This window comes from Lacinutrix sp. C3R15, assembly GCF_018860825.1.
Taxonomy (GTDB): domain Bacteria; phylum Bacteroidota; class Bacteroidia; order Flavobacteriales; family Flavobacteriaceae; genus Oceanihabitans.
Window position 1 is genome coordinate 6,983 of record NZ_JAHKPZ010000032.1, and the last position, 57,671, is coordinate 64,653.

General features: G+C 30.9%; 48 protein-coding genes and 1 CRISPR repeat array (1 of these 49 cut by a window edge). Of the genes, 16 read left to right on the forward strand and 32 right to left on the reverse strand.

Annotation, left to right across the window (positions count from 1 at the left end; genetic code table 11):
* Nucleotides 1-35: 35 nt before the first annotated feature.
* The gene (locus KO494_RS11845; protein ID WP_215967827.1) at nucleotides 36-890 is read right to left on the reverse strand and encodes a T9SS type A sorting domain-containing protein; all 855 of its coding nucleotides are present in this window, start codon (nucleotides 888-890) and stop codon (nucleotides 36-38) included.
* Between the two features lie 445 nt (nucleotides 891-1,335).
* On the opposite strand from KO494_RS11845, the gene KO494_RS11850 reads away from it, so the two are divergent.
* Nucleotides 1,336-1,848, forward strand: coding sequence for a nuclear transport factor 2 family protein (locus KO494_RS11850; RefSeq protein ID WP_215967828.1), 513 nt, complete (start codon nucleotides 1,336-1,338; stop codon nucleotides 1,846-1,848).
* A 24-nt stretch (nucleotides 1,849-1,872) separates the two neighbouring features.
* Here the strand turns inward: KO494_RS11850 and KO494_RS11855 are convergent, their stop codons facing one another.
* The 3 genes from KO494_RS11855 to KO494_RS11865 form a co-directional block, all read right to left on the reverse strand.
* A complete protein-coding gene (locus KO494_RS11855; protein WP_215967829.1) occupies nucleotides 1,873-3,276 on the reverse strand; it encodes a M20/M25/M40 family metallo-hydrolase in 1,404 nt (467 codons plus the stop codon).
* Between the two features lie 240 nt (nucleotides 3,277-3,516).
* Complete coding sequence (gene nhaA, locus KO494_RS11860) at nucleotides 3,517-4,830, reverse strand: Na+/H+ antiporter NhaA (protein WP_215967830.1); 1,314 nt, start codon at nucleotides 4,828-4,830, stop codon at nucleotides 3,517-3,519.
* A 287-nt stretch (nucleotides 4,831-5,117) separates the two neighbouring features.
* On the reverse strand, nucleotides 5,118-5,996 hold the full coding sequence (locus tag KO494_RS11865; protein WP_252730382.1) for a PPK2 family polyphosphate kinase: 879 nt from the start codon (nucleotides 5,994-5,996) through the stop codon (nucleotides 5,118-5,120).
* Nucleotides 5,997-6,121: 125 nt separating this feature from the next.
* Between KO494_RS11865 and KO494_RS11870 the strand changes: the two genes are divergently transcribed.
* Nucleotides 6,122-7,330, forward strand: a complete 1,209-nt coding sequence (locus KO494_RS11870; protein ID WP_215967832.1) for a hypothetical protein — start codon at nucleotides 6,122-6,124, stop codon at nucleotides 7,328-7,330.
* 115 nt (nucleotides 7,331-7,445) lie between these two features.
* Here KO494_RS11870 and KO494_RS11875 read toward each other — a convergent pair whose 3' ends face one another.
* The 6 genes from KO494_RS11875 to KO494_RS11900 form a co-directional block, all read right to left on the reverse strand.
* Nucleotides 7,446-8,609 carry a sigma-54 dependent transcriptional regulator gene (locus KO494_RS11875; RefSeq protein WP_215967833.1) on the reverse strand — a complete coding sequence of 388 codons (1,164 nt, stop codon included), beginning with the start codon at nucleotides 8,607-8,609 and terminating at the stop codon, nucleotides 7,446-7,448.
* An 11-nt stretch (nucleotides 8,610-8,620) separates the two neighbouring features.
* Nucleotides 8,621-9,496: a mechanosensitive ion channel family protein gene (locus tag KO494_RS11880; protein WP_215967834.1), complete on the reverse strand. Its 876-nt coding sequence runs from the start codon at nucleotides 9,494-9,496 to the stop codon at nucleotides 8,621-8,623.
* Nucleotides 9,447-10,757, reverse strand: a complete 1,311-nt coding sequence (locus KO494_RS11885; protein WP_215967835.1) for an ABC transporter permease — start codon at nucleotides 10,755-10,757, stop codon at nucleotides 9,447-9,449. The genes KO494_RS11880 and KO494_RS11885 overlap by 50 nt, the downstream gene beginning before the upstream one ends.
* 3 nt (nucleotides 10,758-10,760) lie before the next feature.
* Nucleotides 10,761-11,687, reverse strand: coding sequence for an ABC transporter ATP-binding protein (locus KO494_RS11890; RefSeq protein ID WP_215967836.1), 927 nt, complete (start codon nucleotides 11,685-11,687; stop codon nucleotides 10,761-10,763).
* Between the two features lie 374 nt (nucleotides 11,688-12,061).
* Complete coding sequence (gene dnaJ, locus KO494_RS11895) at nucleotides 12,062-13,186, reverse strand: molecular chaperone DnaJ (protein WP_215967837.1); 1,125 nt, start codon at nucleotides 13,184-13,186, stop codon at nucleotides 12,062-12,064.
* Between the two features lie 141 nt (nucleotides 13,187-13,327).
* The gene (locus KO494_RS11900) at nucleotides 13,328-13,852 is read right to left on the reverse strand and encodes a nucleotide exchange factor GrpE (RefSeq protein ID WP_215967838.1); all 525 of its coding nucleotides are present in this window, start codon (nucleotides 13,850-13,852) and stop codon (nucleotides 13,328-13,330) included.
* 161 nt (nucleotides 13,853-14,013) lie between these two features.
* Between KO494_RS11900 and KO494_RS11905 the strand changes: the two genes are divergently transcribed.
* On the forward strand, nucleotides 14,014-14,682 hold the full coding sequence (locus KO494_RS11905) for a YceI family protein (RefSeq protein ID WP_215967839.1): 669 nt from the start codon (nucleotides 14,014-14,016) through the stop codon (nucleotides 14,680-14,682).
* Nucleotides 14,683-14,910: 228 nt separating this feature from the next.
* On the forward strand, nucleotides 14,911-15,345 hold the full coding sequence (locus KO494_RS11910; protein ID WP_215967840.1) for a hypothetical protein: 435 nt from the start codon (nucleotides 14,911-14,913) through the stop codon (nucleotides 15,343-15,345).
* A gap of 3 nt (nucleotides 15,346-15,348) precedes the next feature.
* Here KO494_RS11910 and mnmD read toward each other — a convergent pair whose 3' ends face one another.
* Genes mnmD through KO494_RS11925 form a run of 3 tightly spaced genes read right to left on the reverse strand, consistent with a single transcriptional unit; the run spans nucleotide 15,349 to nucleotide 16,975 of the window.
* Nucleotides 15,349-16,023, reverse strand: coding sequence for a tRNA (5-methylaminomethyl-2-thiouridine)(34)-methyltransferase MnmD (gene mnmD / locus KO494_RS11915; RefSeq protein ID WP_215967841.1), 675 nt, complete (start codon nucleotides 16,021-16,023; stop codon nucleotides 15,349-15,351).
* A gap of 8 nt (nucleotides 16,024-16,031) precedes the next feature.
* Nucleotides 16,032-16,463 (reverse strand): hypothetical protein, encoded by a 432-nt coding sequence (locus tag KO494_RS11920; RefSeq protein WP_215967842.1) that lies wholly within the window; start codon nucleotides 16,461-16,463, stop codon nucleotides 16,032-16,034.
* Between the two features lie 5 nt (nucleotides 16,464-16,468).
* A complete protein-coding gene (locus tag KO494_RS11925; RefSeq protein ID WP_215967843.1) occupies nucleotides 16,469-16,975 on the reverse strand; it encodes a DUF4920 domain-containing protein in 507 nt (168 codons plus the stop codon).
* A gap of 118 nt (nucleotides 16,976-17,093) precedes the next feature.
* Here KO494_RS11925 and KO494_RS11930 point away from each other — a divergent pair, with 118 nt between their 5' ends.
* The gene (locus KO494_RS11930) at nucleotides 17,094-18,161 is read left to right on the forward strand and encodes a branched-chain amino acid aminotransferase (protein ID WP_215967844.1); all 1,068 of its coding nucleotides are present in this window, start codon (nucleotides 17,094-17,096) and stop codon (nucleotides 18,159-18,161) included.
* A 62-nt stretch (nucleotides 18,162-18,223) separates the two neighbouring features.
* Here the strand turns inward: KO494_RS11930 and KO494_RS11935 are convergent, their stop codons facing one another.
* Together KO494_RS11935 and KO494_RS11940 are read right to left on the reverse strand one after the other, a co-directional pair.
* Complete coding sequence (locus KO494_RS11935; RefSeq protein WP_215967845.1) at nucleotides 18,224-18,610, reverse strand: nucleoside triphosphate pyrophosphohydrolase family protein; 387 nt, start codon at nucleotides 18,608-18,610, stop codon at nucleotides 18,224-18,226.
* A gap of 487 nt (nucleotides 18,611-19,097) precedes the next feature.
* Nucleotides 19,098-21,125, reverse strand: a complete 2,028-nt coding sequence (locus tag KO494_RS11940) for a dipeptidyl peptidase 3 (protein ID WP_215967846.1) — start codon at nucleotides 21,123-21,125, stop codon at nucleotides 19,098-19,100.
* A 91-nt stretch (nucleotides 21,126-21,216) separates the two neighbouring features.
* Between KO494_RS11940 and KO494_RS11945 the strand changes: the two genes are divergently transcribed.
* A complete protein-coding gene (locus tag KO494_RS11945) occupies nucleotides 21,217-22,251 on the forward strand; it encodes a GyrI-like domain-containing protein (RefSeq protein WP_215967847.1) in 1,035 nt (344 codons plus the stop codon).
* Nucleotides 22,252-22,325: 74 nt separating this feature from the next.
* Here the strand turns inward: KO494_RS11945 and KO494_RS11950 are convergent, their stop codons facing one another.
* Nucleotides 22,326-24,404: a hypothetical protein gene (locus tag KO494_RS11950; protein ID WP_215967848.1), complete on the reverse strand. Its 2,079-nt coding sequence runs from the start codon at nucleotides 24,402-24,404 to the stop codon at nucleotides 22,326-22,328.
* Between the two features lie 175 nt (nucleotides 24,405-24,579).
* Between KO494_RS11950 and crcB the strand changes: the two genes are divergently transcribed.
* Nucleotides 24,580-24,945 carry a fluoride efflux transporter CrcB gene (gene crcB, locus KO494_RS11955; RefSeq protein ID WP_215967849.1) on the forward strand — a complete coding sequence of 122 codons (366 nt, stop codon included), beginning with the start codon at nucleotides 24,580-24,582 and terminating at the stop codon, nucleotides 24,943-24,945.
* A gap of 139 nt (nucleotides 24,946-25,084) precedes the next feature.
* Here crcB and KO494_RS11960 read toward each other — a convergent pair whose 3' ends face one another.
* Nucleotides 25,085-25,684, reverse strand: a complete 600-nt coding sequence (locus tag KO494_RS11960) for a DUF1684 domain-containing protein (protein ID WP_215967850.1) — start codon at nucleotides 25,682-25,684, stop codon at nucleotides 25,085-25,087.
* Between the two features lie 266 nt (nucleotides 25,685-25,950).
* Here KO494_RS11960 and KO494_RS11965 point away from each other — a divergent pair, with 266 nt between their 5' ends.
* Entirely contained in the window at nucleotides 25,951-27,162 is a 1,212-nt protein-coding gene (locus KO494_RS11965; RefSeq protein WP_215967851.1) for an MFS transporter, read from the forward strand.
* A gap of 50 nt (nucleotides 27,163-27,212) precedes the next feature.
* Here the strand turns inward: KO494_RS11965 and KO494_RS11970 are convergent, their stop codons facing one another.
* Nucleotides 27,213-27,653 carry an Lrp/AsnC family transcriptional regulator gene (locus KO494_RS11970; RefSeq protein ID WP_215967852.1) on the reverse strand — a complete coding sequence of 147 codons (441 nt, stop codon included), beginning with the start codon at nucleotides 27,651-27,653 and terminating at the stop codon, nucleotides 27,213-27,215.
* 119 nt (nucleotides 27,654-27,772) lie between these two features.
* Between KO494_RS11970 and KO494_RS11975 the strand changes: the two genes are divergently transcribed.
* Complete coding sequence (locus tag KO494_RS11975; RefSeq protein WP_215967853.1) at nucleotides 27,773-28,168, forward strand: hypothetical protein; 396 nt, start codon at nucleotides 27,773-27,775, stop codon at nucleotides 28,166-28,168.
* A gap of 2 nt (nucleotides 28,169-28,170) precedes the next feature.
* Here KO494_RS11975 and KO494_RS11980 read toward each other — a convergent pair whose 3' ends face one another.
* The 3 genes from KO494_RS11980 to KO494_RS11990 form a co-directional block, all read right to left on the reverse strand.
* Entirely contained in the window at nucleotides 28,171-28,785 is a 615-nt protein-coding gene (locus KO494_RS11980; RefSeq protein ID WP_215967854.1) for a DEAD/DEAH box helicase, read from the reverse strand.
* 62 nt (nucleotides 28,786-28,847) lie between these two features.
* A complete protein-coding gene (locus KO494_RS11985) occupies nucleotides 28,848-29,387 on the reverse strand; it encodes a sigma-70 family RNA polymerase sigma factor (protein ID WP_215967855.1) in 540 nt (179 codons plus the stop codon).
* A 260-nt stretch (nucleotides 29,388-29,647) separates the two neighbouring features.
* Entirely contained in the window at nucleotides 29,648-30,121 is a 474-nt protein-coding gene (locus tag KO494_RS11990; protein WP_215967856.1) for an OsmC family protein, read from the reverse strand.
* Between the two features lie 481 nt (nucleotides 30,122-30,602).
* Between KO494_RS11990 and cas1 the strand changes: the two genes are divergently transcribed.
* The gene (cas1, locus tag KO494_RS11995; protein WP_215967857.1) at nucleotides 30,603-31,487 is read left to right on the forward strand and encodes a type II CRISPR-associated endonuclease Cas1; all 885 of its coding nucleotides are present in this window, start codon (nucleotides 30,603-30,605) and stop codon (nucleotides 31,485-31,487) included.
* The gene (gene cas2, locus KO494_RS12000) at nucleotides 31,478-31,807 is read left to right on the forward strand and encodes a CRISPR-associated endonuclease Cas2 (RefSeq protein WP_215967858.1); all 330 of its coding nucleotides are present in this window, start codon (nucleotides 31,478-31,480) and stop codon (nucleotides 31,805-31,807) included. Before cas1 ends, cas2 begins: the two co-directional genes overlap by 10 nt.
* Nucleotides 31,808-31,912: 105 nt before the next feature.
* Nucleotides 31,913-35,306: direct repeats of the CRISPR family, unit length 36 nt; unit sequence AATATCGTGTTTTCTAATCTTTAATCAAACCACAAC.
* Nucleotides 35,307-35,367: 61 nt separating this feature from the next.
* Here the strand turns inward: cas2 and cas9 are convergent.
* The 3 genes from cas9 to KO494_RS12015 all read right to left on the reverse strand — a co-directional run bounded on the left by cas9 (nucleotide 35,368) and on the right by KO494_RS12015 (nucleotide 44,610).
* Nucleotides 35,368-39,732, reverse strand: coding sequence for a type II CRISPR RNA-guided endonuclease Cas9 (gene cas9 / locus KO494_RS12005; protein ID WP_215967859.1), 4,365 nt, complete (start codon nucleotides 39,730-39,732; stop codon nucleotides 35,368-35,370).
* Between the two features lie 244 nt (nucleotides 39,733-39,976).
* A complete protein-coding gene (locus tag KO494_RS12010) occupies nucleotides 39,977-40,723 on the reverse strand; it encodes a hypothetical protein (RefSeq protein WP_215967860.1) in 747 nt (248 codons plus the stop codon).
* A 473-nt stretch (nucleotides 40,724-41,196) separates the two neighbouring features.
* Nucleotides 41,197-44,610 (reverse strand): methylmalonyl-CoA mutase family protein, encoded by a 3,414-nt coding sequence (locus tag KO494_RS12015; RefSeq protein WP_215967861.1) that lies wholly within the window; start codon nucleotides 44,608-44,610, stop codon nucleotides 41,197-41,199.
* A gap of 230 nt (nucleotides 44,611-44,840) precedes the next feature.
* Here KO494_RS12015 and purU point away from each other — a divergent pair, with 230 nt between their 5' ends.
* From purU to KO494_RS12035, 4 genes are all read left to right on the forward strand, one after another.
* Nucleotides 44,841-45,689 (forward strand): formyltetrahydrofolate deformylase, encoded by an 849-nt coding sequence (gene purU / locus KO494_RS12020; protein ID WP_215967862.1) that lies wholly within the window; start codon nucleotides 44,841-44,843, stop codon nucleotides 45,687-45,689.
* A 114-nt stretch (nucleotides 45,690-45,803) separates the two neighbouring features.
* Complete coding sequence (locus tag KO494_RS12025) at nucleotides 45,804-46,508, forward strand: DUF4197 domain-containing protein (RefSeq protein WP_215967863.1); 705 nt, start codon at nucleotides 45,804-45,806, stop codon at nucleotides 46,506-46,508.
* Nucleotides 46,509-46,743: 235 nt separating this feature from the next.
* The gene (locus tag KO494_RS12030; protein WP_215967864.1) at nucleotides 46,744-46,920 is read left to right on the forward strand and encodes a Lacal_2735 family protein; all 177 of its coding nucleotides are present in this window, start codon (nucleotides 46,744-46,746) and stop codon (nucleotides 46,918-46,920) included.
* Between the two features lie 113 nt (nucleotides 46,921-47,033).
* Nucleotides 47,034-47,180: a hypothetical protein gene (locus KO494_RS12035; protein WP_215967865.1), complete on the forward strand. Its 147-nt coding sequence runs from the start codon at nucleotides 47,034-47,036 to the stop codon at nucleotides 47,178-47,180.
* Here KO494_RS12035 and KO494_RS12040 read toward each other — a convergent pair.
* The 7 genes from KO494_RS12040 to KO494_RS12070 all read right to left on the reverse strand — a co-directional run bounded on the left by KO494_RS12040 (nucleotide 47,152) and on the right by KO494_RS12070 (nucleotide 55,867).
* A complete protein-coding gene (locus tag KO494_RS12040) occupies nucleotides 47,152-47,937 on the reverse strand; it encodes an ABC transporter substrate-binding protein (protein ID WP_215967866.1) in 786 nt (261 codons plus the stop codon). The genes KO494_RS12035 and KO494_RS12040 overlap by 29 nt on opposite strands.
* Nucleotides 47,938-47,982: 45 nt before the next feature.
* On the reverse strand, nucleotides 47,983-48,801 hold the full coding sequence (pyrF, locus tag KO494_RS12045) for an orotidine-5'-phosphate decarboxylase (protein ID WP_215967867.1): 819 nt from the start codon (nucleotides 48,799-48,801) through the stop codon (nucleotides 47,983-47,985).
* An 11-nt stretch (nucleotides 48,802-48,812) separates the two neighbouring features.
* Nucleotides 48,813-49,889, reverse strand: coding sequence for a peptide chain release factor 1 (gene prfA / locus KO494_RS12050; RefSeq protein ID WP_215967868.1), 1,077 nt, complete (start codon nucleotides 49,887-49,889; stop codon nucleotides 48,813-48,815).
* 411 nt (nucleotides 49,890-50,300) lie between these two features.
* Nucleotides 50,301-51,266 (reverse strand): DUF3078 domain-containing protein, encoded by a 966-nt coding sequence (locus KO494_RS12055; protein ID WP_215967869.1) that lies wholly within the window; start codon nucleotides 51,264-51,266, stop codon nucleotides 50,301-50,303.
* Nucleotides 51,267-51,343: 77 nt separating this feature from the next.
* Nucleotides 51,344-52,522, reverse strand: coding sequence for an AIR synthase related protein (locus KO494_RS12060; protein ID WP_215967870.1), 1,179 nt, complete (start codon nucleotides 52,520-52,522; stop codon nucleotides 51,344-51,346).
* A gap of 40 nt (nucleotides 52,523-52,562) precedes the next feature.
* Nucleotides 52,563-53,234 carry a Curli production assembly/transport component CsgG gene (locus KO494_RS12065; RefSeq protein ID WP_215967871.1) on the reverse strand — a complete coding sequence of 224 codons (672 nt, stop codon included), beginning with the start codon at nucleotides 53,232-53,234 and terminating at the stop codon, nucleotides 52,563-52,565.
* Nucleotides 53,235-53,680: 446 nt separating this feature from the next.
* Nucleotides 53,681-55,867 carry a glutamine synthetase III gene (locus KO494_RS12070; RefSeq protein WP_215967872.1) on the reverse strand — a complete coding sequence of 729 codons (2,187 nt, stop codon included), beginning with the start codon at nucleotides 55,865-55,867 and terminating at the stop codon, nucleotides 53,681-53,683.
* 187 nt (nucleotides 55,868-56,054) lie between these two features.
* Between KO494_RS12070 and KO494_RS12075 the strand changes: the two genes are divergently transcribed.
* The gene (locus KO494_RS12075; RefSeq protein ID WP_215967873.1) at nucleotides 56,055-57,074 is read left to right on the forward strand and encodes a glutamine synthetase beta-grasp domain-containing protein; all 1,020 of its coding nucleotides are present in this window, start codon (nucleotides 56,055-56,057) and stop codon (nucleotides 57,072-57,074) included.
* A gap of 58 nt (nucleotides 57,075-57,132) precedes the next feature.
* Here the strand turns inward: KO494_RS12075 and KO494_RS12080 are convergent, their stop codons facing one another.
* Nucleotides 57,133-57,671 carry the 3' portion of a calcium/sodium antiporter gene (locus KO494_RS12080; protein ID WP_215967874.1) on the reverse strand. The gene runs 403 nt beyond the window's last position, so only the last 539 of its 942 coding nucleotides appear in the window; its start codon lies off the right edge, out of view; its stop codon occupies nucleotides 57,133-57,135.

Sequence of the window (57,671 nt, forward strand, 5' to 3'; positions counted from 1 at the left end):
AAGCGCATTTTTTTAATTTATAGACAAAGCTTATTTTAATTTTTAATAAACTTTTTAGTACGTATTGCTGTATCTGTTTCTACTTGTACAATATACATACCTGTTTGTAATGCACTTACATCTATAGAAGATGTGTGATTACTTTGCAGTACTCTTCTTCCGTTTAAATCATAAACTACTACAGCTTTTATTGTTGCTGGTGTTTCTAAGTTTATATTTAAGATAGAATGAACTGGGTTTGGCACAATAGAAAATTCTTGAACCACATTAGTGTTAACATGTAATAGATTGGTTAATAAGCTTTCATTAACCGTTGTAGTATCGTCTATACTAGCAAATGGAATAACAATATGAATTGTATTTGATCTAAACACTAAATTTCCGTTACTATTGTCATAATAGTAGTACGAAGTTTGCGTAGCAGTTCCTGCATTTGTTATATATGGAGGCAAACTTAATGTAACTATTTGTTCCATTTTTAACCTTGTAATGCTTCCGCTGTAAGCTCCTGCGCCAACATCATTTAAATTTAAAGTTCCATAAGCATCCACTGTTTTTATAATATTTCCAGAAAAATCACCTGATATAGCTGCAGTATAGGTTCCTGCCACAGCATCGGTATTAGTATAACCAAAATTTAACGGAAAGGTACCAATTAAGGCATTATCATCACTATAATTTAATTCTAAATCTGGTGTTACTGCTCCAGTAATAGAGAGTTCTGCTGCATTTTCTTTAAAGAGAATATCGTTTGTAGAAGTACCAACGGTACTCGTAAATACATTAGTTGTTCCAGGAAAATTTGTAGATTGAGCTGCTGTTGGTCCTAAGTAAGTATCTGTAGAGCTTTCTGTGGTTGTTAAGTCGGTAAAACTCCATGTAGTATTCATTCCTGTAGAACTATGATCTATAGTGCCATCAACAATGGCATATTCTGAGTTATTAACACTATTAAAAGTGCTAATACTTTGCGCAAAAGTAAAGCTTGATATTAAACAAGCTAAAAAAAGTATTTTTTTTTCATTTTATAAAGAATTGATTAATAGTGAACTAAAAATACAAAAAGGAATTACACAACCTATAATTATACTATAAAAGACAACTAAAAACGTTCAACGGTTTAAATAAGTTGTTGGTTACGCTGCAAAAAAACGAGATATGAACGAAGCCGTTAAAAGCATTAAATAACCTTGAATCTATATTAATGAAATTTAATTTTTGTATCTTTATGTAATACATTACTCTTACTTAAATAAGTAAAGCCTCACGTTTACGTTGTTTATAAGCTTTCCTATTTCTTTATGAAAAAGCGTTATTAACTTAAACTATAATTTCATGAAAAATGTAATTGCACTAGGATTGCTATTACTTGTATTAGCTTCCTGTAACAAAAAAAATCGCTACACGCAAGACTCTCCAGAAATTGATATTGTTAAGGCGGTTATAAATAATTATGACTACCAAAAATGGGATAGTTTAACCATGAACTATGCAGATACAGCCAAGGTGTATTACAATACAAGAAATCTGTTTTTTACTGCTAAAAGTTTACCTGAATATCATAAGAAAAATGATTCTAGTTTTTTAACAAGAGCTTTTGAAGAAAACCGAAGAGAGTTTGAAATGGTTACCGATGATAACGGAAAAAAATGGGTGAATTTTTGGGGAATCTGGGAAGGAAATCTGTTAGAAAACAATAAAAAAATTGAAATGCCTGTGCATATAACTTATCAATTTATTAATAAAAAAATAGTACTTGAATATGGTTATTGGGATGCTAGTCAATTAGTTTTAGAACTACAACGATTAGAAGATATGAAGAAAGCAGATACTATTTTTATAAATTAACAAAACAGTAGCTGCTTTTTAAATTTAATTTTTAACCGCACTTTGTTTAGACAAAGGGTTAGTACCATAGGTATCAAACAAATATACTAAAGATGCCATGGTAGCTGCACCAAGCTCTAGCTCGCGTTTATTTACAGCTGCAAAGGTATCACTAGCTGCATGATGATGATCAAAATAGCGTTGTGAATCTGGGCGTAATCCTGCCAACACATTACTAGCTGTTTTTAACGGACCAACATCTGCTCCACTTCCTCCTTTTTCAAAATAATGAATAAGATACGGTTGAAATAAAGGTTTCCAGCTTAGCACTTGATTAAAATTAGCATCGCTACAGTCAAAACTAAAACCTCTTGGTGTAAAGCCTCCTGCATCACTTTCAAGAGCAAATACATGGTTTTCACCTTTTCGCTTAGCTTCTTCTGCGTATTTATTTCCGCCACGTAATCCGTTTTCTTCGTTCATAAATAAAACAACACGAATACTTCTTTTTGGTCTAATACCAGATACTTTTAATAATCTTAAAACTTCCATAGATTGCACAACTCCTGCTCCATCATCATGAGATCCATCTCCTAAATCCCAGGAATCTAGATGCCCACCAACTACCATATACTCTTTAGGAAATTCGCTTCCTGTAATTTCTCCAATAACATTATAAGACAATACATCTTTAAATTGAGAACAACTTTGTTTAAAATAAAACTCTAAATCTTTATCTAGTTTTAACGAAGCACTTAATAATTCGGCATCATTAGTACTTATTGCTGCTGCAGGAATTCTTTTTTGTAATGGTAAATTATCATAGGTCATGCTTCCGGTGTGTGGTAAATCATCTAAACGTAAAGTCATAGAACGCACAATCACACCAACAGCTCCGTATTTTTGAGCCTCAACAGCTCCTTTATAACGTTGGTTTACACAACCACCATAAGCATTAAAAGTGCTAATTAAATCTTCTTGCATGGGTCTGTTATAAAAAACAATCTTGCCATTTATTTGTGCCTCACCAAGTTTTTCTAGTTCTTCAAAATTTTGAATCTCTATCACTTTAGCTTTTAAACCTAATGGGTTGGTAGCTACAGAACCACCAAGTGCACAAATATTAACATTGGTAGTTTGTTTTTTAGAAGATTCTATAAACGCATATTCTTTTGCGCCACGAACCCATTTTGGCACCATTACTTCTTGTAGCCAAACTTTATCTAAACCTAGTTTTTCTAATTCTTGTTTTCCCCATTGTACAGCTAGTTCTGCTTGTAAAGATCCAGACAAGCGACCTCCTATTTGATTAGACAAATAATCTAACCACTCATAACTTTTACCATTGGTTAAAGACTGTGAGTATATTTTTTTAAGAATTTCTTGATCTGTTTGAGAATAGCTTGTGATTGAACTTAATGCTAAAAGTAAAAGAAGGATTTTTTTCATATTATTATTTTGAATGTGGATTCCTGCTTTTACAGGAAGACCAAAGTAAAGTTTAAAGATACTATTTCTAAAAATTAAGATTCTTAATTAAAGTATAAAACACTTCTGCTTTTATTATGATTTATTTTTAATGGCTGATTCTATTAGTAATTTTATTCTGGATAAGTCTAATTTCCCATTTAAATAAAACACTTTATTTTTAAATAAAAAAAAGAACTAACAATGCTTAAAAAGAACCTGCTATGCTAGATGTTCTTCACTTTTACTAGAATTCCATCTTAAAATAGTAAAACCAATTATTGCTGATATAAATGAACCTATAAGAATACCAACCTTAGCAGAATCTATAAACATTGGCGACGCTTTAAAAGCCAAGCTTGCAATAAAAATAGACATAGTAAAACCAATTCCTGCTAAAAAAGCAACACCCAATATATGACGTATACTAATATCTTCTGGCACCTCAATAAACTTTAATTTTTTTGCCAGAAAAACAACGGTAGGAATACCAATACTATTACCTGCTATTAACGCAATAGCTATATTACTCATAACTGAAAGATCTAATCCATCTGCACTACTAAAGGCTACTCCTGCATTTGCTAAGGCAAAAATAGGAATGATAAAATAGGCTACCCAACCATGTAAATCATGTTCTAACCGTTGTAAAGGAGACTGGTATTTATCTGTCCAATATTCTAGATTATCTATCTCTTCAATTTGTTCTTTGGTTAAAACAGGATCTTCAGAAATTTTAGCATCTTTAATTTTATCTGTTATACTTACCAAATTATCTATAAATTCTGGAGTATCTACCTTTTGTCTTACAGGCACAGAAAAAGCCAATAAAATTCCTGCTAAAGTAGGATGAATTCCCGCTTTTAAAAATAGTGTCCAAATAACAACACCTATTCCAGTAATAAGATATTTAGAATAATACCCTTTATAGGCTATAAAATAAAGTGCTGCCAACAAAGCTAAAGCACTAGATATTAAAGTTAAATCTATATCACTACTATAAAAGATAGCAATTACTAATACTGCTCCAATGTCATCAACAATAGCAAAAGCAGTTAAAAATATTTTTAAACTCAAGGGAACACGACTCCCTAAAACATTTAATACCGCAAGAGAAAAGGCAATATCGGTTGCCATAGGAATTCCCCAACCTTTTAATGTTTCTGGATTATCATTTAAGAGGAGGTAAAACAACACTGGCACCAACATACCACCAACAGCTCCAACTAAGGGGAATGCTATTTTTTTCATGGAATTTAATTCTCCTATTAAAAATTCTCTTTTTATTTCTAAACCAATAAGAAAAAAGAAAATAGCCATTAGGCCATCATTAACCCATAATATTAATGGTTTTTGCAGCTCTACAAAAGGAGTACTAATTCCTACTTTATATTGCCAAAGTTCTTGGTAACTATCTGCATATGGTGAATTTGCCCAAATTAGAGCAATTATAGTAGTTGCAAGAAGCAAAACACCACTAAGGCTTTCTATTTTTATAAATTTTTGAAAAGGTGTGAGAATAATTTTTTTTATCATACAAAACGGTTAAATATTGGTACTTTTTATATAAAGTAAAGTTGCTTTTTGCATGCTAAAATTTCAAAAAATAAAATTAGTAACAACAAAATAGCAACTACTTAGGTTTTGCTGAAAAATAACAATAAATCAGGAAATCAAAAAGTCTATTTTCTTATATTATTCTTAAAGTTTAGCTTAAGTTTTACAGAAATTTATACATTTTTAAACATTACAAATATTTACATAATTAAATTACTTGAAGATTTTTTTTACTCAGCAAAACAACAAAAACTCCCCTCTATTTACTACTCTTTACTAAGTTGTTCTTTATAATGTTCAATATTAGCTTTTACATCATCATCTAGTTCTGGTTCTTTAATGTCTGTATATTCTTTTAAGGTATCATACATTATTTTTGCAACAATATATCTTGCTGTAGGCTTATCATCTGCAGGAATATTAAACCAAGGCGCATGTGGTTTTGAGGTTCTGTTCATGGCATCTTGATAGCATTCTTGATATGCTCCCCAAAGTTTACGCTCTTCTAGATCTCCTGGAGAAAATTTCCAGTTTTTAGATTTTTTATCTAAACGACGTAGTAAACGGTTTTTCTGTTCTTTTTTAGATAGGTTTAAAAAGAATTTAAAAATAATAGTTCCTGTTTCTGCTATATGTTTTTCAAAATCATTTATTTGTTCAAAACGCGTGTTCCAGAAAGCAGCATCAATATCTTCTAAAGTATTTACATTGGGTAAATGCTCACCTAATATATATTCAGGATGTACTCTGGTTACAAGTACGTTTTCATAATGCGTTCTATTAAAAACGCCAAACTTACCACGAGCAGGAAGCGCAATATAATGGCGCCATAAAAAATCATGTTTTAACTCTAAAGCTGTTGGCACTTTAAAACTGTGCACTACTACTCCTCTTGCATTAAAATCTTTAAATACTTCCCGAATTAAACTATCTTTTCCTGCAGTATCCATACCTTGTAAGCATACTAAAACAGCATATTTACCATGCGCATAAAGCGTGTCTTGTAGTTCGCCTAATTTTCGTCTTACTTTTTTTAATTCGTCTTTTACTTCCTCTTCATCTGCTTTTAAGTCAAAGGCGGTTTGTAGTTTAGAGATCTCTATTTCTGATTGTATTTTAAAGTCTTTAATTTTTATATTTTTCAATGGTATTGGCATTTTAAGTTCTGTTTAAAGATATTAATATTTTTGATATTAAAATATCGAAATAAACGAACAGGAAACTTATTAGTTAAAAAGTTGTAGCTTTAGTATTAGCTATTCAATCTATTATGAAAACATTTTACTTGAGTTTATCTCTTGTTGCAATGGTACCTTTTATTACTTTTTCGCAACAAGCAGATACAATATCTACTACTATAAAAAACGGAATTACAAAACCTAGTATTTTATCTTCGCATCCTTTTGGTATGTTTTTTTCAAGACTACAAGGAAATTTTAAAACACATGCCACCAAAAATAAAATTGTTACTATTAGCCTAGAAAGTGCCAATGTTTGGGGACCTCCTGTAACCACCTACATTCCGAATGATAAAGCGACAAGAAATGAAGCCAGAAAATACAACTGGGATTTGGCGCAATATCATTTTGATGTAGAAGACTTAGATGCAGAAACTTTTCAATTACAAATAGATGGTGTTATTAAAAGTATAAAAGCGAATATTGCTTTTAATTTAAGGCATAACAAAGAATTAGTAGTGGCTTTACGCCTTGCCATGTTAACCAATGGAGAATATCCTTTTTCTTTTTTTACTAGTGATACATTTATTGAAGATTTTCACAGCAAAATTGCTGGAGGAAAAGACCCTTTTGATAGAAAAGTTTTCGAATTAAACAAAGCTGGAATTAAATATACAGACAGAAATGGCAATACTGCAGAACTAGAAAAAAATGATGCTTTTATTAGCGGAATAGAAACTGCTTACTATTATTACCCTGAATGGTTGACTAATAAAAAGATTTTTATAAATATTGGCGCTCATCTTGGTACAAACCTATCTAAATACAATAGCTCTATAGACTTAGGCGTTTCTGTAAATGCCATAAAAAAAATAGTAATTAAAAACAAAAACTACACACAAATTGGTGCAGGTATTGGTACTTTAAGAAAAAACGCTATTGATTATAATAAAAATAATGTAGCATTTGGAACCAATAAGTATCTCGCTTTTTTAGAAAGTATTTTAGAGTATAATTTTATATCTAAAAAAGGAACGACACATTCTATTGGTTTAGATTTTTACATACAAACAAGCTTAAATAAAAAAGAGGAGTTGAATTATATAATACCTATTCGTTATCCTGATGCACATGATGCTTGGGGAGTTGGCACCACCAATTTATATAAAAACAATAACTATTGGACTTTGTTATATTCTTTTACCAAAAAAATTACCACCACTATTTATATACAACAAGATCTTACCGTTAACAACAATCCTGATATACAAACAGGAGTTAGTGTTAGTTTTAAAATATAAAAATCACAAGTTATACCAAGTAACTTAAAAAATATTATCAATAGGTTAAGTGATAAACTAAAAAAGACACTAAATAATTAGTGTCTTTTTTTATATGTTAAAGTGATTTTATCATTTACTTACTCGCGAACATTTTTACATCTTGCTCGCTCACTTCTTTTTCACCAAGAATAATTAAACGTTCAACCACGTTACGTAATTCACGTATATTTCCTGTCCAGTCATACTCTTGTAATAGTTTTATGGCTTTTGTAGAAAAGTTTTTTTGTGAAGTACCTTGTTCATTAGCAATTTTTTTAGAAAAATATTCTATTAATAGAGGGATATCATCTCTTCTTTCGTTTAAAGCAGGAACTTTTATTAAAATAACTGCCAATCTGTGGTATAAATCTTCACGAAACCTACCTTCTTCTATTTCTTTTTTAAGGTCTTTATTGGTTGCTGCAACAACTCTTACATTTACTTTAATGTCTTTATCACTACCTACGCGCTGTATTCTACTTTCTTGTAAAGCACGAAGTACTTTTGCTTGTGCAGAAAGACTCATATCTCCAATTTCATCTAAAAATATGGTTCCTCCATTTGCGGCTTCAAATTTACCAGCTCTGTCTTTATTAGCGCTTGTAAAAGCTCCTTTTACATGCCCAAAAAGTTCACTTTCTATTAGTTCACTTGGTATAGCAGCACAATTAACTTCTATCATTGCTCCTTTAGAGCGATCGCTTTTTTGGTGTAACCAATGTGCTACTAGTTCTTTTCCTGTTCCGTTAGGTCCAGTAATTAATACACGTGCATCGGTTTGCGCTACTTTTTCAATAATATCTTTAATATGAGAAATAGCATCGCTATCACCTATCATTTCGTAGTTTTTGCTAACTTTCTTTTTTAGCATTTTATTTTCTACTACTAGCTCTTTTCTATCTAAAGCAATACGTACTGTATTTAATAAACGGTTTAAATCTGGTGGTTTAGAAATATAGTCAAAAGCACCTAGACGCATGGTGTTTACAGCTGTATCTAAATCGCCATGACCAGAAATCATGACTATTGGTGTTTCTGGTTTAATTTTTTTAGCCGCTTCTAATACTTCAACACCATCCATTTTTGGCATTTTAATATCACAAAGTACCAGGTCATAATCTTCTTTCTTAATTTTTTCAATTCCTACTAAACCATCTTCAGCCTCTTCAACTTCATAGGTATCGTTTTCTTCAGAAAGTATTTTTACTAATACTCTTCTAATTGCTGCTTCATCTTCAATTACTAATATTTTAGGCATTTTTTAATTTTTTATTTCTGAATAATATGAATATCTCTTTGAGGAAAAGGTACCGATATGTTATTTTCTCTAAACAATCTGTCTATTTCAAAACGTATATCACTTTTAGGAATAGCTGCTTGAAAGCTATCATTAAGCGTAAAAACCAATTTAAAATCTAGAGAACTATCTCCAAAATTAGTGAATAATACGGTAGGAATTGGGTGTTTTAAAACTAAATCATGACTAGTGGCAGCTTGTAAAAGCAGTTTTTTTACTAACTGCACATCACTACCATAAGCGACACCAACCTCAACATTTTCTCTTGTAGTAGAACCGTTTTGTGTCCAATTATATAAGCTATTGGTTAAATATAAATGGTTAGGTATTACCAACACTCTATTTTCTATAGTTACTGCTCTTGTGGTACGTAATTTAATTTCTTCTACACGTCCTACTTTACCATCAATTTCTATAATATCACCAACATGCACAGACTGATCTACTAAAATAAAAATTCCTGAAATAATATCTTGAAAAAGGGTTTGTAGCGCCAAACCTATACCAATTAATAATGCGGCAGATGCGGCAAAAATCCCTGTGACATTTACACCTACAGCATGTAAGGTAACTAGCACAATAATAACATAACTTATCCAGGTTGCATACGAAAAAACACCTTTAAACTTAAGCTTATCGTCTTGAGGCAGCTTTCTACTTATTAGCCTTCTAAGAAGTCTTAAAAAGACAGTAGCCAATAGCAATACAATAAGTAAAAGCAATATGTTTTGCACACTTATTTCTACGTCTTGACTAATTTGAATAGATTTATTTAATATGTTTTTTAACTCTTTCATATTAATACTTAATCCATTTAATGATTTCTTTATAACTAGGTTTTTTTCCATACATTAAAATACCTACTCTATATATTTTTGCAGCAAACCAAACTGTAAGCATAAAAGTACCAACTAATATTAAAAAGGATACTAGTTGCTGCCAAACAGGAACTCCAAAAGGAATACGCATTAACATCACCACAGGAGAGGTAAATGGTATAAACGAAAATATGGTAGAAACAGCACCATGCGGATCTTCAATAACAGTAAATATACCAATATAAACAGCTAAAACTAAAGGCATGATAATAGGAAACATAAATTGTTGTGTATCTGTTTCATTATCTACTGCTGCACCAATTGCCGCATATAAAGAACTGTACAACAAATAACCAGCTACAAAAAACAAAATAAATGCAATGATAAGGTTTGCAATTGGTAAGTTCCAGAAAGCATTCATTGCATTTTGCATTTCTATTGCTACTTCTGGGTTATCCATAGCTTGCTGCATCATTTCTTGCTGTGGTGTTTGTTGTATAAGGTCTATACCTAAAATTGCAGAAACAATAGTCATTAAAATGCTTCCTATAAGAATCCAAATTACAAATTGTGTAATTCCTGCTAAAGAGGTTCCTATAATTTTACCTAGCATTAATTGTATTGGTTTTACTGAAGAAATTATGACTTCTATAATTCTACTTGTTTTTTCTTCAATAATACTTCGCATAATCATGTTACCATAAATAATAATAAACATGAATAATAGATAACCAGCTGCTAAACCAAATCCTAATTTAAAATAACTATCTATTTTAGATGTTTTTTCACCTATAAAACTTTCTTGAGCAATATTTACACTAGTTTTAGAAGCTGTTAGTTTATTAATATCTATACCTTGTTGTTGTAATTTAACATCTCTTAATTTGTTTTCTAATTTGCTTTCTAATCCAGTCATTACAGATAAGGAAGGAGACTCTTTAGAGTAGAATTTAATATGTTTTACCATAGCAGCAATACTATCTTGCTTTGGTATATATAACAAACCGTAGGTTTCTGCTTCTTCTACAATAGTTTTTGCCTCTTCTAGAGACACATTATTAAGTATATTGTAAGTAGTATGTTCTGTATTTTGAAATATATCGGTTACCAATCCTGATGCATCTAATACAGAAATGGTTCTTGTTTTATTATTATTTAATTGCGATAAGTAGGCCACAACTGCAATAAGTGCTATAAAAATAATAGGACTTAAAATAGTCATGATAATAAACGATTTGTTTTTAACTTTTGTTAAATACTCACGTTTTATAATAAGTGGTAAATGGTTCATAAATTAATTATTCTTAACTGCTTGAATAAAAATATCGTTAGCGCTAGGTATTAGTTCTACAAAATGAGAAACTTCTCCTTTAGAGGTTAAATAGCTTAATAGATTGTTTGATGTCTCGTTTTCTGAAAGTTTTATATTTAGCTTTAACTCATCATTTAACGATTTAAAATCTGTAAGTGAGGCATTAAACTTTTTTGAAATAGTTTCTGCAAGAGCTATTTTATCTGTTGTTTTTATTCCTACCTCAAACGTATTGGTTTTATAGCGTCTTTTAATATCTGTTAGTTTACCATCTAATATTTTGTTAGACTGATGAATTAAGGCAATATGATCACACAATTCTTCTACAGACTCCATTCTATGTGTAGAAAATATTACGGTTGCTCCATTTTCTTTTAAGCGTAAAATTTCGTCTTTAATTAAATTGGCGTTTATAGGGTCAAATCCAGAAAAAGGTTCATCAAAAATCAATAATTTTGGCTCGTGTAAAACAGTGACTACAAACTGTATTTTTTGTGCCATTCCTTTAGATAGTTCTTGAATTTTTTTGTTCCACCAATCTCCTATTTCTAATCTTTCAAACCAATATTGTAATCTTTTTTTGGCTTCTGCTTTACTTAATCCTTTTAATTGTGCTAAGTATAAAGCTTGCTCTCCTACTTTCATAGATTTATATAAACCACGTTCTTCTGGTAAGTAACCAATATTCTGCACATGATGTGGTTGTAGTGGTTCTCCATCTAAAATAACATGACCAGAATCTGGCATGGTTATTTGGTTTATAACACGTATTAATGTTGTTTTTCCAGCTCCATTTGGTCCTAACAAACCAAATATACTTCCTTTTGGCACTGTAATAGACACGTTATTTAACGCTGTAAAATCTCCAAATTTTTTAGAAACTGCATGTGCTTCTAAGAGGTTTTCCATAATTTATTTTTAGTAATACCAAACTCTATTTTGGTAATATATAAGGGTTGTAAAGATAGAAAATGTTACATGGATTAGCATGCTATATTTTAAATTTAAAGATACCAAAAAGAGTTTAAAGTAGTTGTATAATTATAGCACCTTTTAGTAAAAACAAAAATTGCAATAAAAAACAAAACCCACCCTTTTACTTTAAGTGAAAGGATGGGAAAAAATTGCTATGAAAAAGAAAAATTACCACTAAAATTAATTAGTGATAATCAAATATACTATTTTTTACTAAATAAATGTTAATGTAACAAGATTTGTTGTAAATTCTTTAAAACAAAAATTCCACTTCATGAAGTGGAATTTTTATCTTTTATATTGTTTTACTAAGAAAACATGTCTTTTACTTTTTCAAAAAAAGATTTATCTGTACTTTCTGGTTTTGGCATGAAATGATCATCATCACGCATAGTTTCAAAGAAATCTTTTTGTTGTTTGTTTAAAGTTTTAGGTGTCCATACATTTACATGTACTAATAAATCTCCTTTACCATATCCATTAATGTTTGGTATTCCTTTTCCGCGTAAGCGTAAAATTTTACCAGATTGCACACCTGCTTCTACTTTAATACGCACTTTTCCTGTTACTGTATCTATTTCTGTTGAAGTACCAAGAACAGCATCTGGAAGGCTTACATATAAATCATAATGTAAATTATCTCCTTCACGTTGTAAGGTTTCATGCTCTTGTTCTTCTATAGCAACAAGCATATCACCAGAAATACCATTTCCTGGTGCTTCATTACCTTTTCCTGCAACTTTAAGTTGCATACCATCTACAACACCTGCAGGTATTTTTATAGAAACGGTTTCTTCTTTAATAATTAAACCATGTGCATCTGCTCCTGCTGGTTTTTTATCTATAATTTGTCCTGCTCCACCACAAGATGTACATGTGGCAGCTGTTTGCATTCTTCCTAAAATAGTGTTTGTTACTCTGGTAACTTGACCAGTACCATGACAAGTAGAACAGGTTTTATATGTTGTTCCTGATGCTTGAACTTTACGTTTTACTTTAATTTTCTTTTCTACACCATTAGCAATTTCTTCTAGCGTTAGTTTTACGCGAATTCTAAGGTTACTACCTTTAACTCTACGTTGACCTCCTCCGCCAAAACCACCAGAGAAGCCTCCTCCTCCGCCAAAAGCGCCACCAAATATATCACCAAACTGACTGAATATGTCATCCATATTCATGTTTCCGCCACCGCCAAAACCACCAGAACCATCAAAAGCTTGATGCCCAAATTGGTCATAACGTGCTTTTTTGTCTGCATTACTTAAAACTTCATAAGCTTCTGCAGCTTCTTTAAATTTAGATTCTGCATCTTTATCATCTGGATTTTTATCTGGATGAAATTTTAAAGCCATTTTTCTGTAGGCTTTTTTTATTTCTGCAGCTGTTGCGCTTTTACTTATTCCTAATATTTCGTAATAATCTCTTTTTGCCATAATTATTTTAGCTTTCAGTTTTTAGTCACAGTCTAACTCTGCTTACTGTTCTGCTTACTTTTTTACTGAATACTTATTTTATTTTAATTTGCAGATTTTGTAGGCTGTTATAGTATTTTGGTACTACCGCAGCTTAATATTTTATTGTCCTATTACTACTTTTGGAAAACGAATTACTTTTTCTCCTAATCGGTATCCTTTTTCTACTACATCAATCACTTTTCCTTTTAAATCTTCTGATGGTGCAGGAATTTGTGTGATTGCTTCATGGTCATCTGCATTAAAAGCGTCTCCTTTTTCAACTTTTATAGCTTCTAAACCTTTTTGTTCTAATGTAGAAAGTAGTTTTTGATAAATTAAATGTACTCCTTTACGTAATTCTTCTGCTTCTTTATCTTCGTCTATATGAGTTATAGCGCGTTCAAAATCATCTATAATAGGTAAAAGTGACACCATTACATCTTGACTTGCTGTTTTAAATAATTCAATACGTTCTTTAGATGTACGTTTTTTATAATTTTCAAACTCAGCAAAAAGACGTAAAAACTTATCTTTTTCTTGCTTTAATTCTACTTGTAGTTGTTCTTCAACAGATAACTCTTGCGTTTCTACTGTTGTTTGTTCTACTTGCTCTTCTATAACTTCTTCTTTATTTTTCTTGCTCATTTTTGTACCTAGATTTTAAATACTTTTTTTAAGATGGCAAAAGTACTGCCATTATTATAAAAATGTCAAAATGTCATTGATTTTTTTTTTGTTATTTTTTATTTAACTCGTTTAACAATTTGTATTTTTGTTTTTTAACACTAAAAAAACAAATAATTATTATGAGAAAACAAGTTTTAAATATTTTTACTGTTATTGCATTATGCACTGCTGTAGTTGGTTGTAAAAAAGCAAAAGAAGCAAACACAACTGAAGCAGAAGCTGCAGCTATAAGCGAGAGTACTACTCAAAAATATGTAGTTAATGTAACAGAGTCTACTATTGAGTGGAAAGGTTTTAAACCAACAGGAACTCATAATGGTACTGTTGCTATTGAAAGTGGTGTTTTTCATGTAGACAATGGCATTTTACAAAGTGGTACTTTTTTAATTAACATGAAGTCTATAAGTGCTACAGATGTTGAAGGAGACCAAAAAAAGAATCTTGATGCACATTTAATGGGTACTGTTGAGGGTAAAGAAGGTGACTTTTTTGATGTAAACAAATTTCCTACTGGAGCATTCGAAGTTACAGGAACTCAAGCTGCTGAAAATGGCAAAACAATGCTTTCTGGTAATTTAGCGTTAAAAGGAAATAAACACAATGTTACGTTTCCTGTAACAATTTCTACCGAAGGTGATTTTATAACCATAACTAGTGATGCTTTTTCTATTGACAGAACAAAATGGGGAATTAACTATGGTTCTAAAACAATTTTTGATAACCTTGGAGACAAGTTTATTAATGATGATATGGAGTTAAAAATAACTGTAAAAGCTAAAAAAGCGTAATTACATCACTTTTTTTTTATAAAGCCATACTTTTTTAAGTATGGCTTTTTTTTGCCTAAAAGGAACACAAAACAATAACTAACAGAATTTCAGTTATTTAAAAATCGATTATATAAGTAGTTTATCGAAAAATTAATATTTATTATTACATTATTTTACATTTTAAAATTAGAAAGGTATATTTTCACCACTAATTATTTGAATTAAGCCTTAAATTATAATTACATAATGAAATTTATTTTTACATTTTTGTTTGTGTTTACCTACATAACTACATCTTTTAGTCAAGAGTCTAATACCTTAAGTTTTACTAATTTTGAAACCGATTTTTTTACATATAAACCTGAACAAAAAAAATCGGTAACAGATGATCATTTTAGTTTTGCTAAATACGTAATTTCTGAAACTAAAAAATCTTTAAATAATGATGTTAGTAATTATAATGTAATTCATTACTGGAATATACTTACGGCATTAGATATGCTTAAAGTAGATAAATCAACTATTATTTTGGCTTTTCAAAAAATGGCAGATTTAGAAGGTAGTTGTAAGTATATTGTAAATTATAAAAATAAGATTTCTTTTTACAAAACTATTACTGCTATGTATGACCACTACTACTCACAATGTAAAAAAAGAGATAGTTTAGTAGGTACTAATTAATTACTACAGTTTTAATGCCCTTAGCATGTGTCTTTTTCCTGGTGGTCCTTGCAGGCGTTTTAAAGTAAAACCAACATTTCTTAAAGCTCTTTTTACACTTCCCTTTGCAGCATAAGTAACCAAAACACCGTTTTCTTTTAATGCATTATACATGCTTTTAAAAATTGCTTCAGTCCATAATTCGGGTTGTACTCCTGCTCCAAAAGCATCAAAATAAATAATATTAAAAGCATTAGTTTCGTTTATTTCCGAAAAATATTTTTGCTCTTTTAGCAACTCAAAATTACTGGTAATACGCTCTTGTTTTTCCCAAGAAACATCATGTAATTTCTTAAAAACAGCTTCTTTATCTAAAGCGTTTAATTGTGCTACATAATTTAGTTGCTTTAATTCTTCTGTCAAAACAGGAAAAGCTTCTACTCCTTTATACTGTATGCTAAGCTGTAATCTTTCTGCCTCTAATAAAGTCATAAAAGCATTTAAACCAGTACCAAAACCTATTTCAAGAATAGAAATAGGTGTTGGTTGGTTAGTATCTATAAAGTGATGCAATCCGTTTTTTATATATACATGCTGTGCTTCTTGAATAGCACCATGTGTAGAATGATATTGCTCATTCCATTCTGGAATATGAATAGTTGTAGAACCGTCTTCTGTAATAATTATTTCACGTTTCAAAAGAACAACTATTGTATTAGTAGCTTTTTAATTCTTGGTATTGGTCCTGTACATTCTGTTTGATGACAAGAAACACACACATTTACAGCATTATTAAATCTATCTTCAATAGCAATTGTAGATTCTGAATTAAAAATTTCTTTTTCTGCAGCCACAAAAAGTGTTGAAAAGGATTGAAAATTTTGATTTCTAGATTTAAAATCGGAAAGTTCTGCAATATGAATATTTAAAAAATCAGTAGGAAACTCTGTAGGTATTTTACCTGCAATAATTTCATTTTTAATTTTTAAATTATGAGCATACATTTGATTCATGAGTATTGCCATTTCTGATGGCTCATACATATCATAGACCTTTTTAGTTGTAGTTTCTTCTTGTTTTGTTTTACTAGTACAACTTAGTAAAACAGTAAAACAAAAAAACAATAGTACCTGTTTCATTGTAATTATTCTTGAACAATTAAAACACCATCTGCTTCAAAAGAATAGGTTTTTTCTGGTGCTGTTATTTGTGCAATCTCTTCTTCAGATTTTCCTGCATCTGCCGCATAGTGACGAAGCTCTTCTACAGGTACTTCATTAACATAAGCTTTACCGTTTATAATAACTTCTTGTCCTGCTATATTTTTAGGCATAAAAAAACCATAGTCTTTAAATTTAACCATAACCTGTTCGCCATTGTCTAAATTTAATTTCATCCAACATCCTTTAGCTTGACAAACCTCATCTACTTTTGCAATCATTTTAGAGTTTATACTGTCGCCAACTTGCATTTTTTTATATTGTGCAGCCATAGATGCAGAAGAAATTGCATCATCTGCTTTAATTTCTTTACCAAAAGACGCATAGCTAATTTCTTTTACTGCTTCTGTTTCAACATTCTCTTTTTTTGTTTCCTCTTTACAAGCTAAAAACACAGACAAAAGCATGGTAATAAATATAATTTTTTTCATTTTAATGGGTTTGATTACGTATATTTTGGCATAAAGATAATGCTTTTTTAAAAAAGAATTAATCTTTTTTATACCACTATAATTCTGTATTTTTGTGCTAATTAAACAGCTATTAAATATGAGTAATACAATTGTAAACGAAATGAAAATAGTAAAAGCAGAAAGCTCTAAAATACAAGATGTAGATTTTGATAATATAGATTTTGGTCGTGTATTTACAGACCATATGTTTTCTTGCGATTTTAAAGATGGAAAGTGGCAAACGCCAGAAATAACTCCTTATCAGCCACTAACAATTGATCCTTCTGCTAGGGTTTTTCATTATGGGCAAGCAGTTTTTGAAGGAATGAAAGCTTTTAAAGATGATAAAGATGGTGTCTGGTTATTTAGGCCTGAAGATAATTTTAACAGAATAAATATTTCTGCAAAAAGATTAGCAATGCCTGAATTTCCTAAAGAATATTTTTTTAATGGTTTAGAAACCTTATTAAAATTAGACAAGGAATGGATAAAAAAAGGAGACGGAAACGCGCTATACATAAGACCTTTTGTCATTGCTTCTGAGCCTGCAATCTCTGCTTCTCCTGCAAATGAGTATAAATTTATGATTATTTGCTCTCCTGTTAAAGCTTATTATAAAGATAAAATAAAAGTAGTAGTTGCTGAAAAATATAGTCGTTCTGCAGATGGTGGAGTTGGTTTTGCTAAAGCTGCTGGTAATTATGCTGCACAATTTTACCCAACCAAATTGGTTCAAGAAACAGGTTTTCAACAAGTAATTTGGACAGATGCCAATACGCACGAATACCTAGAAGAAGCTGGTACTATGAATATCTTTTTTAGAATAAATGATAAACTAGTAACTGCACCTACAAGTGATAGAATTTTAGATGGTATCACTAGAAAGAGTATTATTCAAATTGCTAAAGACAATAATATAGAAGTAGAAATACGTCCTGTTACTGTTAAAGAAATAAAAGAAGCTGCTAGAAACGGTAGTTTAAAAGAAATTTTTGGTAGTGGTACTGCTGCAGTGGTTAGTCCTATTTCTGCTTTTAAGCATGCAGAAGAAGTTTTTGACATTGTTGAACCAGAAAACACCTACCATGCTATGTTTAAAAGACAACTAATGGATATACAGTACAATATTGCTGAAGACAAACATGGATGGCGTTATAAAATATAACATCTATCTTATACTAGATTAAAAAAAAGAGAAGCAAATGCTTCTCTTTTTTTATTTAAATTTTATTTATCTAATATCTCAGAAATATTAGGTTTAAAGTAATTTGGGCCTTTAAGTACTTTACCATCTTCTCTGTAAATTGGTTGTCCATCTTCGCCAAGTTTACTCATATTGCTTCTTTGTATTTCATTAAAAACCTCTTCTATTTTATCTTGCATACCATGCTCTATAATTGTACCACATAGAATATATAACATGTCTCCTAAAGCATCTGCAACCTCAACCAAATCATTGTTGTTTGCTGCTTCTAGGTATTCTTCATTTTCCTCTTTCATTAAATTAAAACGAAGCGTATTTTTTTCTTTCCCTAAATCTGCTTTTGGTGCTTCTCTATGTCCTATTTTAAAAGCGGTATGAAATGCTTTTACTGCTTCAATTTTATTTTTCATATAAATTTTTATTTTTCCTTTCCGTGAAAACGGAATTCTTATAATTTAGTTTCTTAATTTTGCATAAAAGTATATATATGTTTAGTAATGGTCAAATCGTTTTCGGAATTTTATTTGCAATAGCATTTATAATAGCACTTATTTACACCTACCGAAAAGACTTAAATTTACATAAACGTCACTATAAAGGAAGCATCTGGGTTTTAGTTGCTTTTATTTGCTTTATTCTATTTATTGTATCTATTAAATACATTTTTAAATAATAAAACTTCTTTTTGCTTCTTAAAGCTTCTTTCTTGGGTATTTTCCTTTTTAAACTATTGCCTGAAAAAATTTCACAACTTATAACAAGAATTTGTAACAAGTAGTAATAAAATATGGTAAGGGTTTACCTTATTTACCTCTTGCCTATTTTCTTGATAATGCACTAAAAACAAAAAGCCTTCAAGTGTTACATGAAGGCTTTTATAGAAATTAATAATTACTTCTACTTAGTAAGAAAACTGTACTCTTTACTATAGTCTAACATTTGTCCAACAAAGGTTTCTGGTTGTGTTACTTGTATTGCAGTAATTTCACCTTCTGCATTTGTTTCAGGAACAAGTACAGGGTTTACAAAACCACTATAAGGAGCAGATGTAAATTGCTTGTTACGTTCTAAAATTTCGGCATGTAATGCTTGGTCTACTTTTACACCATAATTTTCTACCAAGGCCTCAACAGCTTTATAATCTCCTTCAGATTTTATACGTTGTGTTTCACGTAATAACTCACCAAATAAGTCGTGTAATTTATCGTAATCATTAATATTATAATAGGTTTTTCCGTCACGTGATATTTTTTCAATCACGTTGTCTGCTTGTCCTTTTTCAAAAACCCAAGCACTTACCCATTGTCTGTTTCGCATATGCGCTTCTTCTACATCATCACCTAAATTTAAACGGATTAATTGTGTCATTAACCCATTTCTAATATAACCATCATAAGCTGCTTTACCAACAGATTTCCAATCGTCTACCAAACCTAATTCTTGTAATTTAGGATTGTATAAATAATAAAGACCAACTAAATCTGCACGTCCTTCTTCTAAAGTAGAGGCATAATTTTTAAGCGTTTCTTTAGTTTCACCAACACCAGGATTTAATTGCCCTGAAGCATGACCAATAACTTCGTGTAATGCTGTGTGTAGTTTATCTGCTAGCTGTCCATATTTTTCTTCTAGCAGCTCTTCTTCTTCATCGTTTACAAACTCTTTTAATCTACCTGTACTTCCTGCATTATTATAAGCATGAATGATGTTACCTAAAGAAACCGATTTACTTCCTACTGCAGCACGAATCCAATTGGCATTTGGTAAATTAACACCTATTGGTGTGCTTGGCGATGCATCACCAGCTTCACCTGCAACATTAACCACTTTATAGGTTACACCAACAACATTTTTCTTTTTATGCGCATCTATTAAAGGTGAGTTGTCTTCAAACCATTGTGCATTATCAGATAATACTTTCATTTTTTGAGACATGTCAAAATCGTTAATTTGCACAATACTTTCATAAGACCCTCTATATCCTAACGGATCATTATACACCTCAATAAAACTATTAATATAATCTACATTTCCTGCAGTTGCTGCTGTCCATGCTACATTATAATCATCCCAGGTTTGTAAATCTCCTATTTTGTAGTACGCTATTAATAAGTTTAGTGCATCTCCTTGCGCTTTATTTTCGGCAACACCTTGTGCCAACTCTAACCATTTAATAATTTCGTCAATAGCAGTACCATATAATCCTCCAGATTTATAAACCATTTCTTTTAATTGGCCATTTTCTTTTACCAATTTAGAATTTAATCCATAAGACAATGGCTTTTCTGGGTTTGGTGATTTTTTATTTTTATAGAAATTTTCTACATCTGCATTGGTAACATTAGGTCCGTAAAAATTAACCGCAGAAAGTGCTACATTATCTACACCTTTAGCCTGGTTTACTTTTTTAGCGTCTTTATCGTTAAAAATTACAGCAAAAGCTTCTCCTTTTAAAGTAGTATTGGTTTCTGCTAATAACAGCTTTAAGTAATCTTCAGAAAATTCTGGTTTTAGCTTATCATTAGAGTAATGATGGTGAATTCCGTTACTAAACCATACACGCTTTAAATACATTTCAAAAGCTTGCCAATCTGCAGTAGTTTTATCTCCATTATAATTGGTGTAAATAGCTTCTAAGGCTGCTCTAATTTCAAGGTTATGTCTGTAGTTTTGGTCCCACATAATATCTCTTCCAGCCAAACCAGCTTGCGTTAAATAATAAACTAGTTTTTGTTCTTTTAAAGTTAAATGCTCCCAACCTGGAATTTGATAACGTAATATCTTAATGTCGGCAAACTGCTCTACATTATAATCAAAAGTCTGTTCTTTTTTTACTGCAACAGGTGCTTCTACTGCTGTTTTCTTTTCTTGGTTACAAGACACTAAAACAGTACATGCTAAAGCAAAACTTAATAGTTGTTTCATTTTTAAAATTTTAAATATTGAAACACAAATGTAACACTTATTGATACAGAATAAAATTGATTATCTTTGAAAAACACCTAAAACCTAATACATGAAAACTTTTAAATACTTCTTATTGGTATTACTAATACTAATTATTGGTTTTTTCACCTATGTTGCTGTGCAACCAAATGCGTATAATATTAAAAGAACGAAACTAATTAATGCTCCTTCGAATGTTATTTACAACAATATTAACGATTTAAAACAATGGGAAAATTGGGGACCTTGGCATGATGCAGACAGTACTATTGTAACGACCTATTCTAAAAACACTATTGGTATTGGTGCTACTTCTAACTGGACAAGCAAAGATGGCCCTGGTAATATGAAAATTGTAAATACAATACCTAACAAAACAATAGACTTAAAATTACAATTTGGAGATTACGAACCTACAGATATTATTTGGACACTTGAAGAAGTTGAAGGAGGTACAAGTGTAACTTGGGCAATGAAAAATGACAACAACCCTTTTATGTTTAAAATTTTTGGTGCATTATCTGGAGGAATGGATAATATGCTAGGTCCTATGGAGGAGCAAGGCTTAAAAAACTTAGCTAAAGTTGTAGATGAGCAAATTAAAAATATGCCAAAAGCATTTAAACTAGGAGATATTGAAGAAGTAACTTTAACAGCGCAAACCTTTATTGGGTATTTGCAAAAGACTTCTACAGAAATGAGTCATGAAGAAATGTCAAAACTTTTTATGGAGTTTATGCCTAAAGCAGGAATGTATATTGCAGACAAATTAGCTCCTGATGCATATATTCCTGGTACTTTTTACACCAAATGGGATGAAGAAACTAAAGAAGCAGAATTCTATATTGGTTTATTATTAAAAAAAGAAGTTGCTCCTGCAGAAGGCATGACCAAATTAGAAATTCCGGAAGGCAAAGCCCTAAAAATTGCTAAATTTGGTAACTATGGCACAGGAGATTATGAAGCGCATACTGCTATTGGCACATACATGCAAGATAAAAAGATAGAAATGAATGGTGCTTCGGTTTGGGAATTGTATGTTAATGACCCAACAACCGTTGAAACAGAAGATATACAAACAGATATTTACTACCCTATTAAATAAAATAGAATTATAACTTAATAAAAAAGCAGCTCTTCTTGAGCTGCTTTTTTTATTTAAAAGAAAGACTTATATTATTAATTTCCTTTTAAACAAATGGTTTTTGGTAAATGTTTGCCATCATGCATTTTTATACTATTCACAACAGTTCGCGGTTTTGCATACAGCGTAATAGCACCACAATTTTTTATTGTAGAAGCAGTAAACTCAAAGTTACCACTAAACTCTGTATCTGCAGGATTTGTTGGTATTACATGCTCTAAAATACTTACTGGAATATTATTAATATTTGTAGATAGTCTATAATATTCAATATGACTTTCAGACACCGAAAAATTACCTTTAATTGGCAATCCTTTTATAAAATGCGAACAATCACCATAGTTTTCTATATGCAACTCTAAAACAGGACTTGCATTATCTATTTGAATAATTTTACTGAAAGATGTGCCGTCAAGATGCTCAATGGTAATTCGAATAGCATCATTTGTAGAATGATAAAATTTTGCAACAGCGTTAAATGAATTATTTGAAGCATCACCATAATACGTGTATTCATTTGTCACGGGATCTGGATTTGAAACATAAATAACCTCATCCATAATAAACGAATTAGAAACATAATAACTGGTTCCGTCATTCATATTATCTACTCGTACTTTATAGCGTTGCCCATCAAAAGCATTTGTTTCTGCTTCTACAATTATTAGTCCGCCAAAAGCACTACCAGAAGTAACAGGTAAACCAGTAAACTTAAAATGTGCACTTGGAGTGGTTAGTCCTGTTGCATCAATATAATCTATATCTACGCCACCAATAGCTACTATTTCTGGTCCACTACCTTCAATAACTCTTTTTGGTTGCAATTGTACGTAAGACTCTAAAATATTTCCCCATCTAGAACACTCCATATCTTCAGGAGCTACATTCCAAGACAAAATAGCCTTTACTTTAAGCACTTGAGGTGTAGCACAATCTTTCTTTAAACCATCAAAATTATAGGGCAAAACCACCGAGTAAAACAAACCATTGTCTGGTACTTCTGGTATATCATGAACCGTTACATGAGAAGTTCCGGCGTGAATCCATTGGCAATCTTCTTCGTTCTGGATCCAAAAAGAAACATACTCCTTACTACCTGCAGTGCATAAACTACCACTATAACCAGAAGATTTTTTTATTTTTATAGTTCCTACTAAAGCTTCTCTATTATAATCTGCACCAACACAAACTAATTCTTCATACTGGGTATCACAATTTAAATTATTCAAATCCAACAAACTATCTGTGAGGTTCCAATTATTCACCTCAAAAAGATTTGAAATTTCATTGTACGCCAAGGTATCTGAAATATGCATTGCTTGATGTAACTCTTTATAAGCAAAGCGATGTGGTTTAATTTTTTCATTATTATATAAACCCGAAAGTTGTGTAAAGTTTAATGTTTTAGGCATTAAAGAAGCTTTTGCTTTATTTAAAACCGACATGTTTTCTGGTTTCCCAATGCTTAATTGATTTAAAGATATATTAGGGTTTAAAATTGCCGAATTAAACAAATCATCTAACTCAAAAATTGGAAAATCAGGTATAAAAAGTTTATACGAATCCATTTGAATTTGTACATCTTTTTTATCACTCCAAACATAAGTACCAAGTGTTAAATCTGGATCATTTGGTTCTGGTATAACATTCCATGCAAGAACGGCCCTTACCATTGGTAAATTAGCAGAAGAGCAATAAGCTCTTTTAGGACTAATATCTAATCTTAACACATAACTTATTGGTGTTTCATTATTACCATCACAATCTTTATTGGTAGCTATATCATGTACATTTACACCTACAACTCCCATATCTTCCCAACCATCACCATTTTGATAGTCCATATAAAATCGCACATATTCATACGATCCGTTAGCACATAAAGCACCAGAATATCCTGTTGCTCTTTTAATATTAATAGTAGCTGTTAATTGTTTTTTTGCCGCATTATACCCTACACACCCCAAAGATTCAAAAGTGGTATTTAGTTTTTGACTAAAAGCACTTAATGGTGATTTTAATTTTAATTTTGAAAGGGCTTTATTTCCTGATGTTAAATAAGGTTTAAATTCTTGTCTTGCAATTACTAGCTGCTTGTCGCTTAATTTTTCCATGATTTTTTTATTTAAAAAACACCTACTCTTTTTAAGGTTTTTCGGTTTACACCTTATTGCTAAGTTTGTATATTCATAAAGAATGCATTCAAATATTAATAGGTAAAAAGGAAAAAGGTTAACATGTTTAAAAAATTAATTCGGTTGTAATTTAATAGATAGTATATTTGTTACTATGAAGAATTTATTACTTGTATTTGTAGGTGGAGGTTTTGGTAGTGTATTGCGTTATATTATAGGAAAATATTTAAACAACACCGAAAATGGAATCCCTTACGGAACATTTTTAGCAAACGTTTTAGGTAGTTTGTTTATTGGTTTTATACTTGGTTATGCATTAAAACACAATAGCCTTTCTGCCAACCAAACCTTATTACTTGCTACGGGATTTTGTGGTGGATTTACTACCTTTTCCTCTTTTGCATATGAAAATCATGTGTTTTTAAAATCTGGCGACTTTACAAGTTTTGCTATTTATACTATTGCCAGCTTTGTTTTAGGTTTCCTTGCCGTTTTCTCAGGAATGTATTTAGCAAAATAATACAGTGTAATGCTTACTAAATACTCCTATAAACACCTCTCTTTAGCTAAAGAGAGGTGGATTTCCATATTTAAAAATTCTGAGCGTTTGACCTAAAATGCGAAGCTATTTTAAATTACAGCACGCAGCCTACTAAAAACTACTTCACAAAAGCCTTTACTCCTGCATTAATAGTTTCATCTACATAATTTTCTCTAGGTACAATTGGGCAAGAAAACTTGGCATTATAGGTACAATACGGATTATAAGCTTCATTAAAATCAAGCATTAAAGTATCTCCTTCCGGAATACGCAAATCCATATAACGTCCTCCTCCATAAGTAGTGTCTCCATTAGTATTATCTAAAAACGGGAGAAATAAATAATCTTCAAATCCTGCTTTATTCATTAAATCCTGACCTTGATATACATTTAAATTGTATGTGTTGCCATGCATTGTAAAAGACAAAACACCATAAATACGTTCATTAGAAACATAGTCTGTAGTCGTTTTCATTTTAAACCATTTAGAATCTGGTGTTCTTTTTAAGACTGCTTTTACAACATAGGCAGAATCATATTTAAAAAAGTCTAAGCTTCTAAAGGTCTTTCTATCTTTATCTTTTAAAGGGGATTTAGACGCGTCTTTAAACTCTGCATTTTTTTTACGTTGCCAATCGGTATCTCCTAATAAAGGTAATTTTTCTTGTGCACAACTGCAGGTTACTATAAATAGAATAAGATAGAGAAAGTTCTTCATGCTAATATTTTTTTCGGTTTAAAAATACAACTTCTTATTATTTTGTTTAGCTTTGACTTATAATAAAACAAAAAAAATGATTACTTGTAGTATTACATATACAGAAAGACGTACCTCTTCATACAGAAGTAGGGCTTGCTATATATTGTGCTGATACTATTATTAATTTATACAATATAAAAAAGTCCGACTTCTACGTCGGACTTTTTATTTTTAGTAAACAATTTATTTCTTAAAAAAAGGAATAAATACAACAACCAACCAACATGAAAAAACTATTTCACAACTATATAAATACCTTTAAAGGGCTCTCTACAGAAGTTTGGTGGCTTGCGTTAATTACTTTAATTAACAGAGCAGGAACTATGGTTATTCCATTCTTATCCTTATACCTTATTGAAGATTTAAATTTCACGCTTAAAGATGTAGGCTGGATCATGTCTGCCTTTGGTTTAGGCTCTGTTGCAGGTTCTTGGCTAGGCGGAAAACTAACCGACAAAATTGGCTATTACAAAGTAATGGTAAGAAGCTTACTCTCTACAGGAGTACTATTTATAGCGCTTCAGTTTTTAAATACTTTTGCTACTTTATGTGTTGGTATTTTTTTAGTGATGCTGGTTGCAGATATGTTTCGTCCTGCCATGTTTGTGGCCCTAAGCGCATACAGCAAACCCGAAAACAAAACAAGAAGCGTAACCCTTATACGTCTTGCTATTAATCTTGGTTTTTCTGCTGGTCCTGCTGTTGGCGGACTAATAATTACAACCATGAGTTATAGTGGTTTGTTTTGGGTAGATGGTATTACTTGTATAATAGCAACCTTAGTATTAATTAAGGTATTAAACCCAAAAACAGCAAAAATTCAAGATAATATTGTTGTAGAAAACCCGGATTCAGCCTATAAAGACCATGCTTTTTTAATTTTTCTTGTTGCTATGTTTTTGTTTGGTTTTGTGTTTTTACAATACTTTTCAACCATGCCTATTTATTACAGAGAAAAACATCTATTAAGCGAATTTAAAATAGGCTTGCTTCTTGGTGCTAACGGTTTCCTGATATTTTTATTAGAAATGCCACTAATAAAATGGCTAGAAAACTCAAAATACACAAAAACAGGTTTAATGCTTTTTGGTGCTATGCTAACCGCATTAAGCTTTTTGGTGTTAAACCTAACCGCTTTTACAGGAATACTAATTATAGGTATGTTTTTAATGACGCTAGGCGAAATGATTGCCTTTCCGTTTTCTAATGCCTTTGCCTTGCAACGAGCAAAAAAAGGAAACCAAGGAGAATACATGGCTTTATATTCTATAGCATTTTCTATTGCTCATATTTTTGGGCATAATGCTGGAATGCAATTAGTAGATGGGTTTGGCTATGATAACACCTGGTATATCATGACTGTTTTAGGAAGTATTTGTGCCTTTCTTTTTCTCTTTTTAAAAACGTATATGAAAAACAAAAACGACAAACAATAAGAGTGTTTTTAACTTAACATCAAAGAAGAACAAAAAGGCTTTAAAGATTTTTAAAGCCTTTTAATCTCTTTATTTTTTACCACATGAGAAAGTACAATTTGCGTTTTACTTTCACCATACACAATAAGTTGGTCTATAAAAGTTTCAAGGTGCTTTTGATTTTTTAAAACCACTTCCATTACAATATTTTCATTGCCTGTAATTCTATAGCAATTAATCACTTCATCAAAGGTTTTTACCTTTTCAAGAAAGGGCTTTAACTTTCCCATAAAAGCACTTAAAGTAATAAGAGCTTTTAGCTGGTAACCAACTTCAAAAGGAGAAATTAATGTGATGTGATTTTGAATAATTCCTAAATCTTCCATCTTCTTAATACGCTCTGAAACTGCAGGCGAACTAATACCTACTTGCCTACCAATTGCTGCATTTGACTGTCGCGAATTTTCTTGCAAACATGTTAAAATTTTCCAATTAAGATTATCTAAACTCATTATTAAAGTATTTCTTTTAAATAATTTAATTTTTAAAGCAAATATACAATTTTGCTTTAAAATCAAAAGACAAAAATACCTACTTGTCACTAATTTTGATAGAAACCGTAAAATAAATTATGTTAGCGCATATTCCTTCTCATCTTTCCAATTTACCAATATACAAGCAAGCCTTGCTTATTTTTATTTTGTCTAGAAGTATTTCTAACTATTTAAGCCAAGATTTGGCGCATTTAGAAGAAGATGGTTCAGAAGATGAACACATTTATTTTTCTGGTGATATTGTGCAACATTCTATATCACTTGCTCCAGAAATTATTAATGCAGAAATGGAACGTTTTTCAGAAAAAAAACACAAGCATATTGCAGCAATACGATTTTTAACAAGTAGATTATATAGCCATTGCAGAAGACTAGAAAAATGCAATAGTAATGGCAAAGACTATATTCCTATTTTAAGAAAAGAGCTTAAAATATTTAAAAAGTTGCAAAATAGCTGGATGCATACTTTGTAGGCTTACTCCATTTTCACAATCTGCGCATGATACATAAAAGACTCTTGCAGTCTTTCATATTTGCTATGCATACTTTCTGCTAGAATAATATATTGGCATTTTTGAATACTTTCTGTAACACGTAACACATCATTATGATAGTTGTTTCGTATTAAAAACTCGGCATCATCTAAAGCAAAAATTTGTAGTTGCCCTAAATGCACACTATTCATAAAATAGAGTTTATTTAAGCGTTTTGGTGTTGCTATTAAAACATCTACACCATAGTAAATTTCTTCACGTTGTTGGTCTAAAGTTTGTTCTTCGTAGGCAGCGTAAATTCTTAAATCGGTACGTCTTGTAAACTTTTCAAACTCCGCTTTTAAATCTAAAGCAGCTTGTTTGTCTTTTACTAAAATTAAAGCTCTAGGAGAATCTTCAAAAGCTTCCGCCTTTAGTTTATGAATGGTAGCAATAATTAAAGCAGTTGTTTTACCAAAACCAGCAGGTGCTAAACCATATACATTTGCTCCTCCTTTTAATTTTGGCAATATTTTTTTCTGAAACGCTAAAGGGGCTTCAAATTCAAGAGTATTTAAGGCTTCTTTTAATAATGGATTTAGTTTTTTAAAGGACATGCTAAATTAATTTGTATGTTGTAAAACAAGTAAGTTGCTTTCATTGCATACAAAGGTACGTATTAATGACACATTTTACAGTCTGCTTTGTCTTTGATTTCTCCAACCAAAAACCCATCCTCATTAATTACAAAATCACAACAGTCTACAAAGCCTTGTGCTATCATTTTTCGTCCGCGTTGTATTTGTGATTTTACTGTAGGTAAAGCTAACTGTAATTGCTTTGCTATTTGTGCTTGTTTTACTCCTTTTATATCACTTAAAAACAAAGGTTCTCTATACTTTTTAGGCAAACTCTTAATAATACCATGTAAACAATCTGCTTCAGTATGTTCTAACTTTTGTTCTTCAAAAATAAAATCTTCATCTGTAGTTTCATACACTATTTCTTTACTTCTAAAATAATCTAAAACCGTATATCTGGCTATAGAGAACAGCCAAGATTTAATCTTATTTTCATCTTTTAAAGTATGTAACTTAGTATGTACTTTTATAAAGGTTTCCTGCAATAAATCTTCTGCTACAACGGCATCTTTTACCTTACTTAAAATAAAGTATTTAATGTCATCTGCATGTAATTTCCAAATATCTTTAGTATTCATACTCTTATGTTAAAAACAACGCTAATCTTAGTATAAAGTTACTAAAACTAGCGCTAATATTGTCTTTTTTAAGTCTTGCTTAACAATTACAACTGCTACATGTGCAATTTTCGCAAGTACAATTTTTACAATTTCCTTTTGCACAACCTTCACAATTGCACGTACATTCTTTATTTTTCATGATATCTATTTTTATGTGTTCATATAATAGACGAAAAGGTTTTAAAAAAGATGCAAAAAAGAACAAGTTTTTTTAAGAACTAGCTTACCTCTACTGTTGCCACATGAGTAATAGGGAAATTACAAGAATTAGCAATAAAGCAAAGTTGATTTGCTTTAACATGAAGGCTTTGTGCTAAGTCTTTTTGACTAGCATTTTTTATTGTAACAACAGGTTGTAATCTTACTATTTTAAAATTCCCACTACCTGAAGCATGCACTTCTAAATCGCCTTCTGCATGATCTGTATAGCTTAAAACTTCAATATTATGTTGCGCACAAACGTATAAATAAGACATCATATGGCAGGATGTTAAGGCAGACAATAATAAATCTTCTGGATTGTACAAGTTGTCATCTCCTCTAAACGGTTTTGCTGCAGATACTTGTAATGTCGAAGTTTTATTAGCAATTAAAACCTCATGGTTTCTGCTAAAGCTTCTTGGATTACTTGTACTTTCTCCATCATTAATGGTCCAATTTACTTGCGCTTTAAAGGTGTGTTTTATAGCCATTACTATTTTGTATTTTGGTGTAAAAAAAGCGTTTCTTAAAGAAACGCTTTTTTATTTTATTTTTTTGAGGTTTTAAAAATTTAGATGCTTCGCTTTACCCTGAATAACACTTTGCTTTTATTCAACCAAACAACCTTTCATGTCATTCAGAAGGAGGTACGACTGAAGAATCTTGAACTATTACAACCCTTGTCTTTGAGATGCTTTGCTCTGAATGACAAAATAAACACGAACAATATCGTATAAAATTAATTACCTTTTCTCTTTTTTACAAGAATCTTATTTGTAATTAAAAAGCATTTAAAAACATTATTACTTTACTGTATTTATACACTCTATAAAATCGTGTAACTCTTCTTCCAGATTAAGTTAGTTTTATAAAAGACACATTACATATTAAAATAATGCCTCTAAAATAAAATCTAGTTGCAAAAACAATTCTATATGCGTAATTTACTAACAACAAACAAATTAAGACTATATGCTTAAAAAATCTATTTTAATAGAAAAAAAGAGCAAGGTTACAACCAAAAACTTACAGCTCATTATTGAAAATGAATTTAGAAAAGCAAATATCCCCATAGAAGATATTGGATATATTGTATTAGACCACCCAGAAACATACATAAGTATACCTGCTTTAAACTTATTAATTGAAAATAATACAGCCGTTATTATTTGTAATACTTCACATTTACCAAATGGCATGTTCTTAAATCTAAATAGCCACCATATACAACAAGAAATTTTTAAAAAGCAAATTAACGCTAGTACGCCATTAAAAAAACAATTATGGCAACAAACCATTGTTGAAAAAATACAAAACCAAGGTATTTTATTAAAAAAAATAACACAATCAAAAAATGAATTTGCTTTTTTAGCAAGTAAAGTTTTAAGTGGAGACACTTCAAATATGGAAGCTGTAGCAGCCAATTTTTATTGGAAATCTTTTTTTGAAATAGACTTTAAAAGAGAACGCTTTGGTAATTATCCTAATAACTTTCTTAACTACGGTTATGCCATATTAAGAGCAGCAACTGCTAGAGCATTATCTGGAAGCGGTTTATTAAATACTTTAGGAATACACCATAAAAGTAAATACAATGCTTTTGCTTTAGCCGATGACATTATGGAACCTTTTAGACCTATTGTTGACGAGGCTGTACATACCATTATGCAACATTATGATGAGCAAGAACTAAATACTGAAATAAAATCTGTTTTATTACAAATACTAACCAGAACCGTTTATTTTAAAAATGAAAAAAGCCCCTTAATGGTTGCTTTACAAAAAACAGCTAGCTCTTTACAACAATGCTATAGTGGGAAACGAAAAAAAATAAAGTACCCTAAATTATGGAACTAAACGGTTATAGAATTATGTGGTTATTTGTATTTTTCGATTTACCAACAGACACTGCTAAAGACAGAAAAAACGCGGCTGGTTTTAGAAAAAACCTATTAAAAGATGGTTTTACTATGATGCAATATTCTGTATACATGAGACATTGTGCTAGTAGTGAAAGTGCAGATGCCCATGAAAAAAGAATAAAAAAACAATTACCTCCTTTAGGCAAAGTAAGTATTTTAAGAATTACCGATAAACAATTTGGAAACATCATGAATTTTTGGGGTAGAGCAGAAATGCCTAAAGAACCACAACCAACCCAATTAGAATTATTTTAAAACAAAAAAATGCAACAATCTTGCCTTATCACTGCAAAAAAGAAGCATTTTTTTAAACGATACATCAATCTAAACCACTGAATAACAAAAGGTAACACACCAGCTAATATCGTGTTTTCTAATCTTTAATCAAACCACAACAATTTGAGGAATCAATAAGTTTTACAGAAAATATCGTGTTTTCTAATCTTTAATCAAACCACAACGCGATTATGACTTCACCACCTGCAAAAGCAAATATCGTGTTTTCTAATCTTTAATCAAACCACAACGCTTCACGCGCTTGTAAATTAGTATTTGATAATATCGTGTTTTCTAATCTTTAATCAAACCACAACATGTATTTACTATTGAAAAATTCCGTTTTCAATATCGTGTTTTCTAATCTTTAATCAAACCACAACTAGTGACTGCCAAATTGAGTGACTAAATCGAATATCGTGTTTTCTAATCTTTAATCAAACCACAACTATGAAATAGTATTGTAAATAAAAGATAATAATATCGTGTTTTCTAATCTTTAATCAAACCACAACCATTCTGTAAGCTTTATTTCTGTAGGAACTAATATCGTGTTTTCTAATCTTTAATCAAACCACAACCGTGGGGGTGGCTGCCGGTTGAGGTCCTGGAATATCGTGTTTTCTAATCTTTAATCAAACCACAACTTTTGTTCAATGCAAAATAGAAAAACATTTAATATCGTGTTTTCTAATCTTTAATCAAACCACAACTGTCTTTGTGGTTTTTTAAGCCTGTTAAGAATATCGTGTTTTCTAATCTTTAATCAAACCACAACTCTTATCCTTACTTCTTATAGATAGAAATAAATATCGTGTTTTCTAATCTTTAATCAAACCACAACCGCGCAAAGACTTTAGATGAAGAGGTAACAAATATCGTGTTTTCTAATCTTTAATCAAACCACAACTCTTTTGAAGCTTGGGCACCAAAAAAAGAAAATATCGTGTTTTCTAATCTTTAATCAAACCACAACTTACAAGTAACAAAAACAACTAGCACACAAAATATCGTGTTTTCTAATCTTTAATCAAACCACAACATAGCTCTAGTTCTCATAACTACAGCTTGAAATATCGTGTTTTCTAATCTTTAATCAAACCACAACCTATACAAAATTTATACGTTAATTCAGTAAAATATCGTGTTTTCTAATCTTTAATCAAACCACAACTTACTGATGGAACAGTAGCAATCGATGAAGAATATCGTGTTTTCTAATCTTTAATCAAACCACAACTTGTGTCACCAATTTGTCCCATTGTAAATAATATCGTGTTTTCTAATCTTTAATCAAACCACAACTAATCTCCTTGTTTGCTCTAATATCTTATAAATATCGTGTTTTCTAATCTTTAATCAAACCACAACAGAGCAGGAGAATTGTCTTCTAAGATTGAAAATATCGTGTTTTCTAATCTTTAATCAAACCACAACAATGTAGTTGCTAGCACTAGTGCTAATATGAATATCGTGTTTTCTAATCTTTAATCAAACCACAACTAAAGCATGGGTTAAAATCCATCCACCAAAAATATCGTGTTTTCTAATCTTTAATCAAACCACAACATAGGTTTAGGTGCGGTTGATTTTGGGTATAATATCGTGTTTTCTAATCTTTAATCAAACCACAACCAAGCGTTTAGAGGTTTAGGTTTAAAATATAATATCGTGTTTTCTAATCTTTAATCAAACCACAACATGGTTATACATGGTTAAGCACAAATAATAAATATCGTGTTTTCTAATCTTTAATCAAACCACAACTTACCAAACAAAATATTTTTAAATGAGCACAATATCGTGTTTTCTAATCTTTAATCAAACCACAACATTTCTTTTGCCAACTCTAAAACAGGTCTAATATCGTGTTTTCTAATCTTTAATCAAACCACAACTTAACAAGTGCCTTTAAACCATTACCACTAAATATCGTGTTTTCTAATCTTTAATCAAACCACAACAGAAGAAGAATATCAATGCGTAAAATTCAAATATCGTGTTTTCTAATCTTTAATCAAACCACAACCTCATTGCGGCCTTGGTTGGCATAGTGTTTAATATCGTGTTTTCTAATCTTTAATCAAACCACAACTTAGAAGAGGTTTTAGATAACGGTTATGCAAATATCGTGTTTTCTAATCTTTAATCAAACCACAACTTACATGTTAAACTACCTTTAGCTACGACAAATATCGTGTTTTCTAATCTTTAATCAAACCACAACCAGACACACCTTCTTTAATTCATCCATATTAATATCGTGTTTTCTAATCTTTAATCAAACCACAACACACCAGAGCAATTAATAAAAGACCAGGAAAATATCGTGTTTTCTAATCTTTAATCAAACCACAACTTACAACTTCTTCAAACTGGTTTAGCAGAAAATATCGTGTTTTCTAATCTTTAATCAAACCACAACTAGTTGGAGTGCTTCTAGTGAGATAGCTTAAATATCGTTTTTCTAATCTTTAATCAAACCACAACTGAATATAGGCGAAGCACTTAGACGTAAAAATATCGTGTTTTCTAATCTTTAATCAAACCACAACTGGTTAGAGTATCGTATAACTCGAAAATCTAATATCGTGTTTTCTAATCTTTAATCAAACCACAACTTACAAACGGTAAAAAATATAAAGTTATAAAATATCGTGTTTTCTAATCTTTAATCAAACCACAACACATTATCACCAATTATAACTTGGCTATCAATATCGTGTTTTCTAATCTTTAATCAAACCACAACTAACCTATGTACTGTTTTCACTAATTACTAAATATCGTGTTTTCTAATCTTTAATCAAACCACAACTAACTAACAACCAAGCTCACACATAACCTAAATATCGTGTTTTCTAATCTTTAATCAAACCACAACTTATACGTTAAATTGCCTTTAGCTAGTCAAAATATCGTGTTTTCTAATCTTTAATCAAACCACAACCTTGTGCAACAAACTCTGTAGGCTTATATTAATATCGTGTTTTCTAATCTTTAATCAAACCACAACTCCTACTTGGTCTATAACTACTTTTATAATAATATCGTGTTTTCTAATCTTTAATCAAACCACAACTGCACAATGACCTCTAACGTATTTGTGTATAATATCGTGTTTTCTAATCTTTAATCAAACCACAACGCTTTAAATACCTTATTAATTAGCATTGGCAATATCGTGTTTTCTAATCTTTAATCAAACCACAACAGGGGTGCAATTTCGTTACGATCTTAAAAAAATATCGTGTTTTCTAATCTTTAATCAAACCACAACTCAAGAGGTAACAGAACACATAACGGTATAAATATCGTGTTTTCTAATCTTTAATCAAACCACAACTAAACGGTGAAATTGGTGGCGTTTCTATAAAATATCGTGTTTTCTAATCTTTAATCAAACCACAACCTGTTCCTATTGCCATAATCTATGAATTATAATATCGTGTTTTCTAATCTTTAATCAAACCACAACTTTTCTATACCCAGAACTCAAACCCTTTTTAATATCTTATTTTTAATCTAATTCGAGTATTTCATAAAAACTTTATCTTGCTAGTTGAACTTATTTTAAACTCTTCTTTATTTAATAAAAAATTAAAATTTCCCATCGATAATCGCAACCAAGGCACAGGTTCTTCAAAATTAACTTGTGAATTCTTCACCCCTTTATCTTTCATGTATTTAACAATAGTCATTTCTTCTTTATTCTTACTACTTTGTTGCATCGCCGTTTTATGAAACCTAAATTGAATTCTTCCATCTCCTTCAAAACCTATTACTTTATACAATCTTTTTGCTAATGAAAGGCCATCTATTTCGTATAACTCATCCTTGTTTTCTTTATAAAACAAAACTAAGTCTCCTTTTTTAACTTTGTATTTTAATGGTAAATTTGACTTAAGGTGCACCATCGGAACTAGTGAATCATAATTATTTTTGTTACTTAATTTAAAGTATCGTCCAGCATCTCTATAATTAACCAACTCAAAACTTCTTTTAATTTTCCCATTTTTATCTTCACCTTCATAAATAGCCATACAATAGTTTTCATCGTTTTGACCATAAACCAACTGTTTGTGCTCGTGTCTTGATTTAGACAATGGACTATGTTCTTTAATTTCTAGAGGGTTTTTTACTGAATTTGAATACACACGAACCTTTTTAATTGGCACTCGTTTTTCTTTATTCATCCATACAGCATCTACTATTTTGTTTTTTTGTTGGGCATTTTTGGATAACACAAGTACTTTATTTTCAATAGCTTGCTTTACCTTTTCTTTTACTACCTCATCAATAATATTTTCAATGTCTGTTTTTTTTAGACTTTCTAAATCTTTCCTAATAACATATCTAATCTGCTTATTATTCAATGGGTCTTTAATAGCACCATAAATACTGTCTTGATGTAAAGAACCTCTAATAGTATCTCCTTGTTGGTATCTTGGAATTCGTTTTCCTTCTGCATCTAATTTATAGATTATTTTTCCGTTGGCATCTTTTTTGGGTACCACTTTATTATATGCATCTCTTTCAATTTCTGCAACATATTGTTTTTTACCTCGTATTCTAATAATTTTTTTAGATTGCTTTTTAACATTATCAGGTGTGTAATGAGAGACTAAGATATCTTCTTCTATTTTTTTTAAATCTTCTTTAAATGTTTTCCAAGGTTTTGCTGCTTCAATTATAGCTTTAGCTTCTGTTTTGTTTTGTTCATCTTCAAGTTTCCATGCCTTTGCTAAAACATCGTATTTATCTTTGGTCATACACGCTATAGTTATAGCATCTATGGTATGGTGCGTATGTGTACTTCTATCTTTTGGTTTGTAATGTTTGTTACCATGTTCATCAGTGAAAGATTCTTGAATACCCCATTGTTTTCTAAACTCTGCAACCATACCTCCTTTTACAGATTCTACTCTTTTAAAATACGATTTTAAATACGCTTGCGAATAGCGTGTTATAATACCTGTATCTGGAATTTGACTATTTTTAAAACCTACTTTTGGTTCTTCCCAAATAAACCTTTCGTATTTTCCTTTTAAATAATTACGTTTTAGGTTTAAATAATGTCTTCTGCGTATCTTTTTATCTTTAGCTTCTTTAGTAGCAACAGATTTTATAGAACGTGTAATAATTTCTATTTCTCTGCTATAATTTTCAGCTTCTTTTTTCCAATGAGCAATTCGTGGCAGAATTTCTAAATGATTTCCCAATTCAATTGGCATTTTATTCCCTTTAATATCTCTATTAAACTTTTGACTACAAAGCGTTTTGTTCATTTGAGAATTATCTTGCGAAATGCTTCTTGGTATAGTATGCTCTATATCAAAATCTGGATTACTTCCTATTATTTGAGAAATTCCAATATAATTTCCATCCTCATAAATCTCTTTTTTGTCTTGCTCAATCCAAAGTTGATATCGTAATATATCATCTTCAGTTGGTTCTACTTCTTTATGACTTTCTGCTAAATAGAGCTTTTTTATTTCTATTATAGCATCTTCACGTTTCTTTTTATTTTCATTCTGGTAATCTTGAATAGCTTTTCTTTTATTGGCATCATTAAGTTCACGAGCCATTTCAATATGGATTCTAGTTTTTTCATCTATATCATCATTTAGGATTAAAGCATTCAATACTTTTCGTAATTGATGTAACGCTCGCATTGCCATAGGGTTCTTTATTGAAGATGTTAATGGACTTCCTAAAACTAGTTTTTTATTACCAAATTCATCTTTAATAATTTTCTTTTTAAAAACATCTATATCAGAGGGATGATATAGTTTTTTAATACGTTTTTCGTCTGTGCAATAAATCTCTCCATCTAGATTATTTCCTAAAATAAACTCTACTACTTTTTCGTCTATTCTTTTAATTTTTACAAACGCACCTTTTTTTAATTGCTTTAAAAGCAAAATATAGTTTTCTTCTAAAATAGTTTCCTTTATATTTTCATCGTCTATTTTAAATCTTGTATAAAAAGAATCTAATTTTTTTGAAAGTTGCTTTTTGTAAAGCAATTTTGACTCTTCGGAATAAAAATAATTATTCTCTTTGCATTCTTTTATTATGGAGTTCACAACAGTAAAACAACCATTTTCAAACTTATGATCTTCAATGATCTTAGCTATTTTAAGTTGAATGTTTAATTGTGATTCTTTGTTTTTCCAAATATCTTTATCTACTACTTTTTCAATGTTTGCCATAAATACCGCATGAGAATATAATAATCCTTGCTTTAGGTAAGGTGTTATTTTAGTAATAGCATTAAGACTTAAACCTGCATAATCCTTTTTTAACTTAATCTTACTATATGCTTTGGCTTTTCTTTCTTCTAACTCAAGTTTCACTTTTGCATAATCATATAAATAAGCGTCTGAAGTGGAAACAGAAAGTAAATGCCATAAATCTTTATAATTTACGTTCCTTGTTACTTCTATATTTTTTGAATTAAACGTTTTATAAGTATGTGTTTTAGTATTCCAATCGTCTCCAAAAATATTTTTAAAAGAAGCCGATACAGGACACCCTGCAACGGTATCTGTTGGCTTATAATTAAACCAATATTGGTATTCATTTTTTTTTGAAGATTTATAAAACCCAAATGATGCACCTTTTTCAATTAATTCTTTAGCTAAATCTTCAAAATTAAAATGGCCTTTTTTTCTTAAAAACTTTGGAATTAAATTTAATTTTTCTTCATGAGTTAAAAATCGCAATTTTTTTTCTGATGGTTTACCTATTTTAATAGTATTAAGATATGTCCACATTCTATATTCTTCAAAATCCGGATGAGAGACAGAGCAACGTGATTTATTTTTCTCAAAGGAACATTTACCTATTAATCCTTTTTGAGATTTTAATGGTCGTTGAAAGAAAATAGCTCGATATAATTCTTTAGCTAAACCAGAAAATCGTTTTTCTGGTATTTTTTCGTTTTCATTAATCTCTTTTATTCCTTGAGTTTTGCAGATAATTATAAACTCTTCTAAATAATGTTCTTCTCTGGCTGTGTATTGATTTCTTATTTTTTCTTTATTGTATAAACTATAAAAATATTGCCCTAGTGTTTTAAAGTCTCCATCAATCATTGCTTGAGAGATTTCTTTAATTCTCCCTTTTACCTTTCCTAAATCTTCTTTTTTGTTTAATCTTGCAATTAGTTCTTCATTACATTTTTTAAAGTCCGATTCATTTTTTTTCAAGATCGCTTTTAAAGAATTATATAAGGATTTTAACTTCTTTTCTCCTTCATCTAAATCTTTAACAAAACCACCTCTTATAGTCTCATCAAGTATTCCAACATTTTGAAAATAGTCTTTCAATGCTAATAAAATGTCTTCATTTGATTCTAATTCTTCTATTTGATTTTGAATTTGTGGACAATGTTCTTCAAAAATTCCTTCAGCAGATTGGTCTAAACGGTTACTTAAAAAACCTCTTCTTTGTGCAATATGGTATAATGCTCTACCTAACTCAAATAAAGCAACTTTTTGCTTACTTGCTCTATCTCTAAAAGCATAAGGGTTAGTGTTATTTTCTTCACTGGTTCTCAACCATTTTAAAAATTCTGGATTGAGAGGATAATTTTTAAAATCTGAATTTTTCCATTCTTCAACTTCTTCAACAGTTAAAGGACACATATTATTCCTAGAAAGCACTTTTAAGGTTTCATACTTCCTTAATTTTCTTCGATATTTAAGTTTTCTTGCACTTCTATAACCTGTACGTTCAGCAGCTCGAGAACTTTCAATTCCTTTTTCGGATTTTACACCTTCACTAAATATCCTAACTCCTTTGTCTATTAGTGTAAATTCCTTATCATTATTATCTTTCTCTACAATTGCCCAACCAATACTATTAGTTCCTAAGTCTAAACCTAAAATTTTTGTCATTTATTTTAACTGTCTGTTTATTATTATTAACTATAAACTTATTATAATTTATTAAATAAAAAAATACGTACATCTACGTATTTTTTTTATTCTTTTATTTCACTAAGTTTGTAACTGATTAAAATTTCTAATCTTTAATCTTATCACAATAAGGCTATATGCCGTAGATGAAAATCTTTAGTCCTGCTTCGGTAGGACTTTTTTTTATACCACAACCATACCTAAAAAAAAACACTAACACTCCTCAATCCCTAACAGAAACTACTTCTACTCCAAAAGCATTCGCTCCTGCCAATAAATAATTTTCACCATTTACTTCTTGATAAAAAGCAACACGCAGCATAGCAAATAAAACACCTGTACCACTAGGTAGTGCTGCAACAGAAAGCGAAAAAGAATCTCCAATATAATCGCGAGCTATCACCAAAGGAGCAGCCATAACACGCGTATACGTTAAAGTTTCAAAATCAAAACACACCACGCCAAAAACAAGCTCCATAAAACTAGCCTCTTTAGGAAAACCTACCGTTTGCACATCAAAATGAGTAACGCTTAACAATAAGGCATCCCAATCAAAAATAAAACTACAAGGTAATAAAACAGGGCGCTTTGGAGTAAAAACAAAACCAGATAAACATTGCTTTCCTAAACTGGTAGAAATACCTTCTCGCACACAACGAGCTCCTCGGTTTGAAATAGTATCACAATCCTTGATCTTTAAAAACAATTGCATCAATCTACTATGTAAAGTGCCGTCTTTATAACCTAATAAAAAAGGCCTAATTGCCTGCTTAAAAATTTTATTTACCTTAGCGCACTTACCAAATTCATTATTACTTTCGCGCACACGAACCATAGTAGGACTCGTTTTTATTGCCTTTTTAGTAAAACCTCCTCCTGCTACTCTAGCTGTAGGTACTCCTTTTCTATAATAAAAATTAATACCTCCAATAGTACCTTCTAAAAACACAACTCCTTTTTGTTTTGCCATAACATTTTGGTTAACAGAACTTAAACATAGCATTTTATTTTTTAAAAATCAAGAAAATAGTTAATATATATATAATGTATATACCAACTATATGCCGACTTTATACCTAGTATATTTCAACATTTATTAAATAATAATAAATAAAAAACCCAAGCCTAAGCTTGGGTTGGTTTGTGTTATCGTCAAATAATATTAAAAATTGAGATGCTTCGCTTTACCCTGAATAACACTTTGCTTGTATTTAACCAAACAACCTTTCATGTCATTCAGAAGGAGGTACAACTGAAGAATCTTGAACTATTACAATCCTTGTCTTTGAGATGCTTCGCTTTGCTCTGAATGACGTTTTACTTTTATTCAAATAAAACCTTTCATGTCATTCAGAAGGAGGTACGACTGAAGAATCTTGAACTATTACAATCCTTGTCTTTAAGATGCTTCGATTTGCTCTAAATGACAAAGTCGCTCGCTGCTTACATATTACGTCTATACTGCCCTCCTACTTCAAACAACGCTGAAGTTATTTCCCCTAAAGAACATACTTTACAAACATCCATTAAGGCTTCAAAAATATTTTCATTGTTAATGGCTTTCTCTTGTAAATTTTTCAACAGCGCTTTGGTATCATTTCTCTTATGAAGGTTTTCTAAGGTTTTTATTTGAAATTGCTTTTCTTCTTCTGTTGCTCGTATCACTTCCGCAGGAATTACCGTTGGCGACCCTTTAGAACTTAAAAACGTATTTACACCAACTATTGGAAATTTACCGTTGTGTTTTAAAGTTTCATAATACAAGCTTTCTTCCTGTATTTTACTACGTTGGTACATGGTTTCCATAGCTCCTAACACACCACCACGTTCTGTAATACGGTCAAATTCTTGCAATACTGCTTCTTCTACTAAATCGGTTAATTCTTCAATAATAAAAGAACCTTGTATTGGATTTTCGTTTTTATTCAATCCTAATTCTTTATTAATAATTAACTGAATAGCCATTGCTCTACGCACAGATTCTTCCGTTGGTGTTGTAATAGCTTCGTCATAAGCGTTAGTATGTAATGAGTTGCAGTTATCATAAATAGCATACAGTGCTTGTAGCGTGGTACGTATATCGTTAAAGTCTATTTCTTGAGCATGTAAGCTTCGTCCTGAGGTTTGAATATGGTATTTAAGCATTTGCGCTCTTGCATTGGCACCATATTTATGCTTCATGGCTTTTGCCCAAATCTTACGTGCTACACGACCAATTACTGCGTATTCTGGATCGATTCCGTTAGAGAAAAAGAACGATAAGTTAGGACCAAATTTATTGATATCCATTCCACGACTTAAATAATATTCCACGTAAGTGAAACCATTAGATAAGGTTAATGCTAACTGTGTAATTGGGTTGGCTCCTGCTTCTGCAATATGGTATCCAGAAATAGAAACCGAATAGAAATTACGCACATTATTGGCAATAAAATACTCTTGTACGTCTCCCATTAAACGTAAGGCAAACTCGGTAGAAAAAATACAGGTGTTTTGTGCTTGATCTTCTTTTAAAATATCTGCCTGAACGGTTCCTCTAACCTGTGCAATGGTATTCTTTTTAATTGCTGCATACACATCTGCAGGCAATACTTGATCACCTGTAACACCTAAAAGCATTAAACCTAAACCGTTGTTTCCTTCTGGCAAATCACCATTATAAGTAGGACGCTCTTTGTCTTTGTATATTTTAGCAATCTTTGCTTCTACTTCTTTTTCAAGGCCATTTTCTTTAATGTATAACTCACATTGTTGGTCTATGGCAGCATTCATAAAGAAACCTAATAACATTGGCGCAGGACCATTAATAGTCATACTTACCGATGTCATTACGTTGGCTAAATCAAATCCAGAATACAATTTCTTAGCATCATCTAAACAACAGATACTAACTCCTGCATTACCAATTTTACCGTAAATATCTGGTCTTAAATCAGGATCATTACCATAAAGGGTTACACTATCAAAAGCGGTAGACAAACGTTTTGCTGGCAAACCTGCACTTACATAGTGAAAACGTCTGTTGGTACGTTCTGGACCACCTTCTCCAGCAAACATACGTGCTGGATCTTCTCCTGTACGTTTAAAAGGATATAATCCCGAAGTATACGGAAATTCACCTGGTACATTTTCTTGCAAGGTCCAACGTAATAAATCACCCCAAGCTTGGTACTTTGGTAAAGCTACTCTAGGGATTTGCAAGTGAGAAAGCGACTCTGAATGTGTTTCTATTTTAATTTCCTTATCTCTTACTTTAAATGTATAGATAGGGTTTTTGTATTTGTTTACCTTTTCATCCCAACCTGTAATTACTTCCCAGTTGTAAGGATCTAAGTTTAATTTTACACGATCAAATTCTGCAATAAGCATTCTTACAAAATCTTTATTGTCTTCTTTTATTTCAAAAGAATCCGAAGCAATTCCTGCTTTATCTAATTCTGGAGTTACTTCTAATACAGATTCTAACGTTTTATAAATACCATATAATTTTTGAGCAACTTCTACTTGTGTATTTGCCGTTTTGTCATAGGCACGATTATTTTCAGCTATTTCAGAAAGATAACGTGTTCTTGAAGGAGGAATCACAAAGATCTTCTCACTCATTTCATCTGAAATATGGAATGTAGATTTTAAATCTGTATCTGTTTTTTCTACTAGTTTATCCATGATCGCCTTATACAGCGTGTTCATTCCTGGATCATTAAACTGTGAAGCAATGGTACCATAAACAGGTAGTTCTTCCTGCGGAATATCCCAAAGATTATTGTTACGCATATATTGTTTTTTTACATCGCGTAAAGCATCTAGAGAGCCTCGTTTATCAAACTTATTGATAGCTACCAAATCTGCAAAATCTAGCATATCAATTTTTTCTAATTGCGTTGCTGCACCAAATTCTGGAGTCATTACATATAATGCTACATCACTGTGTTCCATGATTTCAGTATCACTTTGCCCAATTCCTGATGTTTCTAAAATAATTAAATCATATTCGGCAGCTTTTAAAACCTGAACTGCTTCATTTACATATTTTGATAAAGCTAAATTAGATTGACGTGTAGCCAAACTACGCATATACACTCTTGGTGAATTAATAGCATTCATACGTATTCTATCTCCTAAAAGAGCTCCTCCAGTTTTTCGTTTAGAAGGATCTACAGAAACCAAACCAATGGTTTTTTCTGGAAAATCGATTAAAAAACGACGAACAAGCTCATCTACTAAAGAAGATTTTCCTGCACCTCCAGTTCCTGTAATACCTAAAACAGGAGTTTTAGACGTTTTATTTTTTATATGAATTTTATCTAAAGCATCTTTTGCTACTTCTGGAAAGTTTTCTGCAGAAGAAATTACTCTTGCAATTGCTTTAGGGTTTTTAGTTGGCAATAAATCTATTTCACCATTAAGAGAATCACCTATTGCAAAATCTGATTTTTCTACCAAATCATTAATCATACCTTGTAATCCCATAGCACGACCATCATCTGGAGAATAAATACGAGCAATACCATAATCCATTAATTCTTTAATTTCTGAAGGAAGAATAACGCCTCCTCCACCTCCAAAAATCTGGATGTGTTCTGCACCTCTTTCTTTTAAAAGATCATACATATACTTAAAATACTCATTATGTCCTCCTTGGTAAGAAGTTAAACAAATGGCATTGGCATCTTCTTGAATAGCTGTATTTACAACTTCTTCCACACTTCTATCATGCCCTAAATGAATAACCTCAACTCCAGTTGCTTGAATAATTCTACGCATGATGTTTATAGAGGCATCATGTCCATCAAAAAGAGATGCTGCAGTTACAATTCTAACTTTATGCTTTGGCTTATAAGGTGCTACTTGTATCATGTTCTATTTTATATTGCTTTATATTATAAAAATGCACTTTACTTTTTTTAATTTTTACTGTTATAAAAAAAGTTATAAATGTTTCATTCTTAATAAATCTAAGTTTTAGTGCTACAAATTTACGGAATATTCAAAAAATTTCATCAATTATATTAAATAATATAAAATTGAATCTAAGCTTAAATTTTATCTATATTTAAACTAGTTTTACTTATTAATTTTAAGTAGTTATGACAAAAATAACTTTATTAATACACTGTAAAGATCAATCAAGTATTATTGCAGATGTAACTAATTTTATTGCAAAAAATAAAGGAAACATTGTTTACATAGATCAGCATGTAGATAGAGAACAAGATATATTTTTTATGCGATTAGAAAGTGAATTCACATCATTTTCTATGGATAATTTTACTACAAATTTTAAAAAGGATTTGGCAGAAAAGTTTGCCATGAAATGGCGTATATACAATACCGAAACAAAACCAAAAATGGCTTTATTTGTTTCTAAATATGACCATTGTTTGTATGACATTTTGGGGCGTTATAACTCTGGTGAGCTATTTGTTGAAATTCCTTTTATTATAAGTAATCACAATACTTTAAAACCAATAGCAGATAGTTTTAATATTCCGTTTTATCATATTCCTGTTACTAAAGAAACCAAAGCAGATGCTGAAGCACAACAACTAAAACTGTGTAAAGAATTTGATATAAACTTTATTGTACTTGCGCGATACATGCAAATTGTATCCAGTAAAATTATTAGTCAATATACTAATAAGGTAATAAACATTCACCATTCATTTTTACCAGCATTTGTTGGCGCTAAACCATATCATTCTGCCTACAAGCGTGGTGTTAAAATTATTGGTGCAACTAGCCATTATGTTACCGAAGAATTAGACGCTGGACCAATTATAGAACAAGATGTTAATCGCGTATCACACACACATGCTATTACAGACTTAATAGCCAAAGGAAGAGATTTAGAAAAAATAGTATTAGCAAATGCTATAAAACTACATATTAAAAGAAAAGTAATGGTGTATAATAACAAAACAGTGATTTTTTCTTAAAACCACCACTAACTACCAAAAACATCTTACTTCTTTTTATTTTTTTTTGAAAAAACGCAATTTTTAAACTAAAAGCGCATCTTAATAATAAGTATATTTGAAACTAAAAAAATTATGAAAAAAGTATTTGCCTTTATTATTATTTTAAACCTAACTGCTTGTACTGAGTTGCAACAAGTTATAGACCAACTACCTCAAGAAGTTGGTACACTATCGGAATCTGAAATTGGATCAGCATTAAAACAAGCATTAGACTTAGGTATTGACAAACAAGTTACCAAACTTACCCAAACCGACGGTTTTTATAAAAACGAATTAGTAAAAATAACTTTACCAGAAGAATTACAAAAAGTAGACAAAGCACTACGTGATATAGGCTTAAGTAGCTTGGCAGACGAAGGCTTAAAAGTATTAAACAGAGCAGCTGAAGATGCAGTAAGTGAAGCTACACCTATTTTTGTAAACGCGGTTAAAGACATGACTATTACAGACGCAAAAAACATACTTCTTGGTAATGATGATGCTGCTACACAATACTTAACAAGCAAAACACAAACAGCGCTTTACGACAAGTTTAACCCTGTAATTAAGAGTTCTTTTAGCAAAGTTGGTGCAGACCAAATTTGGGCTAATTTAATTAACAAGTACAACAGCATACCATTTACAAGTAACGTAAATCCAGATTTAACAGACTATGTAACTGGAGAAGCTTTACAAGGTGTTTACACAATGATTGCTGTTGAAGAAAAAGAAATAAGAAGCAAAGCATCTTCTAGAACAACAGATTTATTACGTAAGGTTTTTGCTTTACAAGATTAAAAAAGAACTTAACATAATGCTAATATTAGCATAACCATATAAATACATAACCAAGCTACATTTGCCCTATCAATAATTCTACTTTAGATTTTTGAGTTAGTTGTTTAGTTAGTTATTAGAATAAAACCGATTTAAAACCTAAATCGGTTTTTTGTTATTTATTTTTATCTTATTCTTATTGTAAAATATTCGAAAAATAACGTATATTTAATTGCATTTTTCCTAAACACTACTAATGAAAAGAGATAAATTAATATTACGACACCGAAAAAAGCTAAGAAAAAAATATAAGCTGCTTATAGAAGAAGCTTATAATTTTAGACAAACAGATCATGCCTTAAGTGATATTTCTGAATTTAAGGCGATCCAGCTTTTAGACAAGCTAAATAAACTTAAATATTTATCTAGATAAGTACCTGCTACTTCTGTTTAACAATAATTATACATTCTTTAACCTTTAACTAACATCTAAGTTAGCGATTTGCTCGTACTTTATATATAAAGAACAAGTTAAAAGAATAAATTATGAGTACACATTATTGCAAAGTTGGCAAAAAGAGACCAAACGAAAACAAAGTATTTAGCATAAAAACTATTGAAAACAAGGCTAAACAAATAGTAGATTCCATGTCTAACCAAAAACCTACTCAAGATTTTGATGTAGCAACTTAAAATAAGTAAAAGACTTTATAAGTCTAGAACCATACCAAGAAAACATTTCGCCATCTACTAATTGTATTTTGGCATTAGTATAGTATGTTTTTAATTCTTGTATATGTTTTTCTTTAAAAGGATAAGGCTCACTAGACAATAAAACCAAATCTATGTCTTTATCTCGCTTTAGGTGTATTTCTGGATATCTTCCTAAATCTGCATATACATTTTCAAACTTATTAACTTGCAATAAGCAATTAATAAAAGTGTCTTTTCCTGCAACCATAAAAGGGTCTTTCCAAATAAAATAAGCAGCTTTTATCGTTGTTTTATTTTGAATATAAATTTGAAAGTCTTTTAAGTTATTTTGAATTTCTTCTGAAATTCTTGAAGCCACTTCCTTCTTATTGAAAATTTCTCCATATTGCTTAATCATTGTAATACAATCTGAAATATTCTCGATATTTGAAACATGTACTTTACAAATAGTACCACAAGCCTCTACAATATCTTTTGTGTTTTCTTCTTTATTACATAAAATAATATCTGGCTGTAAAGCTTTTATTTTTTCAAGATGTATTTGTTTGGTACCTCCAACAATGGTTTTTGTTTTTAATAAATGATTTGGATGCACACAAAACTTGGTAATACCAACAATAGCATCTTCTAAACCCAAATCAAAGAGTAATTCGGTTTGCGAAGGAACCAAAGAAACAATGCGTTTAGGAACAGAATTAAAATGTAGCTGTTGACCTATTTGATCTTGTAGTTCCATGAATAAGATTGCTTTGTCATTTTTATTTAAAATGACTTTCTAGTTTTATTTTTGGTTTAAAATAACTTCCATTTGCTCTTGTAAATCTTTTGCTTTTAAAGCTGCAGCTTGTGCAAAATCTTTTTCTTTTGAAGCGTAAATAATTCCTCTTGAAGAATTAATTAACAAGCCTACATTTTCACTCATTCCGTACTTACAAACGTCTTGTAAATTCCCACCTTGTGCGCCAACTCCTGGCACCAATAAAAAGCTATTAGGAATAATTTTTCTTATTTCTGCAAAATATTCTGCCTTTGTAGCACCAACTACATACATTAAGTTTTCGGCATGTTGCCAAGTTTTTGAAGTTTCTAAAACCTGTTTGTACAACTCTTTATCTGCTACTTTTTTAGTTTGAAAATCAAAAGCACCTTGGTTTGAGGTTAAAGCCAACATAATAGTATGCTTATCTGAAAATGCAAGAAATGGCTCTACAGAATCTTTACCCATATACGGAGCAACGGTTACACTGTCAAACGCTAAGTCTTCAAAAAAAGCTTTAGCATACATGGTACTTGTGTTACCAATATCACCACGTTTTGCATCTGCAATAGTAAATATTTCTGGATGCTTTTGGTTTAAGTAATTTATTGTTTTTTCTAAAGCTTTCCACCCTTTTAAACCATAAGCCTCATAAAATGCAGTGTTTGGCTTATAGGCTACACACAAGTGATGTGTGGCATCTATAATTGCTTTGTTGAATGCAAATATAGGATCTTCTTCTTTTAAAAGATGTTCCGGAATTTTGTTTAAATCAACATCTAATCCTATGCATAGAAAGGATTTTTTATTTTGGATTTGGTCTGTAAGTTGTTGTGTTGTCATTTTTTGACAAATTAAATATGCTCGTCGCTAGCTTTTAACTTTTCTGTGTTATCTGCTAGTTGTAATTCGTCTATAATTTTTTGAATATCCCCATTTACAATATTTTGCAAATCGTAAAGTGTTAATCCAATTCTATGATCTGTTACACGCCCTTGCGAGTAGTTATAGGTTCTAATTTTAGCACTTCTATCACCAGAAGTTACCATAGTACCACGTAAGGCAGCATCTTCTTCCATTTTTTTAGCTAATTCTAAATCGTATAATCTAGAACGTAAAACTTTAAAAGCCTTTTCTTTATTTTTATGCTGTGATTTTTGGTCTTGACATTGTGCTACCAAACCTGTTGGAATATGCGTTAAACGTACTGCTGAATAGGTTGTATTTACAGATTGACCTCCTGGACCAGAAGAACAGAAAAAATCAATACGTACATCTTTTGGGTTAATTTCTACATCAAACTCTTCTGCTTCAGGAAAAACCATTACTGTTGCAGCACTTGTATGCACACGACCTTGTGTTTCGGTTTGGGGTACACGTTGCACACGATGCACACCTGCCTCAAACTTTAAGGTTCCGTAAACATCTTCTCCTGTAACTTCAAACTGAATTTCTTTAAATCCACCATTAGTACCTTCGCTGTAATCTACAGTATCTACTTTCCATCCTTTACTTTCGCAATACTTAGAATACATTCTAAATAAATCTCCAGCAAAAATACTTGCTTCGTCTCCTCCTGTTCCTGCTCGTAATTCTACAACCGCATTTTTAGAATCTTGCGGATCTTTAGGTATTAAAAGAACACGTATTTCATCGTCTAACTTAGGAATAGCTTCTTTAGCTTCTTCATATTGCATTTTGGCCATTTCTACCATTTCTGCATCACTTCCATCTGAAATTATTTCTTCGGCTTCGGCTAAATTGTTTGTATACTCTATGTATTCTTCACGCTTATCCATTAATAAGCGTAGGTCTTTGTATTCTTTATTTAATTCTACATAACGTTTTTGATCAGATATAACATCTGGTTGAATGATTAAATCACTAACCTCATCAAAACGTTGTTTTACTATTTGTAATTTCTCTAACATGTATCTTTTAAAAATTGTGTGTCAAAAATACGATAATTTATGGATTTTATATTAAGGATTAGGTAGCAATATTGTGATAAAAATAATTATCGGTGTTTTGCGTTTTATAATACTCATGAAACTACTAAAATGCATATTTGCCTATTACAAGCCACTGTTTTTGTGGTCTTTTAGCATAAACCTCATGGTATTTACTGCTAGTAACAGCTTTTTGCTTACCATTTTAACCAAGCTGTTTTTAATGGTTTTAGGATGGTTATTACTAAAAGATTGTAATGTTAGAAAGAAAATAGGTTTCTATAAAATGGCAGGCTTCTCTAATCTACGGTTAGTATGCTTTTTATTTATAATAGATTGTTTTACCTCTATACCTTTTCTTTTTTTAGTACAAGGATTTACTTAATTAAGTGGTTAAAAATCAACAACCACACCAATACCTAGTATTTGTTTCCATTGAATTTTTGCTCCTTCCTCAAGATATTCTACCTCTTCCGCTTCTTCATCTATAGCAATAAGATTTTTTACATCATTATCATACTTTAAATGCGAGCCCAGATTAGCTCTAATGTAGTTATTTACTTTAAAATCAAGATTAACTTGCCAGTCTACATCTATGTTTCCGAAGTCATTAAGATAATCTGTATAAAAATTTACAGAATGCTTCATATAAATATTAGTAGCTATTTCTGTTTCGTAGGCATTAGTAAATAAAATACCAAATTCATTTCGTACCTGCTCTCCTTCTTTTATCACATTTCCTTCTTCATCTAAAACGGCAGGCTCTACACCAAAGGAGCCAGCATCTGCTAATTCTTGATCTAATACAAAAGTGGTTTTTATGGTAGCTGGCGAAAAGTAAACAGATAAAGTTTCTATGTTTTTACCGTATTCAATACCTGCTCCATAATACAAATAACCAGGCGCCATTAGCTTAGAAATTGCATTTGTAGTATTTGGGTATGTATACCCATTTGTAAATTGGGTTTTAAAATTAAATCTAGAAGTATAAAACCAGTTACTTAAAGTATCTTTTCTGTACCCAACATTAGAATTTATTTCAACCACATCTTCGGTTTTTCTTAACTCTTGATCTTGTTGCTTATTAATACCATAACGTATATTAATATTATTATTCCAATAAAAGTGTTTAAACTTATAGTTAGCCTCACTAACAATACCTAATAATGCGGAAATAGAATTACTTCCTCCCGAATTCCAATTAACAAAGGCTACTTCGCTAACATCAAGAGTTGCTATGTTTTTGTTTTTCCACTTAGGAAAACTTTCTTTATAAATTGTATTTACAGCTGTGGAATCTGTTTGGGCGTTACTAAACTGAAAGGAGAAAACTAAAAATAGGATAAGAAACTTTTTCATGCGTAAAATTTAATAGCATACTAATGTAAATAGTAGAATAAAAGATTTAAAGGTTTTTAACAAATTTTAACGATTTGCTAATATGTAAACGTACCAAATTCGCTTTTTATTGTTAGTTTCTTACTTTCTGAAGCCTCTACACGACCAACTATTTTAGCATCAACATGAAAGGATTTAGAAATAGCGATAATATCTTCTGCTATTTCCGGACTTACATATAACTCCATTCTATGTCCACAATTAAACACCTGGTACATTTCTTTCCAATCTGTTTTAGATTGTTCTTGAATTAGTTTAAATAAAGGTGGTATGGCAAACATATTATCTTTAACAATGTGAAGATTTTCTATAAAGTGAAGAATTTTAGTTTGTGCTCCACCTGAACAATGTACCATTCCGTGTAGTGTATCACTTTTGTATTTAGATAAAATTGCACTAATAATTGGTGCATACGTTCTTGTTGGTGATAAAACTAGTTTACCAGCATCTATTGGAGCGTCTGCTACAGCATCTGTTAACTTTACATTACCAGAATACACTAAGTCTTCAGGTACCGAAGCATCAAAACTTTCCGGATATTTTTCTGCTAAATATTTAGCAAAAACATCGTGTCTTGCAGAAGTTAAACCGTTACTTCCCATGCCTCCATTATACTCTTTTTCATAAGTTGCTTGTCCAAAACTCTCCAGACCTACAATAACATCTCCTGGTTTTATATTTGCATTATCTATAACGTCTTCGCGTTTCATTCTAGCGGTTACTGTAGAATCTACAATAATAGTTCTTACCAAATCACCTACATCTGCAGTTTCTCCTCCTGTAGAATGAATGGTAACACCAAAAGTTTTTAGGTCTTGAATAAGTTCTTCAGTACCATTAATAATTGCAGAAATAACTTCACCAGGAATTAAGTTTTTATTTCTACCAATGGTTGAAGAAAGCATGATATTGTCTGTTGCACCAACACAAAGCAGATCGTCAATATTCATGATTAAAGCATCTTGAGCAATACCTTTCCATACAGAAACATCTCCTGTTTCTTTCCAGTACATATATGCAAGTGAAGATTTTGTACCTGCACCATCTGCATGCATAATTAAGCAATGCGTATCATCATTAGTTAAATAATCTGGAACAATTTTACAAAATGCTTTAGGAAACAATCCTTTATCAATGTTCTTTATAGCATTGTGCACATCTTCTTTTGAAGCAGACACACCTCGTTGTGCATATCTTTTACTTATATCTTGGCTCATGAGTATATTTTGAACCACAAAAATAAGAATTGTATTTTAGTTATTTATAAATTATTGGATTGGAATTAATAATTGTTTTGGTTTCTGCTGGTATTTTGTTCTTTTTGTTAGCAATACCAAAGTAATAATTAACACCAAAACCTATTCTCCAGAAGATATCATTTGCTTTACCATAGACTTTTCCATCTAAATCATCATCAAATGTATGATTATAATCTGTAAATAGTTTTACTCCAAAATCTTCTAAAACCAAATACTCTACCCCAAAACCTCCTTGTATTTTGAGTCCTGTTTCTAAAAAATAATTACTTGCATTAATACCTCCACCTGCAAAAACAAATGGTGTAAATAATTTGTAAGGCATAAGAGTGCTTTCAACATTTAAATCAAAAGACATATAGCCATTATTTACAATATTTTTATGTGCAAGATTAAATTTATTATAGGTAAAGTTTACATTTACATAAGGATTAATGTATCTTTTATAACCAACTTGACCATAAAACTCAAACAAAGGATCTGGATAATCTCCATTAATTACAGCCACACCAAGAGCTGAAGTAAAAACATTATCTGCTCTATACTTGGTTAATGAAATATCTGACTTATCTTTTAATTCTTTATCTGTTACATTTTGATTTTGCCCACTAACTTGAGTGAAACAAAAACACAAAAATAATGCTGTTAAAACTTGTTTTAATTGTAATATCATAATAGCCTATTATTTTGGGGTTGGTTTTATAAAAAAAAGACAAATGAGAAACCTCTATTTGTCTTTATTGATAATACTTAAATTAACACAAAATAACTCATCAAGTTATTTACTAACTAAAATTAGTTATTATCTTTTTGAATACTTTGATTGTTCTGCACTAAATCTTTGTTGAAATCCTGATCCTCATTTTCATTACTTGCCTGCGAGAAGATAAAGGTCGCAACCATAAGCATAAGGACACTTAGAAAAAGCCTCTTCATATTAAATTGATTATTGATTAATAGCAAGGCTAAAATACAGAAAAAAGAAGCACTAAAAAGCTATATATCAAAGATTTCGACAACATGTAAACTATTTTAGACAAACTACAAGCAATAAAATTCTCTGCAATAAAAAAGGCCACTTTAACAAAAGTGACCTTACTTGTAATTTTTATTAAACTACTAGTTAGTAAACAGTAGTTCTCTGTATTTGGTTAAAGGCCAAAGCGTATCATCTACCAATAACTCTAATTTATCACAATGGTATCTTATATCACTAAAAAGAGGTTTTACTTTAAAACAATATGCATCTGCTTTTTTCTCTATATCTTCTAAATTATTCGCTTTTTTGCGTTCGTTTGTCATTTTAGTGACATTCGAGTTTATGGCTTCTAAATGATTAGAAATTTCTTCAATTAACACCATTTGCTCTTTGGCTAATTTTTTAAAGCCTGTACCATAAATTTCTTTAAGTCCGCTTACATTTTCAATTAAAACGTTTTGATACTTCACTGCTGTAGGAATAATATGATTTCTAGCAATATCACCTAAGGTACGACTTTCTATTTGCAATCGCATGGTGTATTGTTCTACTTCAATTTCATAACGAGCCTCCACCTCTATTTTATTCATGATGCCTAAATCTTTATAAAGATCTATAGCTTTTTTAGAGATTTTAGCTTTAAGTGCTTCTGGAGTAGTTTTATTATTACTAAGTCCGCGTTTTTTGGCTTCTTTTTCCCAAGCTTCCCCATAGCCATTTCCTTCAAAAAGGATATTTTTAGATTTCTTAATATACTCTCTTAAGATGTTAAAAACAGCTTCGTCTTTTTTTAATTTTTTATTTTCAATTAAAACATCTACTTCCTCTTTAAACTCAACTAACTGTTTGGCTACAATAGCATTTAAAACAGTCATTGGGTTTGCACAGTTTGCGGTAGAACCTACTGCTCTAAATTCAAATTTATTTCCTGTAAAGGCAAAAGGAGATGTTCTATTTCTGTCTGTATTATCTAGTAATACATCCGGAATTTTACCTACAACATTTAACTTTAAATCTGTTTTTTCTTCTGGTGATAATTTACCTGTTGTAACATTTTCAAGTTCGCTTAAGGTTTTGGTTAATTGTTCCCCTATAAACACCGAAATAATTGCTGGAGGTGCTTCATTTGCTCCTAAACGATGATCATTACTTGCAGATGCTATTGCTGCACGTAGTAGCTCTTCATTATCATAAACCGCTTTAATGGTATTAATAAAGAAGGTTAAAAACTGAAGGTTACTCATTGGTGTTTTTCCAGGACTCAACAAGTTTACTCCTGTATCTGTAGCCAAACTCCAATTATTATGTTTACCCGAACCGTTGACACCTGCAAATGGTTTTTCATGAAAAAGCACTTTAAAATTATGACGTGCTGCAATTTTATCCATAACATCCATAAGTAATGAGTTATGGTCTACTGCCAGATTAGCTTCGTCAAAAACAGGAGCTAATTCAAATTGATTAGGAGCAACTTCATTATGTCTGGTTTTTACTGGAATACCAAGAAGCATGCATTCTGTTTCTAAATCACGCATATAAGCCATAGCACGATTTGGTATTGTACCAAAATAATGATCATCTAGCTGTTGCCCTTTAGCTGGAGAATGCCCTAATAAAGTTCTACCAGTTAAAACAATGTCTGGACGAGAATTAGCCAAAGCTAAATCAATTAAAAAGTATTCTTGTTCCCATCCTAAAGAAGCGTTCACTTTTTTTACATTTTTATCAAAATATTTACAAACAGCAACAGCTGCTTGGTCTACTGCTTGTAATGCACGAAGCAAAGGCGTTTTATAATCTAATGCTTCTCCTGTATACGACACAAAAACCGTTGGCACACAAAGCGTTGTACCATAAATAAATGCTGGTGAAGTAGGATCCCAAGCCGTATAACCACGAGCTTCAAAAGTATTTCTAATTCCTCCATTTGGAAAGCTAGAAGCATCTGGTTCCTGTTGTACTAATTGACCTCCTCCAAATTTCTCTATAGCTCTTCCGTTTCCAATTGGTTCAAAAAAAGCATCATGTTTTTCGGCAGTAGCTCCAGTTAATGGCTGAAACCAATGCGTATAATGCGTAACACCTTTAGAAATAGCCCATTCTTTCATTGCTGTAGAAATATGGTCTGCTACTACTCGATCTATTTTAGACCCATTTTTAATAGCATCTTGCACACTATTAAATGCCTCTTTAGTTAAATATTGACGCATGGTATCTTCATTAAAAACATTAGCTCCAAAAATGGTAGAACGACGCTCATTTTCCTCAATATGAACAGGTTCTCTTTTATAAGTTTGTTTTACAGCATGAAATCTTAATGTTGACATATATATGTTTTTAAATTATTTTATGAAATTACTATTTTTAGGCAACATAAAAAACAATACCCTAAAAAAAACAGGGTTATTAACAGTAATTTAATAAAATTTAAACGAAGCCTCCTATTTTTTTATAGGTCAAACCGAAAAATAGTTATATTTGCTTTATCATTTATTAACACAACGAATATTAATTATGAGTAAATCGAAACTAGAGTATATTTGGTTGGATGGCTATAAACCAACACAAAACATGAGAAGTAAAACTAAAGTTGAAGAAGACTTTAGTGGTAAATTAGAAGACTGTCCGATTTGGTCTTTTGATGGTTCATCAACAAGACAAGCATCTGGTGGATCTTCAGATTGTTTATTAAAACCAGTTGCTATTTATCCAGATCCTGCAAGAAAGAATGGATACCTAGTAATGACTGAAGTTTTAAATGCTGATGGAACACCTCACATCTCTAACGGAAGAGCAACAATTGACGATGATGACAATGATTTCTGGTTTGGATTTGAGCAAGAATACTTTATAATGGATACACAGACACAATTACCTTTAGGTTTCCCTATTGGTGGTTATCCTGCTCCACAAGGTATGTATTACTGTTCTGTTGGAGGAAAACATACACATGGTAGAGATTTAGTTGAAGAACATGCCGATTTATGTATTGCTGCAGGTTTAAACTTTGAAGGTATTAACCAAGAAGTTGCTTCTGGACAATGGGAGTTTCAATTATTTGCTAAAGGAGCTAAAAAAGCTGGTGACGAAATTTGGATTGCTCGTTATTTACTAGATCGTTTAACAGAACAATATGGTTACTATATTGAATATCACCCAAAACCATTAGGTAAAGATATGGATTGGAATGGTTCTGGAATGCATGCAAACTTTTCGAATGAAGTATTAAGAACATGTGGAAGTAAAGAAACTTACGAAAAAATATGCGAAGCGTTTAGACCTGTTGTAGCAGAACACATTGCTGTTTACGGAGAGTTTAACGACCAACGTTTAACTGGAGAACACGAAACTGCATCTATACACGACTTTAGTTATGGTATTTCTGATAGAGGAGCTTCTATTAGAATTCCTATTATTACTGTAGAAAAAGGATGGAAAGGTTGGTTAGAAGACAGAAGACCTGCTTCTAATGGAGACCCTTATAAAATTGCTGGTAGAATTATTACAACAGTAAAATCTGCTAATATTAATTAACCTAGTTTACATTATTTTAATATCCATTAAAAAGGTTGTCTTAATTGACAACCTTTTTTTATCCCTTAAATACTAAGAAAATAAAAATACCATAAAGCACTACTAGTGCAAACCCCTTCATTTTATTTATCTCATGTCTTTTAGGTAAGAGTGCTAATACAAGTACACTTGCTGCAAAAATTAACATCCAAAAAATATCTCTTGACAATATTAATGGCTCTGTTACAGGAATGGTTTTTATTATAGAAGTTAAACCAAGTACAGAACCAATATTAAAAATATTAGAACCAATTAAATTACCTAAAGAAATGGCTTTTTCTTGTTTTGCTGCTGCAATTACAGAAGCCGCTAATTCTGGCACACTAGTACCAATTGCAATCATTGTTACACCAATTACAGCCTCACTAACTCCTAGTTCCGTAGCAATTTCTGTAGCTCCTTTTACCAACCATTCACTACCAAAGTATAAAGCCGATGCTCCTATTAATAACCATACACCAATTTTAAAATTAGAAACAGTTGCTAAAGCATCATCAACTTCTTCTGAAACTTCATCATTTTTTTGACTTTTAATTAAAAAGATTATAAAACCAACTA

What these genes read in the sequence shown, in the direction of transcription:
- KO494_RS11845 (WP_215967827.1), bottom strand. Translation starts at nt 890, where the DNA reads ATGAATACTACATGGAGTTTTACCGACTTAACAACCACAGAAAGCTCT.
- KO494_RS11850 (WP_215967828.1), top strand. Translation starts at nt 1,336, where the DNA reads ATGAAAAATGTAATTGCACTAGGATTGCTATTACTTGTATTAGCTTCC.
- KO494_RS11855 (WP_215967829.1), bottom strand. Translation starts at nt 3,276, where the DNA reads ATGAAAAAAATCCTTCTTTTACTTTTAGCATTAAGTTCAATCACAAGC.
- nhaA (WP_215967830.1), bottom strand. Translation starts at nt 4,830, where the DNA reads ATGATAAAAAAAATTATTCTCACACCTTTTCAAAAATTTATAAAAATA.
- KO494_RS11870 (WP_215967832.1), top strand. Translation starts at nt 6,122, where the DNA reads ATGAAAACATTTTACTTGAGTTTATCTCTTGTTGCAATGGTACCTTTT.
- KO494_RS11875 (WP_215967833.1), bottom strand. Translation starts at nt 8,609, where the DNA reads ATGCCTAAAATATTAGTAATTGAAGATGAAGCAGCAATTAGAAGAGTA.
- KO494_RS11880 (WP_215967834.1), bottom strand. Translation starts at nt 9,496, where the DNA reads ATGGAAAAAAACCTAGTTATAAAGAAATCATTAAATGGATTAAGTATT.
- KO494_RS11885 (WP_215967835.1), bottom strand. Translation starts at nt 10,757, where the DNA reads ATGAACCATTTACCACTTATTATAAAACGTGAGTATTTAACAAAAGTT.
- KO494_RS11890 (WP_215967836.1), bottom strand. Translation starts at nt 11,687, where the DNA reads ATGGAAAACCTCTTAGAAGCACATGCAGTTTCTAAAAAATTTGGAGAT.
- dnaJ (WP_215967837.1), bottom strand. Translation starts at nt 13,186, where the DNA reads ATGGCAAAAAGAGATTATTACGAAATATTAGGAATAAGTAAAAGCGCA.
- KO494_RS11900 (WP_215967838.1), bottom strand. Translation starts at nt 13,852, where the DNA reads ATGAGCAAGAAAAATAAAGAAGAAGTTATAGAAGAGCAAGTAGAACAA.
- KO494_RS11905 (WP_215967839.1), top strand. Translation starts at nt 14,014, where the DNA reads ATGAGAAAACAAGTTTTAAATATTTTTACTGTTATTGCATTATGCACT.
- KO494_RS11910 (WP_215967840.1), top strand. Translation starts at nt 14,911, where the DNA reads ATGAAATTTATTTTTACATTTTTGTTTGTGTTTACCTACATAACTACA.
- KO494_RS11920 (WP_215967842.1), bottom strand. Translation starts at nt 16,463, where the DNA reads ATGAAACAGGTACTATTGTTTTTTTGTTTTACTGTTTTACTAAGTTGT.
- KO494_RS11925 (WP_215967843.1), bottom strand. Translation starts at nt 16,975, where the DNA reads ATGAAAAAAATTATATTTATTACCATGCTTTTGTCTGTGTTTTTAGCT.
- KO494_RS11930 (WP_215967844.1), top strand. Translation starts at nt 17,094, where the DNA reads ATGAGTAATACAATTGTAAACGAAATGAAAATAGTAAAAGCAGAAAGC.
- KO494_RS11935 (WP_215967845.1), bottom strand. Translation starts at nt 18,610, where the DNA reads ATGAAAAATAAAATTGAAGCAGTAAAAGCATTTCATACCGCTTTTAAA.
- KO494_RS11940 (WP_215967846.1), bottom strand. Translation starts at nt 21,125, where the DNA reads ATGAAACAACTATTAAGTTTTGCTTTAGCATGTACTGTTTTAGTGTCT.
- KO494_RS11945 (WP_215967847.1), top strand. Translation starts at nt 21,217, where the DNA reads ATGAAAACTTTTAAATACTTCTTATTGGTATTACTAATACTAATTATT.
- KO494_RS11950 (WP_215967848.1), bottom strand. Translation starts at nt 24,404, where the DNA reads ATGGAAAAATTAAGCGACAAGCAGCTAGTAATTGCAAGACAAGAATTT.
- crcB (WP_215967849.1), top strand. Translation starts at nt 24,580, where the DNA reads ATGAAGAATTTATTACTTGTATTTGTAGGTGGAGGTTTTGGTAGTGTA.
- KO494_RS11960 (WP_215967850.1), bottom strand. Translation starts at nt 25,684, where the DNA reads ATGAAGAACTTTCTCTATCTTATTCTATTTATAGTAACCTGCAGTTGT.
- KO494_RS11965 (WP_215967851.1), top strand. Translation starts at nt 25,951, where the DNA reads ATGAAAAAACTATTTCACAACTATATAAATACCTTTAAAGGGCTCTCT.
- KO494_RS11970 (WP_215967852.1), bottom strand. Translation starts at nt 27,653, where the DNA reads ATGAGTTTAGATAATCTTAATTGGAAAATTTTAACATGTTTGCAAGAA.
- KO494_RS11975 (WP_215967853.1), top strand. Translation starts at nt 27,773, where the DNA reads ATGTTAGCGCATATTCCTTCTCATCTTTCCAATTTACCAATATACAAG.
- KO494_RS11980 (WP_215967854.1), bottom strand. Translation starts at nt 28,785, where the DNA reads ATGTCCTTTAAAAAACTAAATCCATTATTAAAAGAAGCCTTAAATACT.
- KO494_RS11985 (WP_215967855.1), bottom strand. Translation starts at nt 29,387, where the DNA reads ATGAATACTAAAGATATTTGGAAATTACATGCAGATGACATTAAATAC.
- KO494_RS11990 (WP_215967856.1), bottom strand. Translation starts at nt 30,121, where the DNA reads ATGGCTATAAAACACACCTTTAAAGCGCAAGTAAATTGGACCATTAAT.
- cas1 (WP_215967857.1), top strand. Translation starts at nt 30,603, where the DNA reads ATGCTTAAAAAATCTATTTTAATAGAAAAAAAGAGCAAGGTTACAACC.
- cas2 (WP_215967858.1), top strand. Translation starts at nt 31,478, where the DNA reads ATGGAACTAAACGGTTATAGAATTATGTGGTTATTTGTATTTTTCGAT.
- cas9 (WP_215967859.1), bottom strand. Translation starts at nt 39,732, where the DNA reads ATGACAAAAATTTTAGGTTTAGACTTAGGAACTAATAGTATTGGTTGG.
- KO494_RS12010 (WP_215967860.1), bottom strand. Translation starts at nt 40,723, where the DNA reads ATGGCAAAACAAAAAGGAGTTGTGTTTTTAGAAGGTACTATTGGAGGT.
- KO494_RS12015 (WP_215967861.1), bottom strand. Translation starts at nt 44,610, where the DNA reads ATGATACAAGTAGCACCTTATAAGCCAAAGCATAAAGTTAGAATTGTA.
- purU (WP_215967862.1), top strand. Translation starts at nt 44,841, where the DNA reads ATGACAAAAATAACTTTATTAATACACTGTAAAGATCAATCAAGTATT.
- KO494_RS12025 (WP_215967863.1), top strand. Translation starts at nt 45,804, where the DNA reads ATGAAAAAAGTATTTGCCTTTATTATTATTTTAAACCTAACTGCTTGT.
- KO494_RS12030 (WP_215967864.1), top strand. Translation starts at nt 46,744, where the DNA reads ATGAAAAGAGATAAATTAATATTACGACACCGAAAAAAGCTAAGAAAA.
- KO494_RS12035 (WP_215967865.1), top strand. Translation starts at nt 47,034, where the DNA reads ATGAGTACACATTATTGCAAAGTTGGCAAAAAGAGACCAAACGAAAAC.
- KO494_RS12040 (WP_215967866.1), bottom strand. Translation starts at nt 47,937, where the DNA reads ATGGAACTACAAGATCAAATAGGTCAACAGCTACATTTTAATTCTGTT.
- pyrF (WP_215967867.1), bottom strand. Translation starts at nt 48,801, where the DNA reads ATGACAACACAACAACTTACAGACCAAATCCAAAATAAAAAATCCTTT.
- prfA (WP_215967868.1), bottom strand. Translation starts at nt 49,889, where the DNA reads ATGTTAGAGAAATTACAAATAGTAAAACAACGTTTTGATGAGGTTAGT.
- KO494_RS12055 (WP_215967869.1), bottom strand. Translation starts at nt 51,266, where the DNA reads ATGAAAAAGTTTCTTATCCTATTTTTAGTTTTCTCCTTTCAGTTTAGT.
- KO494_RS12060 (WP_215967870.1), bottom strand. Translation starts at nt 52,522, where the DNA reads ATGAGCCAAGATATAAGTAAAAGATATGCACAACGAGGTGTGTCTGCT.
- KO494_RS12065 (WP_215967871.1), bottom strand. Translation starts at nt 53,234, where the DNA reads ATGATATTACAATTAAAACAAGTTTTAACAGCATTATTTTTGTGTTTT.
- KO494_RS12070 (WP_215967872.1), bottom strand. Translation starts at nt 55,867, where the DNA reads ATGTCAACATTAAGATTTCATGCTGTAAAACAAACTTATAAAAGAGAA.
- KO494_RS12075 (WP_215967873.1), top strand. Translation starts at nt 56,055, where the DNA reads ATGAGTAAATCGAAACTAGAGTATATTTGGTTGGATGGCTATAAACCA.